This is a genomic window from Pseudomonas sp. B26(2017) (assembly GCF_002113045.1).
GTDB lineage: Bacteria > Pseudomonadota > Gammaproteobacteria > Pseudomonadales > Pseudomonadaceae > Aquipseudomonas.
Genome location: NZ_NEJJ01000013.1, coordinates 1 through 55906 on the forward strand (window position 1 = coordinate 1; position 55906 = coordinate 55906).

55 protein-coding genes (1 of these 55 cut by a window edge) are annotated in these 55906 nt (G+C 60.3%); 31 read left to right on the forward strand and 24 right to left on the reverse strand.

Going from position 1 to position 55906, the window contains the following annotated elements; translation table 11 throughout:
* Window positions 1-184: 184 nt before the first annotated feature.
* Both CAF79_RS19410 and CAF79_RS19415 read right to left on the reverse strand, forming a co-directional pair.
* The gene (locus CAF79_RS19410) at window positions 185-799 is read right to left on the reverse strand and encodes an NAD(P)-dependent oxidoreductase (RefSeq protein WP_085699603.1); all 615 of its coding nucleotides are present in this window, start codon (window positions 797-799) and stop codon (window positions 185-187) included.
* A gap of 46 nt (window positions 800-845) precedes the next feature.
* Entirely contained in the window at window positions 846-1724 is an 879-nt protein-coding gene (locus tag CAF79_RS19415) for an MBL fold metallo-hydrolase (protein WP_085699605.1), read from the reverse strand.
* Window positions 1725-1839: 115 nt separating this feature from the next.
* On the opposite strand from CAF79_RS19415, the gene CAF79_RS19420 reads away from it, so the two are divergent.
* Window positions 1840-2745: a LysR family transcriptional regulator gene (locus CAF79_RS19420; protein WP_218191882.1), complete on the forward strand. Its 906-nt coding sequence runs from the start codon at window positions 1840-1842 to the stop codon at window positions 2743-2745.
* 84 nt (window positions 2746-2829) lie between these two features.
* Window positions 2830-3006, forward strand: coding sequence for a hypothetical protein (locus CAF79_RS29200; RefSeq protein WP_166225760.1), 177 nt, complete (start codon window positions 2830-2832; stop codon window positions 3004-3006).
* A 100-nt stretch (window positions 3007-3106) separates the two neighbouring features.
* Here the strand turns inward: CAF79_RS29200 and CAF79_RS19430 are convergent, their stop codons facing one another.
* Complete coding sequence (locus CAF79_RS19430) at window positions 3107-4003, reverse strand: helix-turn-helix domain-containing protein (protein ID WP_085699611.1); 897 nt, start codon at window positions 4001-4003, stop codon at window positions 3107-3109.
* Between the two features lie 178 nt (window positions 4004-4181).
* Here CAF79_RS19430 and pobA point away from each other — a divergent pair, with 178 nt between their 5' ends.
* Both pobA and CAF79_RS19440 read left to right on the forward strand, forming a co-directional pair.
* Window positions 4182-5375 carry a 4-hydroxybenzoate 3-monooxygenase gene (gene pobA / locus CAF79_RS19435; RefSeq protein ID WP_085699613.1) on the forward strand — a complete coding sequence of 398 codons (1194 nt, stop codon included), beginning with the start codon at window positions 4182-4184 and terminating at the stop codon, window positions 5373-5375.
* A 75-nt stretch (window positions 5376-5450) separates the two neighbouring features.
* Complete coding sequence (locus CAF79_RS19440) at window positions 5451-6968, forward strand: MDR family MFS transporter (RefSeq protein WP_085699615.1); 1518 nt, start codon at window positions 5451-5453, stop codon at window positions 6966-6968.
* 35 nt (window positions 6969-7003) lie between these two features.
* Here the strand turns inward: CAF79_RS19440 and CAF79_RS19445 are convergent, their stop codons facing one another.
* The 4 genes from CAF79_RS19445 to CAF79_RS19460 form a co-directional block, all read right to left on the reverse strand.
* The gene (locus CAF79_RS19445) at window positions 7004-7852 is read right to left on the reverse strand and encodes a cache domain-containing protein (protein ID WP_085699617.1); all 849 of its coding nucleotides are present in this window, start codon (window positions 7850-7852) and stop codon (window positions 7004-7006) included.
* Window positions 7853-7976: 124 nt separating this feature from the next.
* Window positions 7977-8852 (reverse strand): ATPase, encoded by an 876-nt coding sequence (locus CAF79_RS19450; protein WP_085699619.1) that lies wholly within the window; start codon window positions 8850-8852, stop codon window positions 7977-7979.
* A gap of 116 nt (window positions 8853-8968) precedes the next feature.
* The gene (locus CAF79_RS19455; protein ID WP_085699621.1) at window positions 8969-9961 is read right to left on the reverse strand and encodes an NAD(P)-dependent oxidoreductase; all 993 of its coding nucleotides are present in this window, start codon (window positions 9959-9961) and stop codon (window positions 8969-8971) included.
* A gap of 53 nt (window positions 9962-10014) precedes the next feature.
* A complete protein-coding gene (locus tag CAF79_RS19460; RefSeq protein ID WP_085606712.1) occupies window positions 10015-10908 on the reverse strand; it encodes a LysR family transcriptional regulator ArgP in 894 nt (297 codons plus the stop codon).
* Between the two features lie 96 nt (window positions 10909-11004).
* On the opposite strand from CAF79_RS19460, the gene CAF79_RS19465 reads away from it, so the two are divergent.
* The 10 genes from CAF79_RS19465 (at window position 11005) to CAF79_RS19510 (ending at window position 25016) form a co-directional block, all read left to right on the forward strand.
* On the forward strand, window positions 11005-11406 hold the full coding sequence (locus CAF79_RS19465; protein WP_085699623.1) for an ACT domain-containing protein: 402 nt from the start codon (window positions 11005-11007) through the stop codon (window positions 11404-11406).
* Window positions 11407-11411: 5 nt separating this feature from the next.
* A complete protein-coding gene (locus CAF79_RS19470) occupies window positions 11412-12014 on the forward strand; it encodes a LysE/ArgO family amino acid transporter (RefSeq protein ID WP_011335710.1) in 603 nt (200 codons plus the stop codon).
* 176 nt (window positions 12015-12190) lie between these two features.
* Window positions 12191-12787: a superoxide dismutase gene (locus CAF79_RS19475; RefSeq protein WP_003227660.1), complete on the forward strand. Its 597-nt coding sequence runs from the start codon at window positions 12191-12193 to the stop codon at window positions 12785-12787.
* A 353-nt stretch (window positions 12788-13140) separates the two neighbouring features.
* Window positions 13141-15192, forward strand: coding sequence for a bifunctional diguanylate cyclase/phosphodiesterase (locus CAF79_RS19480; protein ID WP_085699625.1), 2052 nt, complete (start codon window positions 13141-13143; stop codon window positions 15190-15192).
* A 197-nt stretch (window positions 15193-15389) separates the two neighbouring features.
* A complete protein-coding gene (locus CAF79_RS19485) occupies window positions 15390-16736 on the forward strand; it encodes an imelysin family protein (RefSeq protein WP_085699627.1) in 1347 nt (448 codons plus the stop codon).
* A gap of 308 nt (window positions 16737-17044) precedes the next feature.
* Window positions 17045-18472 carry a di-heme oxidoredictase family protein gene (locus CAF79_RS19490; protein ID WP_085699629.1) on the forward strand — a complete coding sequence of 476 codons (1428 nt, stop codon included), beginning with the start codon at window positions 17045-17047 and terminating at the stop codon, window positions 18470-18472.
* Between the two features lie 26 nt (window positions 18473-18498).
* The gene (locus tag CAF79_RS19495) at window positions 18499-19563 is read left to right on the forward strand and encodes an imelysin family protein (RefSeq protein ID WP_085699631.1); all 1065 of its coding nucleotides are present in this window, start codon (window positions 18499-18501) and stop codon (window positions 19561-19563) included.
* A gap of 14 nt (window positions 19564-19577) precedes the next feature.
* Window positions 19578-20678: a DUF1513 domain-containing protein gene (locus tag CAF79_RS19500; protein ID WP_085699633.1), complete on the forward strand. Its 1101-nt coding sequence runs from the start codon at window positions 19578-19580 to the stop codon at window positions 20676-20678.
* 146 nt (window positions 20679-20824) lie between these two features.
* Window positions 20825-21973, forward strand: coding sequence for an efflux RND transporter periplasmic adaptor subunit (locus CAF79_RS19505; protein WP_085699635.1), 1149 nt, complete (start codon window positions 20825-20827; stop codon window positions 21971-21973).
* A gap of 13 nt (window positions 21974-21986) precedes the next feature.
* On the forward strand, window positions 21987-25016 hold the full coding sequence (locus CAF79_RS19510) for a multidrug efflux RND transporter permease subunit (protein ID WP_085699637.1): 3030 nt from the start codon (window positions 21987-21989) through the stop codon (window positions 25014-25016).
* A 64-nt stretch (window positions 25017-25080) separates the two neighbouring features.
* On the opposite strand, the gene CAF79_RS19515 is transcribed toward CAF79_RS19510, so the two are convergent.
* The 5 genes from CAF79_RS19515 to colR all read right to left on the reverse strand — a co-directional run bounded on the left by CAF79_RS19515 (window position 25081) and on the right by colR (window position 28808).
* Window positions 25081-25308, reverse strand: a complete 228-nt coding sequence (locus CAF79_RS19515) for a hypothetical protein (RefSeq protein ID WP_011335717.1) — start codon at window positions 25306-25308, stop codon at window positions 25081-25083.
* Window positions 25309-25310: 2 nt separating this feature from the next.
* A complete protein-coding gene (locus tag CAF79_RS19520) occupies window positions 25311-26024 on the reverse strand; it encodes a lipopolysaccharide kinase InaA family protein (RefSeq protein ID WP_085699640.1) in 714 nt (237 codons plus the stop codon).
* A gap of 4 nt (window positions 26025-26028) precedes the next feature.
* Entirely contained in the window at window positions 26029-26697 is a 669-nt protein-coding gene (locus CAF79_RS19525; RefSeq protein ID WP_085699642.1) for a class I SAM-dependent methyltransferase, read from the reverse strand.
* A 163-nt stretch (window positions 26698-26860) separates the two neighbouring features.
* A complete protein-coding gene (locus tag CAF79_RS19530) occupies window positions 26861-28135 on the reverse strand; it encodes a HAMP domain-containing sensor histidine kinase (RefSeq protein WP_085699644.1) in 1275 nt (424 codons plus the stop codon).
* Window positions 28125-28808 (reverse strand): two-component system response regulator ColR, encoded by a 684-nt coding sequence (gene colR / locus CAF79_RS19535; protein ID WP_007953224.1) that lies wholly within the window; start codon window positions 28806-28808, stop codon window positions 28125-28127. The genes CAF79_RS19530 and colR overlap by 11 nt, the downstream gene beginning before the upstream one ends.
* Window positions 28809-29026: 218 nt before the next feature.
* Between colR and CAF79_RS19540 the strand changes: the two genes are divergently transcribed.
* Window positions 29027-29770, forward strand: a complete 744-nt coding sequence (locus tag CAF79_RS19540; protein ID WP_085699646.1) for a phosphatase PAP2 family protein — start codon at window positions 29027-29029, stop codon at window positions 29768-29770.
* A 73-nt stretch (window positions 29771-29843) separates the two neighbouring features.
* On the opposite strand, the gene groL is transcribed toward CAF79_RS19540, so the two are convergent.
* The 4 genes from groL to CAF79_RS19560 all read right to left on the reverse strand — a co-directional run bounded on the left by groL (window position 29844) and on the right by CAF79_RS19560 (window position 33366).
* Window positions 29844-31490, reverse strand: a complete 1647-nt coding sequence (groL, locus tag CAF79_RS19545) for a chaperonin GroEL (protein ID WP_085699648.1) — start codon at window positions 31488-31490, stop codon at window positions 29844-29846.
* Between the two features lie 50 nt (window positions 31491-31540).
* Window positions 31541-31834 carry a co-chaperone GroES gene (locus CAF79_RS19550; protein ID WP_011335724.1) on the reverse strand — a complete coding sequence of 98 codons (294 nt, stop codon included), beginning with the start codon at window positions 31832-31834 and terminating at the stop codon, window positions 31541-31543.
* 258 nt (window positions 31835-32092) lie between these two features.
* Window positions 32093-32569 (reverse strand): FxsA family protein, encoded by a 477-nt coding sequence (locus CAF79_RS19555; protein WP_085699650.1) that lies wholly within the window; start codon window positions 32567-32569, stop codon window positions 32093-32095.
* Between the two features lie 65 nt (window positions 32570-32634).
* Entirely contained in the window at window positions 32635-33366 is a 732-nt protein-coding gene (locus CAF79_RS19560) for a HugZ family protein (protein ID WP_085699652.1), read from the reverse strand.
* 162 nt (window positions 33367-33528) lie between these two features.
* On the opposite strand from CAF79_RS19560, the gene CAF79_RS19565 reads away from it, so the two are divergent.
* Complete coding sequence (locus CAF79_RS19565; protein ID WP_085699654.1) at window positions 33529-34287, forward strand: SDR family oxidoreductase; 759 nt, start codon at window positions 33529-33531, stop codon at window positions 34285-34287.
* Window positions 34288-34416: 129 nt separating this feature from the next.
* Here CAF79_RS19565 and apbC read toward each other — a convergent pair whose 3' ends face one another.
* Window positions 34417-35511: an iron-sulfur cluster carrier protein ApbC gene (apbC, locus tag CAF79_RS19570; RefSeq protein ID WP_085699657.1), complete on the reverse strand. Its 1095-nt coding sequence runs from the start codon at window positions 35509-35511 to the stop codon at window positions 34417-34419.
* Between the two features lie 155 nt (window positions 35512-35666).
* On the opposite strand from apbC, the gene metG reads away from it, so the two are divergent.
* From metG to CAF79_RS19610, 8 genes are all read left to right on the forward strand, one after another.
* Window positions 35667-37718, forward strand: coding sequence for a methionine--tRNA ligase (gene metG / locus CAF79_RS19575; RefSeq protein ID WP_085699659.1), 2052 nt, complete (start codon window positions 35667-35669; stop codon window positions 37716-37718).
* 131 nt (window positions 37719-37849) lie between these two features.
* Window positions 37850-38419, forward strand: a complete 570-nt coding sequence (locus CAF79_RS19580; RefSeq protein ID WP_085699661.1) for an electron transport complex protein RnfA — start codon at window positions 37850-37852, stop codon at window positions 38417-38419.
* A complete protein-coding gene (rsxB, locus tag CAF79_RS19585) occupies window positions 38416-39630 on the forward strand; it encodes an electron transport complex subunit RsxB (RefSeq protein WP_085699663.1) in 1215 nt (404 codons plus the stop codon). The genes CAF79_RS19580 and rsxB overlap by 4 nt, the downstream gene beginning before the upstream one ends.
* Window positions 39617-40600: an RnfABCDGE type electron transport complex subunit D gene (locus CAF79_RS19590; protein ID WP_085699665.1), complete on the forward strand. Its 984-nt coding sequence runs from the start codon at window positions 39617-39619 to the stop codon at window positions 40598-40600. Before rsxB ends, CAF79_RS19590 begins: the two co-directional genes overlap by 14 nt.
* Window positions 40597-41202, forward strand: coding sequence for an RnfABCDGE type electron transport complex subunit G (locus CAF79_RS19595; RefSeq protein WP_085699667.1), 606 nt, complete (start codon window positions 40597-40599; stop codon window positions 41200-41202). The genes CAF79_RS19590 and CAF79_RS19595 overlap by 4 nt, the downstream gene beginning before the upstream one ends.
* Entirely contained in the window at window positions 41199-41780 is a 582-nt protein-coding gene (locus tag CAF79_RS19600) for an Rnf-Nqr domain containing protein (RefSeq protein ID WP_085699670.1), read from the forward strand. Before CAF79_RS19595 ends, CAF79_RS19600 begins: the two co-directional genes overlap by 4 nt.
* On the forward strand, window positions 41777-42415 hold the full coding sequence (nth, locus tag CAF79_RS19605; RefSeq protein ID WP_085699672.1) for an endonuclease III: 639 nt from the start codon (window positions 41777-41779) through the stop codon (window positions 42413-42415). Before CAF79_RS19600 ends, nth begins: the two co-directional genes overlap by 4 nt.
* Window positions 42416-42522: 107 nt before the next feature.
* Window positions 42523-42702 (forward strand): PA3496 family putative envelope integrity protein, encoded by a 180-nt coding sequence (locus CAF79_RS19610; protein WP_007953204.1) that lies wholly within the window; start codon window positions 42523-42525, stop codon window positions 42700-42702.
* Window positions 42703-42789: 87 nt separating this feature from the next.
* Here CAF79_RS19610 and CAF79_RS19615 read toward each other — a convergent pair whose 3' ends face one another.
* Entirely contained in the window at window positions 42790-43416 is a 627-nt protein-coding gene (locus tag CAF79_RS19615; protein WP_007953203.1) for a response regulator transcription factor, read from the reverse strand.
* A 402-nt stretch (window positions 43417-43818) separates the two neighbouring features.
* Here CAF79_RS19615 and CAF79_RS19620 point away from each other — a divergent pair, with 402 nt between their 5' ends.
* The gene (locus CAF79_RS19620) at window positions 43819-44412 is read left to right on the forward strand and encodes a hypothetical protein (RefSeq protein WP_085699674.1); all 594 of its coding nucleotides are present in this window, start codon (window positions 43819-43821) and stop codon (window positions 44410-44412) included.
* Between the two features lie 153 nt (window positions 44413-44565).
* On the opposite strand, the gene CAF79_RS19625 is transcribed toward CAF79_RS19620, so the two are convergent.
* Together CAF79_RS19625 and CAF79_RS19630 are read right to left on the reverse strand one after the other, a co-directional pair.
* On the reverse strand, window positions 44566-45783 hold the full coding sequence (locus tag CAF79_RS19625) for an argininosuccinate synthase (protein WP_007953201.1): 1218 nt from the start codon (window positions 45781-45783) through the stop codon (window positions 44566-44568).
* Window positions 45784-45912: 129 nt separating this feature from the next.
* On the reverse strand, window positions 45913-46821 hold the full coding sequence (locus tag CAF79_RS19630) for an OmpA family protein (RefSeq protein ID WP_085699676.1): 909 nt from the start codon (window positions 46819-46821) through the stop codon (window positions 45913-45915).
* Window positions 46822-46981: 160 nt separating this feature from the next.
* Between CAF79_RS19630 and pyrC the strand changes: the two genes are divergently transcribed.
* Entirely contained in the window at window positions 46982-48028 is a 1047-nt protein-coding gene (pyrC, locus tag CAF79_RS19635) for a dihydroorotase (RefSeq protein WP_085699678.1), read from the forward strand.
* The gene (gene rnt / locus CAF79_RS19640) at window positions 48025-48699 is read left to right on the forward strand and encodes a ribonuclease T (protein WP_007953196.1); all 675 of its coding nucleotides are present in this window, start codon (window positions 48025-48027) and stop codon (window positions 48697-48699) included. The genes pyrC and rnt overlap by 4 nt, the downstream gene beginning before the upstream one ends.
* 74 nt (window positions 48700-48773) lie before the next feature.
* Here the strand turns inward: rnt and CAF79_RS19645 are convergent, their stop codons facing one another.
* The gene (locus CAF79_RS19645) at window positions 48774-49376 is read right to left on the reverse strand and encodes a peroxiredoxin (RefSeq protein ID WP_085580234.1); all 603 of its coding nucleotides are present in this window, start codon (window positions 49374-49376) and stop codon (window positions 48774-48776) included.
* Window positions 49377-49667: 291 nt separating this feature from the next.
* On the opposite strand from CAF79_RS19645, the gene CAF79_RS19650 reads away from it, so the two are divergent.
* Together CAF79_RS19650 and bfr are read left to right on the forward strand one after the other, a co-directional pair.
* Complete coding sequence (locus CAF79_RS19650; protein WP_007953193.1) at window positions 49668-49886, forward strand: bacterioferritin-associated ferredoxin; 219 nt, start codon at window positions 49668-49670, stop codon at window positions 49884-49886.
* Between the two features lie 199 nt (window positions 49887-50085).
* Window positions 50086-50562 (forward strand): bacterioferritin, encoded by a 477-nt coding sequence (gene bfr / locus CAF79_RS19655; RefSeq protein WP_085684506.1) that lies wholly within the window; start codon window positions 50086-50088, stop codon window positions 50560-50562.
* A 106-nt stretch (window positions 50563-50668) separates the two neighbouring features.
* On the opposite strand, the gene grxD is transcribed toward bfr, so the two are convergent.
* From grxD to CAF79_RS19670, 3 genes are all read right to left on the reverse strand, one after another.
* The gene (gene grxD, locus CAF79_RS19660; RefSeq protein ID WP_085699680.1) at window positions 50669-51010 is read right to left on the reverse strand and encodes a Grx4 family monothiol glutaredoxin; all 342 of its coding nucleotides are present in this window, start codon (window positions 51008-51010) and stop codon (window positions 50669-50671) included.
* Between the two features lie 97 nt (window positions 51011-51107).
* Complete coding sequence (locus CAF79_RS19665; RefSeq protein ID WP_085699682.1) at window positions 51108-53213, reverse strand: molybdopterin oxidoreductase family protein; 2106 nt, start codon at window positions 53211-53213, stop codon at window positions 51108-51110.
* Between the two features lie 129 nt (window positions 53214-53342).
* The gene (locus CAF79_RS19670) at window positions 53343-53633 is read right to left on the reverse strand and encodes a hypothetical protein (RefSeq protein ID WP_007953190.1); all 291 of its coding nucleotides are present in this window, start codon (window positions 53631-53633) and stop codon (window positions 53343-53345) included.
* 406 nt (window positions 53634-54039) lie between these two features.
* Between CAF79_RS19670 and argF the strand changes: the two genes are divergently transcribed.
* A complete protein-coding gene (gene argF, locus CAF79_RS19675) occupies window positions 54040-54960 on the forward strand; it encodes an ornithine carbamoyltransferase (protein WP_085699684.1) in 921 nt (306 codons plus the stop codon).
* Window positions 54957-55906, forward strand: partial view of an ABC transporter ATP-binding protein gene (locus CAF79_RS19680; protein WP_085699686.1) — the 5' portion only. Its footprint extends 160 nt past the window's final position; 950 of the gene's 1110 nt are visible here — the first part of the coding sequence; it begins with the start codon at window positions 54957-54959; the stop codon falls past the right edge of the window. Before argF ends, CAF79_RS19680 begins: the two co-directional genes overlap by 4 nt.

Below are 55906 nucleotides of genomic sequence, written 5' to 3' on the forward strand. Positions count from 1 at the left end.
CGAAATCTCCCACGGATCTGTACTGCGCCAACAGTCAGAATCGAGCCTTGTCCCTCCTCCTCCCTTCAAGTACCAGCATACAAGCGAGCTTGCTCGCGAATACGGTGCGTCATTCAACGTTGATGTCGACTGACACGCCCTCTTCGCGAGCAAGCTCGCTCCCACATTGGATCGGTGTCGAGATTCAGTAACCGACCGTAAACCGCTGACGCGAATGCTTCGGCGTTTCCACTTCGTCGAGCAGCGCAATCGCGTAGTCGGCAAAGGTGATCGAGCTCAGGCCTTCAGCACTCACCAGCAAGTCATCCTTGCCGACACGGAACTTGCCGGTGCGCTCGCCTTCGACAAACAGCGCCGACGGCGACAGGAACGTCCAGTCCAGCTCCTGCTCCTGACGCAGCGCATCGAGAAACGCTGCACCGGCGCTGGCCTCGGCCTTGTACTCGGCGGGGAAACCGGCGCTGTCGATCACACGAGTACCGTCCGGCAGCAACAGCGAACCGGCACCGCCGACCACCAGCAGACGTTTCACCCCGGCCTGCTTCACCGGGCCGATCAGCGCACTGGCCGGCACCGTGGCGAAATGTGCGGCGCTGATCACCACATCGTGACCGACGACGGCGTCCTGCAGCGCGGCGGAGTCCAGCACGTCGACATTCTTGCTGACCACACCGGCACGGGCGCCGATTTTCGAGGTATCCCGAGCGATGGCGGTGACGCTGTGGCCGCGACGCAGGGCTTCTTCCAGCAGTTGGCTGCCGGCACGGCCGGTGGCACCAATGATTGCGATCTTGCTCATGACATTCTCCAGTTGGCTTGAGAGTGCTGCGTTTTTCAGAATCGGGTTACCACTTCATTTCGCCCTTGGCGACTTTGGCGCTCAGCTCCAGTGAGCTTTCTTCGCCCAGTTTCGGGTAGCGTTTTTTCATCGCGGCGATCAGTGCGGCAGAGTCCTTGGCCTTGGCAGTTTCTTCGTCGAACGCCTTGATGTAGTCGGCAGTGAATTTCACGGCCGCCAGTGAACGGGCGCTGTCACCCAGGTAGTGACCCGGCACCACGGTTTTCGGTTTCAGGGTTTCGATCGAGTGCAGGGTTTCCAGCCAGTCGGCGTGGGACTGCGCGGTCTGGGTGTCGGCCATCCATATGTGGATGTTCTCGGCGACAACCACACCACCGACCACGGCTTTCAGTGAAGGAATCCACACGAAGCTGCGATCCGGCTGCTTGCCTTCCAGGCCAACCACCTGCAGCTTTTGCCCTTCAAGCATCAGGCTGTCGCCCTTGAGCACGCCCGGCACGATGGTTTTGGCCGGCACGTCGGCGCCCATTTTCGGGCCCCAGAAGGCGAGTTTGCCGTCGACGGTTCGCTTGATGTGATCAACGGTCGGTTGCGAGGCCAAGACCTTTGCCTGCGGGAAGGCTTTGGTCAGGGTGTCGAGACCGAAGTAGTAATCCGGGTCACCGTGGCTGATGTAGATGGTGGTCAATTGCTTGCCGCTGGCGCGGATCTTTTCCACCACTTGCTCGGCCTGGGATTTGCCGAACTGGGCGTCCACCAGAATCGCGTCTTTCTCGCCGCTGACCAGCACCGAAGTCACCGGGAAGATCGCCTTGGTGCCCGGGTTGTAGACGTCGAGGGTCAGGTTCGCGGCCGCTGCGTGGGCAGCAAAACCGAGGGTGGCGGTGGCCAGTAAAACGCGCTTGAGAGTGGTGAAGCCGATCATGAGTTGCTCTGCTGTTCGAATGCCGTGCTTGGCGATGGGGGCAGAGCTTAGTTGCCAGACTCGTTACAAAAAATGCGATGCTTGAACATAGTTTGTTTCTGAAAGCGGGCAAATCATGGATCGTCTCCAAGCAATGCGGGTGTTTGTCACGGTGGTGGATCTGGGCAGCCAGTCGGCGGCGGCCGATCACCTGGACCTGTCGAGGCCGGTGGTGTCGCGGTATCTGGCGGAACTGGAAGACTGGGTCGGCGCGCGCCTGATGCACCGCACCACCCGCAAGTTGAGCCTGACCGCCGCCGGCAACGAAATCCTGCCGCGCTGCCGGCAGATGCTGGAGCTGTCCGGTGACATGCAGGCCGCGGTCAGCGAACCTGCCGATGCGCCACGGGGTTTGTTGCGGATCAGCGTCAGCACCTCGTTCGGCCAGGCGCAGCTGGCCGATGCCATGGCGGCGTTCGTCAAAGCGTATCCGGGGGTGAACATCGATCTGCAGATGCTCGATCGCACGGTAAACCTGGTGGACGAACGCATCGACCTGGCGATTCGCACCAGCAATGACCTCGATCCGAATCTGATCGCCCGGCGCCTGACGGTGTGCCGCTCGGTGGTCTGCGCCGCGCCCGCCTATCTGCAAGAACATCCGCAGCCACAACGCGTAGAAGATCTGAGCCGGCACAACTGCCTGACCCATTCCTATTTCGGCAAGAGCCTGTGGCATTTCGAGGAGGATGGCGAACCGGTTTCGGTACCGGTGCAGGGCAACATCAGCGCCAACGAGGCCAGCACCCTGCTGCGCGCGACCCTGGCCGGCGCCGGGGTGGCGATGCTGCCGACCTATCAGGCCGGGGTGCATGTACACAGCGGCGAACTGGTTCGCCTGCTGCCCCACGCCGAGCCGCGGCAGATGAACATCTATGCCGTGTATGCCTCGCGCAAGCACATGCCGGCGGCGCTGCGTTGCATGCTGGATTTTCTGGTGCAGCGTTTTCCCGAAAACCCGCAATGGGATGAAGGGCTGTAAAGACGTTCGCAGCCGCTGGCAACTCCACGGCGCTGACCTATGCTGAAAGCAGTACCCAAGGGTATTCGTTCAGAGGTCACCGCCATGAACACCAGAACAAGAAGATACTTCGCGATTTTCATCACCTGCGCGGCCACGCTGGCGCTGTACGGCACCGCAGCATGGCGCGTGGAGCAGTTGCGGCAACTGCCCCGTGAATACGCGAGCTGCAACTTCGAGCGCTGCATTCCTCACAACGCCACCCTCAACGCCCTGCGCTGATACTGGACGTCTGTGGGAGTGAGCTTGCTCACGAAGGCGGCGTGTCAGGTGGCAAAACTGCCGGCTGATCCACCCTCTTCGCGAGCAAGCTCGCTCCCACCTATTGACTCTCTTGTTGTTCGGATTTGAGTCGGTCGCGGAACGCCTTTGGCGAGATCCCCACCCGGCGCCGGAACAGGCGCGTGAAGTTGGTCGGATCGGAAAACCCCAACACCTCGGACATCTCGTAAATCGTCATGCTGGTGTACGTCAGCAGACGCTTGGCTTCCAGCAATTGACGCTCGTGCATGATCTGCAACGCCGGCTGCCCCGCCAGTTCGCGGCAGGTGCCGTTGAGGTGCGAGACGGAAATCCCCAGACGATGGGCCAGGTCCTCGACCTTGACGTGCTGTCTGTACGTCTCCTCCACCAATTGAATAAAGCCATTGAGATATTCACGCTGGCGCTGCGGGCGTTGCGTGGCGTTGTGACGGCGGATCGCCTGACGGCTGACCCAGACCATGATCACGCTGACCAGCGAATGCATGAGCATTTCCCGCGCCGGTTGATGGCCGTTGTACTCGGCCTGCAATGCGGCAAACAGACTGTTGAGGTACTCCGCGTCCTTGCCCGCCGGATAGCTTTCGGCCTGGGCCAGGGCCTGCACCGCGCTGCCCAGTTGTGCCTGCAAATGGTTGATCAACGGTGTGGCGAGGGTGACGACAAATCCTTCGACGTCCTCGGAAAAACGAAATCCATGCACCGATAACGGCGGCAGGATCTGGATCGCGGCTTCCTTCAGTTGCGTGCGTTGGCCTTCGATTTCAAGCTCTGCCTGACCTTTGAATACGAAGAGCAACTGGCACAAATCGGCATGACGGTGGGGTTTGATTTCCCATTGGTGTTCGCGGCTGCGTTTGGAAATGGTTTCACAGTGCAGCAAGTCAGGGGTCGGCCAGTCCAGGCTTTCACCGTAGAGCTTGAACACCGGAATCGAAGGCAGGTCAGGCTTGTTCATCACTTCAATCCAGGCCTCGAGGTTTGCGGGCGATAATCGCACCGATTGGCAGAATGTACAGGTATCGGCTCAGTTTTCACCTTCAATTGACAGACCCGCAAGGGAAAAATGCAAGCACTCGAATCCTGAAAATCATTCACCGGCCGTTGTCGCGTGAAGCTTGCGAGTCATAAAAACAATGAAAACGCTGAAAACCCAAGTCGCCATCATCGGCGCCGGTCCGTCCGGATTATTGCTCGGCCAACTGCTGCACAACGCCGGCATCGACACCCTGATTCTGGAGCGTCAGACACCTGACTATGTACTCGGCCGAATCCGCGCCGGTGTGCTTGAACAAGGCATGGTAGAGCTATTGCGCGAGGCTGGCGTGGGTCAGCGGATGGACGCCGAAGGGCTGGTGCATGGCGGGTTCGAACTGGCCCTGGACGGGCGTCGGGTACACATCGATCTGCAGGCGTTGACCGGTGGAAAAACCGTGATGGTCTACGGCCAGACCGAGGTCACCCGTGACCTGATGGCCGCTCGTCGGGAGACCGGCGGACAAACCATCTACGAAGCCAGCCATGTCGTTCCCTGTGACATGAAAAGCGACGAGGCCTACGTCACCTTCGAAAAGGACGGCGAAACCTGGCGCGTCGATTGCGACTACATCGCCGGTTGCGACGGGTTCCACGGTGTGGCCCGGCAGTCGATTCCCGAGGACTGCCTGAAAGTCTTCGAGCGGGTTTATCCGTTCGGCTGGCTGGGCATTCTCGCCGATACGCCACCGATTCACGACGAACTGGTCTACGCCCGCCACGAGCGCGGCTTCGCCCTGTGCAGCATGCGTTCGGCGACCCGCACCCGCTATTACCTGCAAGTGCCGGCCGAGGAAAACGTCGACGACTGGTCGGACCAACGCTTCTGGGATGAACTGCGCAAGCGTCTGCCGGAGGACCTGGCGCAACAACTGGTGACCGGTCCGTCGATTGAGAAAAGCATCGCGCCACTGCGCAGTTTTGTGGTCGAGCCGATGCAATACGGGCGGATGTTTCTGGTAGGGGACGCGGCGCACATCGTTCCGCCGACCGGCGCCAAGGGGCTGAATCTGGCGGCCAGCGATGTCAGCACGCTGTTCAGGATTTTGCTGAAGGTCTATCGCGAAGGTCGCACCGGACTTTTGGAGATGTATTCAGAGATCTGCCTGCGCCGGGTGTGGAAGGCCGAGCGATTTTCCTGGTGGATGACCTCCATGCTGCACCGTTTCGACGAGCACGACGATTTCAGTCAGCGCATCAGCGCGTCTGAACTGGATTACTTTGTCAGCTCGGAAGCGGGGCAAAAAACCATTGCAGAAAATTACGTCGGGCTTCCGTATGAGGCTATCGAATAGCCTGCTATCGACTTACACTGGCGAGCACTGATCCGCTCGCCACGGCGGATATCATCTCTGCCCACAGGTTTGCCCGTGACCACTCTCAACCACCCCGAAACGCCCAAACCGGCCATTCGCAGCGTGCTGGTCGCGCTGATGCTGGCGATCTTTCTCGGCGCGCTGGACCAGACCATCGTCGCCGTTTCCATGCCGGCCATCTCCGCACAGTTCAAGGATGTCAGCCTGCTGGCCTGGGTGATTTCCGGGTACATGGTGGCAATGACCGTAGCGGTGCCGATTTACGGCAAGCTCGGCGATTTGTACGGGCGGCGCAAACTGATGCTGTTCGGCATGGGCCTGTTCACCCTCGCCTCGCTGTTTTGCGGCATGGCCCAGAGCATGGAGCAACTGGTACTGGCGCGGATTTTCCAGGGCATCGGCGCCGGCGGGATGATTTCGGTGAGCCAGGCGATCATCGGCGACATCGTGCCGCCACGGGAGCGCGGCCGTTATCAGGGTTATTTCAGCAGCATGTACGCGGTGGCCAGCGTCGCCGGCCCGGTGCTCGGCGGCTACATGACCGAGTACCTGTCCTGGCGCTGGGTGTTCCTGATCAACCTGCCGCTGGGCCTTGGCGCGTATTGGGTGGCGCGACGCAATCTGATCGGCCTGCCGATTCCGCAGCGCAAGCCCATCATCGATTACCTCGGCACACTGCTGATGATCATCGGCCTGACCGCGCTGTTACTGGCGATCACTGAGGTCGGCCAGGGCCACGCGTGGCGCAGCAGTGAAGTGCTCGGTCTGTTCGCGTGCGCGGTGGCGGTGCTGGCGTTGTTCGTCTGGCATGAGCGGCGCGCCAGGGAGCCGTTGTTGCCGATGCATCTGTTCACCAACCGCAGCGCGCTGCTGTGCTGGTGCACGATTTTCTTTTGCAGCTTCCAGGCGATTTCGCTGATTGTGCTGATGCCGCTGCGCTTCCAGAGCGTGACGGGCGCGGGAGCTGACAGCGCTGCGTTGCACTTGCTGCCGCTGGCGATGGGTTTGCCGATCGGCGCGTATTTCGCCGGCCGTCGTACCTCGATCACCGGGCGCTACAAACCGCAGATTCTCACCGGCGCGCTGCTGATGCCGATCTCGATCCTCGGCATGGCCTTCAGCCCGCCTGATGCGACACTGATCAGCAGCCTGTTCATGCTGCTCAGCGGTATCGCCGGCGGCATGCAGTTCCCGACCTCGCTGGTCGGCACGCAGAACTCGGTCGAGCAAAAGGACATCGGCGTCGCCACCAGCACCACCAACCTGTTCCGCTCCCTGGGCGGCGCGGTGGGTGTGGCGTTGATGTCGGCGCTGTTGCTGGCGTTGTTGCAGGACTCCAGTTTCGCCCATCTGGCCGGCAGTTCGTTGATGAGCGAAGGGCATTCCGGCAACGTGCTGCTCGATGGCCTGAACGCGGCGCCCGGCGATGCGCAGAACGCCTTGCGCGCCGAGCTGCTGGTGACATTCCGGCATCTGCTGATGGTCAGCGCGGCGGTGTCGCTGCTCGGGCTGGCGGCGGCGATCACGATGCCGAACCGGTTGTTGCGCGGGCGTGAACACGGCGTCCGCTGACTAACGAACACCGTCGCTCCCACAGGAATGTGCACTCAAGCGCTGTAATAACCGACCGCCACCAGCATGTTCCCGACCTTCTTCAGGTAGGCATGTTTGTTCTCGACCTTGCCGGTCACCGGGTTTTTCCAGCGGTACTCGTACTCACCCTCATCCTGTTTGCCAATCAGCGCGAGAATCGGTTCGCCCACCGGTTTGCCTTCCGGGTCATCGACCTTGGCGAAATCGGTGTTGATCAGGCGCAGGTTGGTGCCGTGGGCGACGTAGCGGTGGGTGTCGAGATTGACGACGAACACATACAGGTCGTCCTGCAAGTAACCGCCCTTGAGCGAGTTGATCGCGGACAACGTGCCCTTCTCGTCTTTGGTCAGGTCGGTGGCCGCTTTGTCGAGCAACGCTTTCGCCTGTTCAGCCGACGCGCGCGGCAAGTAATAACCCACTGCCAGAATCCGCTGACCGATGCGTTGATAGTAAACGTGCTTGCGCTCGACCTTGCCGTCGGACCAGTTCTGCCAGCGGTACTCGGCCTGCTGGATGCCGTTGCCCTCCGGCACTTTCAGGGCGTCCCTGAAGGACTTTTGCAAGTCCGGCCCGAGGACTTCGCTGACGTCACGGCCGATCAATGCCGACGACGGCCCGCCGCTGGCGAGCATCACGCCCTTGGTGTCGACCACGAACACGTAACGGTCCTTGTCGACGAATTCGCCCTGACGGCTGAACGCCGCGAACGCCTTGTCGCCGTTGTCGTGGTAATAGGCCAGAGCCTTTTCCAGCAGGGCGATGGCGGCCTTGCTGTCATCTTTTTCCGTGGTAGCCGCGTTGGCCTGACCGAAACTCAACAGCAGCACCGCGCCGAGCCAGGCCAGCTTGTGCACAAACCCCATGACGCATCCCTCGTTCTTGTTGGTGTTTCAAGAGCGTAGACGGCCTGAAGGCATGTATGGATATTCAGAAAGCTTCTGAATGTTGCTGCGGCGAGGGCGTTCGCGCCCTCGCCATGCGACAGGCTTACGGACGGGCGTTGATTTGCTGTTGCAGATTCTGGATCTGCGCTTGCAGGGTGTTGATGTTGCGGGTCATCTGCCCACGGAATGCGTCGAACTCGGCGGTGTTGGTGCCGCCCTGCGCAGCGGCCGGACGATTGTCCTGCTCGCTCTTGAGAATGACGATTTCCTGCTCCAGACGCTCGATGGCGGCGTTCGAACCGCCCTGTTTTTTCAGGGCCGTGATGTCGGCACCGAGGCTCTTGAACTGCGCGTCGAAGCTTTTCACCTGTGCATCGAAGCTCTTGAGCTGGGCATCGACCTTGCTGGTGTCGGCCGGCGTGCTTTTCAGCGTCGCCAGCTCGGCGCTCAGGGCTTTGACCTGGGCCTGCAACTGGGTGTTGGCGTTCTGTTGTTCGGTGGTCTGGGCGGTCATCTGCGCCAGGCGCTTGTCCAGATCCGTCGCCTGCCCGGCCACGCCCTGCTGCTGTTTGCTCTGATCCTGAAGCGCACTTTGCAGCTGCTTGATCTGCAGCTTCAGGGCTTCGCTGTCGGTGGTGACGTTGGTCTGGCTGGCTACGACCTTGCCGGAAATGTCCTGCAAGCGCCCCGCCGCTTCCTCACTGATGCGCGCAAAACTTTCCTGGGTCGCCACCAGTTGCTGCTCCATCAGCGAAATCTGCTGGAAGCTCCACCAGGCCAGACCAATGAACGCGAAGAACAATGCGCCGACCAGTGCCCACAACGGCCCGGTGCTGGCAGCCTTGACCTTGACCACCGGCGGCGTGCGCGAATGCACGGAGGTGCGGGCGGTGGCCGGAAAATCGTCGTCATCGAGGGTATCGGCGCGCAGGCTCGGTACATCGTCGAAATCGTCGTGGGCATCGTTACGCATGGACATTGAGGCAACCTTTGTGAAACGCGGTGATGGCAGATTGGGGCGAAGTATAAACCCCGCGGCCGCTGGGGTTGACCCTCAAGCCGTGGCGCGGTTCAGTGCCGGCCGGCAGATTCGTGTCAACGAATGTCCTGGGCCTTCCACCAGCCACAGAACTCATCGAGGGCCGTCCACAGACTGACTTTCGGATCGTAGTCCAGATAATGCCGGGCGCGACTGATGTCGAGGGTGAAATTTTTGTTCATCACCTGCATGCCCAGGCGCGACAGGGTCGGCTCGGGACGCCCCGGCCAAAGCTTGCACACACCTTCGTTGAGCGCCGCCACGCTGTAGGCCAGGCCGTAGGAACGGTATTTGGTGACCTGTGGGACTTCCATCTTGCGCATCACGTAATTGACCACATCCCACAGCGGCACCGGAGCGCCGTTGCTGATGTTGTAGGCCTTGCCCAGCGCTGAGGCGTCGGCCAGCAGGCTGCTGAGCAACGCTTCGTTGAGGTTGTGCACGCTGGTGAAATCGACCTTGTTCAGACCGTTGCCGATGATCGCCAGACGGCCCTTGCGCTGCATGTTCAGCAAGCGCGGGAAGATGCTCATGTCGCCGGCGCCGGTGACGAAACGCGGGCGCAAGGCGAGGGTTTCGAGGCCGAATTCCTGGGCGCCGAAGACCTTTTGCTCGGCCAGGAATTTGGTCGCTGCGTAGTGATGCTTGAAGCGCTTGGGCACTTGCTCTTCGGTCAGGCCGAGATGGTCGCGACCGTCAAAGTAGATTGATGGCGACGACAGATGCACCAGCCGCCGAACCCGTTGTTTCAGGCAGGCCTCGACCACGTTTTCGGTGACCTGCACGTTGCCCTGATGGAAGTCCTGATACCGGCCCCACAAGCCGACCGCGCCGGCGCAATGCACCACGGCTTCGACATCACTGCATAGCGCACGCACCAGATCCGGGTCGCTCAAATCGCCTTGAACGAACTCGGCACCGCGACGCACCAGATGCTCGACACCCTCGGCCCGGCGACCGTTGACCCGCACGTCCAGGCCCTGCTCCAGGGCGAAACGCGCAAAGCGTCCGCCAATGAAGCCGCTTGCGCCGGTGACCAGAATTTTCATGTAAAGCTCCGCTGTCTTTCGTTTGCCTGATTCGTGAGTCTTGACGCTGGCCGTCAGTCCAACGGCACCAGCCATTGCGCCGACGAGCGCACCAATTGCTCGGTCAACAGGCCGAGCAACTGACCGCCATTGCGCCAATGATGCCAGTACAAGGGCACGTCGATCGGTTTATCTGGCAACAGTTCGCGCAGCACGCCGCGCTCCAGTTGTTCGCGCACCTGTAATTCCGGCACCAGTCCCCAGCCGAGTCCGGCTTCGGTCAGGCGAATGAAGCCTTCGGACGACGGACACAGGTGATGTTCGAAACCGCCATCGACGCCGAGGGAAGCCAGATAACGATGCTGCAGAAAATCGTCCGGGCCGAACACCAGCGCCGGGGTGCGCGGCAATTGCTCGGCCCGCACGCCGTCGGGAAAGTGCCGTTCAATGAACGCCGGACTGGCCAGTGCCCGATAACGCATCGCGCCAAGTAACACGCTACGCGCGCCTGCAACCGGCCGCTCGCTGGCGCACAGGCAACCGGCCACTTCACCGGCGCGCATGCGTTTGAGGCCGACAGTCTGGTCTTCGACGATCAGGTCCAGCAATAGATGTTGTTCGGCGCAGAAATCGCCCACCGCCTCGGCCCACCAGGTGGCGAGGCTGTCGGCATTCAGGGCGATGCGCAGGCGCTCCGGCAGGCCTTCTTCGTCCAGCGCCGGCACCAGCGTCTGCAAATCCCGTTCGAGCAGGCGCACCTGCTGCACATGGTTGAGCAGGCGCCGGCCAATTTCGGTCGGCGAAGGCGGCGTGCCGCGCACCAAAACCGGCTGGCCGACCCGCGCCTCCAGCAGTTTGATCCGCTGGGAAATCGCCGATTGCGAAAGGCCCAGCACCTGCGCCGCCCGTTCGAATCCGGCCTGCTCGACCACGGCGGCCAGAGCGGAAAGCAATTTGTAGTCGAACATCAGTTTTCCTAATGAGCGATCAGCACTATTGGTTTTTCTTATACAGCGTCAACCGGGAGAATAGCCAGCAAGCACTCTTTATCAAGGACCACCTCCATGGCTGGCGAAACCTCGTTGACCACCCTGCTGCGCAGCATGAGCCCGCAGCTCAATGCTGGCGAATACGTGTTCTGTACCTTGCGCGACGGGCATTTGCCGAGCGGCCTGGAAATCGTCGGCAGTTTCCGTGAACAGGAAGGCCTGACGGTGATTCTCGAACGCTCCCACGCCGAGCGCGCCGGTTTCAGCTTTGACAATGTCGCGGCGTGGATCACGTTGAACGTGCATTCGGCGCTGGAAGCCGTCGGCCTGACCGCCGCGTTCGCCACCGCACTGGGCAGGGCCGGCATCAGTTGCAACGTGATTGCCGGCTACTACCACGATCATTTGTTCGTCGGTCAGGCCGACGCCGAACGCGCCATGCAAGTGCTGCGCGATCTCGCAGCCAACGCGGAGTAACGATCATGTGGCAAAGCTATACCAACGGTTTGCTGGTGGCGTTCGGGCTGATCATGGCGATCGGCACGCAGAATGCCTTTGTCCTGGCGCAGAGCCTGCGGCGTGAGCATCACCTGCCGGTCGCCGCGCTGTGCGTCGCCTGTGATGCGTTGCTGGTGGCGGCAGGGGTTTTCGGTCTGGCCACCGTGCTGGCGCAGAATCCGACCCTATTGGCGGTCGCCCGCTGGGGCGGCGCGGTGTTTCTGATCTGGTACGGCAGCCAGGCGTTGCGCCGGGCTTGCTCGAAGCAAAGTCTGCAACAGGGAGAAAACCAGACCGTTCGTTCGCTGCGCGCGGTGATGCTCAGCGCACTGGCAGTGACGCTGCTCAACCCGCACGTCTATCTGGACACCGTTCTGCTGATCGGTTCTCTCGGCGCACAACAGTCGGTGCCTGGCGCTTATGTCGTCGGTGCGGCGAGTGCTTCGCTGTTGTGGTTCTTCACCCTGGCGTTCGGCGCGGCATGGCTTGCACCGTGGCTGGCACGGCCGAGTACGTGGCGGATTCTCGATCTGTTGGTCGCGGTAATGATGTTCACGGTGGCAGGGCAATTGATATTGGCTTCATGATTTATTCCAAACAGCTCTGGAACCTCTATCCCACACAGTTGTTGCGTGGTTAAGCCGCACCCCCGGTGCTATGATCCGAACCCTGCGCCGCAAAGAGTAAAAACTCGCCGGTGCATTTCTGGCCGCCCGTGATCGGCCTTGCGCTCACCGCAACAGACCTGATTAGGAGAATCATCATGGCTTTCGAATTGCCGCCGCTGCCTTACGCACACGATGCCCTGCAGCCGCACATTTCCAAGGAAACCCTGGAATTCCACCACGACAAGCACCACAACACCTACGTCGTGAACCTGAACAACCTGGTGCCAGGCACCGAGTTCGAAGGCAAGACCCTGGAAGAAATCGTCAAGACTTCCTCGGGCGGCATCTTCAACAACGCCGCTCAGGTCTGGAACCACACCTTCTACTGGAACTGCCTGGCGCCAAACGCCGGCGGTCAACCAACCGGCGCACTGGCTGAAGCCATCAACGCGGCTTTCGGTTCGTTCGACAAGTTCAAGGAAGAGTTCAGCAAAACCTCGATCGGCACCTTCGGTTCCGGCTGGGGCTGGCTGGTGAAAAAGGCTGACGGTTCCCTGGCCCTGGCCAGCACCATCGGCGCCGGCAACCCGCTGACCAGCGGCGACACCCCGCTGCTGACCTGCGACGTGTGGGAACACGCTTACTACATCGACTACCGTAACCTGCGTCCAAAATACGTCGAGGCGTTCTGGAACCTGGTCAACTGGAAGTTCGTGGCCGAGCAGTTCGAAGGCAAGACCTTCACCGCTTAAGCTGCACGCCAGACAAAAACCCGGCCATTGCCGGGTTTTTTCTGCCCGCAGAAATCCTCGTGGATGCGCCGCATAACAAACAGAGCCTTTTCCCACACGCAAAACAGCCCTTCTCGCCTTGCTCACAAGCCACCGCGAACTAACATCAAAGAGGAAAAATTGTCCGACGCCCCTCAAGTTGGAGGCCAGAACTACCGACACAGTACAAATAGGGCAAATACTCCAGACAGCAGCATTTCGGCCAAGGCCACGGACAAATTTTCCGCGGCTCGATTGTCCCTTTGACTGCCAACACGGGATTGCCAATACTCATGGCAACTTGACGCTACCCGCACGGAACAAGGAATAACCCTTTGAAGCTGGAACTCAAGAACAGCTTGTCGGTGAAGTTGCTCCGGGTCGTGCTCCTGTCGGCATTGATCGTCGGCGTGGTCTTGAGCTGCGCGCAGATCGTTTTCGATGCGTATAAAACACGCCAGGCTGTCGCCAACGATGCCGAACGCATCCTCGACATGTTCCGCGATCCCTCCACCCAGGCGGTCTACAGCCTGGACCGGGAGATGGGCATGCAGGTGATCGAAGGCCTGTTCCAGGACGACGCCGTGCGCCAGGCCTCCATCGGCCATCCCAATGAAGCGATGCTCGCGCAGAAATCCCGCGAACTGCAGCATTCCAACAGCCGCTGGCTGACCGACCTGATCCTTGGTCAGGAACGCACGTTCACCACCCAACTGGTGGGACGCGGCCCCTACAGCGAATATTACGGCGACCTGAGCATCACCCTCGACACGGCCACCTACGGTCAGGGTTTCATCGTCAGCTCGGTGATCATCTTCATTTCCGGCGTGTTGCGCGCTTTGGCCATGGGGCTGGTGCTGTATCTGGTCTATCACTGGCTGCTGACCAAACCGCTGTCGCGGATCATCGAACACCTCACCGAGATCAACCCCGACCGCCCCAGCGAACACAAGATTCCGCAGCTCAAGGGCCACGAAAAAAACGAACTGGGGATCTGGATCAATACCGCCAACCAGTTGCTCGAATCCATCGAACGCAATACCCACCTGCGCCACGAGGCGGAAAACAGCCTGCTGCGCATGGCCCAGTACGACTTTCTCACCGGTCTGCCGAACCGCCAGCAATTGCAGCAGCAACTGGACAAGATTCTGGTGGACGCCGGCAAGCTGCAACGGCGGGTCGCCGTCCTTTGCGTAGGTCTGGACGATTTCAAAAGCATCAACGAACAATTCAGCTATCAGACCGGCGACCAGTTGCTGCTGGCACTCGCCGACCGCCTGCGCGCCCACAGCGGTCGCCTCGGCGCCCTCGCCCGTCTCGGCGGCGATCAGTTCGCTCTGGTGCAGGCCGATATCGAACAGCCTTACGAAGCGGCGGAACTGGCGCAAAGCATTCTTGATGACCTGGAAGCACCGTTCGCCCTCGATCATCAAGAGATTCGCCTGCGCGCGACCATCGGCATCACCCTGTTCCCGGAGGATGGCGACAGCACCGAAAAGCTGTTGCAGAAAGCCGAGCAGACCATGACCCTGGCCAAGACCCGCTCGCGCAACCGCTATCAGTTCTATATCGCCAGCGTCGACAGCGAAATGCGCCGACGTCGCGAGCTGGAAAAAGACCTGCGTGATGCGCTGTTGCGCGACCAGTTCTACCTCGTCTACCAGCCACAGATCAGCTACCGCGATCATCGTGTGGTCGGCGTCGAAGCCCTGATCCGCTGGCAGCATCCGGAACATGGTCTGGTGCCGCCGGACCTGTTCATCCCGCTGGCGGAACAGAACGGCACCATCATCGCCATCGGCGAATGGGTGCTGGATCAGGCCTGCAAGCAACTGCGCGACTGGCACGATCAGGGCTTCGTCGACCTGCGCATGGCGGTCAACCTGTCCACCGTGCAGTTGCACCACGCCGAGCTGCCACGGGTGGTCAACAACCTGTTGCAGATGTACCGCCTGCCACCGCGCAGCCTGGAGCTGGAAGTCACCGAAACCGGCCTGATGGAAGACATCAGTACCGCCGCCCAGCACCTGCTGAGCCTGCGCCGCTCCGGCGCCCTGATTGCCATCGACGACTTCGGCACCGGCTATTCGTCGCTGAGTTATCTCAAGAGTCTGCCGCTGGACAAGATCAAGATCGACAAGAGCTTCGTCCAGGATCTGCTGGATGACGACGATGACGCGACCATCGTTCGCGCCATCATTCAGCTGGGCAAGAGCCTGGGCATGCAGGTAATCGCCGAGGGCGTGGAAACCGCCGAACAGGAAACCTACATCATCTCCGAAGGCTGCCACGAAGGTCAGGGCTACCACTACAGCAAGCCGCTGCCGGCGCGCGAGCTGAGCGTTTATCTCAAGCAGGCCCAGCGCAGCAACGCGGCCATCCTCTGAAATCTTCCTGCAAAGCCCGGCAAAACCCTCGATCCGCCGGGTATCGTCTCCGCTGTTGATCCAGCGCAAGCCTCGCGCAAATAGGAAATATTTCCAGCTACAGCCCTTTACACATAATGCGAAAGATTTGCATTATGTCGCAGCTTTTTGCGCAGCCCCGCGCCTGTCCACTCAATTACCGAAGCAGGATGTTCGCCATGATTCGTATGCCTCTGGCTACCGCCAGTCTGCTGGCCATCGCTATTTCCCTCGCCGGTTGCGGCGAAGGTAAAGACAAAGAAAAGGCCGCCGCTCCTGCGCCGACTCCAGCTGCGAGCACTGCCGCACCGGCTGCGCCTGCTGCTGCCGGCAAAGTCGACGAGGCCGCCGGCAAAGCCGTTGTCTCGCACTATGCCGACATGGTCTTCGCCGTTTACAGCGATGCCGAATCCACCGCGAAAACCCTGCAAACCGCCATCGACGCGTTCCTTGCCAAGCCGAACGCCGACACCCTGAAAGCCGCCAAGGCTGCCTGGGTAGCCGCCCGCGTTCCTTATCTGCAGAGCGAAGTGTTCCGCTTCGGCAATACCATAATCGATGACTGGGAAGGTCAGGTGAATGCCTGGCCGCTGGACGAAGGCCTGATCGACTACGTCGACAAATCCTATGAGCACGCACTGGGCAACCCGGGTGCCACTGCCAACATCATCGCCAACACCGAAGTTCAGGTTGGCGAAGACAAGGTCGACGTCAAGGACATCACCCCGGAAAAACTCGCCAGCCTGAACGAGCTGGGCGGTTCCGAAGCCAACGTCGCCACCGGCTACCACGCCATCGAATTCCTGCTCTGGGGCCAGGACCTGAACGGCACCGGCCCTGGCGCCGGCAACCGTCCTGCGTCGGACTACCTGGAAGGCGCCGGCGCTACCGGCGGCCATAACGACCGTCGTCGTGCCTACCTGAAAGCCGTTACCCAGCTGCTGGTCAGCGACCTGGAAGAAATGGTCGGCAACTGGAAACCGAACGTGGCCGACAACTACCGCGCCACCCTGGAAGCCGAACCGGCTGAAAGCGGCCTGCGCAAAATGCTGTTCGGCATGGGCAGCCTGTCCCTGGGCGAGCTGGCCGGCGAGCGCATGAAGGTGTCCCTGGAAGCGAACTCCCCGGAAGACGAACAGGATTGCTTCAGCGACAACACCCACAACTCGCACTTCTACGATGCCAAGGGCATTCGTAACGTTTACCTGGGCGAGTACACCCGCGTCGACGGCACCAAAATGACCGGCGCCAGCCTGTCGTCGCTGGTGGCCAAGGTTGACCCGGCTGCCGACACCGCCCTGAAAAACGATCTGGCCGCTACCGAAGCCAAGATCCAGGTCATGGTCGATCACGCCAACAAGGGTGAGCACTACGACCAGTTGATCGCTGCCGGCAACACCGCCGGCAACCAGATCGTCCGTGACGCCATCGCCTCGCTGGTCAAGCAGACCGGTTCGATCGAAGCGGCTGCCGGCAAACTGGGCATCAGCGACCTGAACCCGGACAACGCCGATCACGAGTTCTGATTGACACTGTCTGACTGAACAAGGCGACCTTCGCAGATTGTGTGAAAACCTAACAATCTGCGCAGCGTTCAAAAAAAATGCTCCGTATCGAAAGATACGGAGCATTTTTCGTTATGGCCTACATCCAAGGAGAATCCCAAATCAACAGCCGAACGCAGAGCGTCCGTTGAGGCATTCCCACGCAGAGCGTGGGAACGATCAATCCTTCAGAATTGCCACAAATCAAGCAAACGATAATTCCTCTTATTCAAACCCCCTCGCCCTGTTAGACTTTGCGCCTTTATTTTTGCCCGTCCGCAGGAAGTCTGATGCCGTCGTTGCCTCTTCGCTTGTCCGCACTGTGTCTGGCCCTGGGCCTGAGTGCCTGCGATGACGCCCCGCGTTTCACCAAGGCCGAGCCGGGTGAGGCCCGTTCCGGCGGCGCGGCGACCGTGCGCAAGAGCGATCAGAACGCGTTTTCCCTGCCGTCCGCCAACCTGCCGCCCTCGCGCCGGGTGGACTTCAGCGTCGGCAACAGTTTCTTTCGCAGCCCGTGGGTGATCGCGCCGTCGACCACCACGGCCCGCGATGGCCTCGGCCCGCTGTTCAACACCAACGCCTGCCAGAACTGCCACATCAAGGACGGCCGCGGTCATCCGCCGACACCGGATGCAGCCAACGCTGTTTCGATGCTGGTGCGCCTGTCGATTCCAGATGCGCCGGCTTATGCCAAGGTGATCGAACAGGTGGGCGTGGTGCCCGAACCCGTCTACGGCGGTCAGTTTCAGGACATGTCTGTCCCAGGCGTCGCGCCGGAAGGCAAGGTGCGGGTCGATTACACGCCGGTGCCGGTTCGCTTCAAGGACGGCACCGAAGTCGAGCTGCGTAAACCGGTTTTGCAGATTACCCAGCTCGGCTACGGTCCGATGCACCCGGACACGCGTTTCTCCGCCCGCGTTGCACCGCCGATGATCGGCCTCGGTCTGCTCGAAGCGATCCCCGAAGAAGCGATCCTCGCCAACGCCACCGCCCAGGCCAAAGAGAACAACGGCGTCAACGGTCGGCCAAACCGGGTCTGGGACGACGCGCAGCAAAAGACCGTCATGGGTCGATTTGGCTGGAAAGCCGGCCAACCAAACCTCAATCAACAGAATGTTCACGCGTTTTCGGGTGATATGGGCCTCACCACCAGCCTCAGACCGTTTGATGACTGCACCGACGCACAAACCGCCTGCAAACAGGCGCCGAATGGTAACGGCCCGGATGGTGAGCCGGAAGTCAGCGACAACATCCTGCGTCTGGTGCTGTTCTACAGCCGCAACCTCGCCGTTCCCGCCCGTCGAGGGGTCAACGATGCGCAGGTGCTGGCCGGCAAGAATCTGTTTTTCCAGGCTGGCTGCCAGTCCTGTCACACACCGAAGTACACCACTGCCGCGAACGCTGCCGAACCTGAACTGGCCAATCAAGTGATTCGCCCGTACAGCGATCTGCTGCTGCATGACATGGGCGAAGGTCTGGCGGACAACCGCACTGAATTCCAGGCCTCCGGCCGCGACTGGCGCACCCCGCCGCTGTGGGGCATCGGCCTGACGCAGGCGGTCAGCGGCCACACCCAGTTTCTGCATGACGGCCGCGCCCGCAACCTGCTCGAAGCCGTGCTCTGGCATGGCGGCGAAGCCAAGGCGGCGCAGCAACAGGTTTTGTCTTTCAACGCCGAGCAGCGTGCCGCGCTGCTGGCGTTCTTGAACTCACTTTAAACACCTAAAAGAATCGGGAGCCCGACATGTTCCGTCCCAAGCTGTTCTTCACCAGCCTTGCCGCACTGGCCCTCGGCGCGTGCTCGCCGCAGGACCCGCAAGCCGTCACTTCGGCAGCCATCGCCAAATCGGTGATCCTGCCGACCTACACGCGCTGGGTCGAAGCCGACAAGCAACTGGCCATCAGCGCCCTCGCCTACTGCCAGGGCAAAGAGTCCCTGGACACCGCCCGTGCCGACTTCCTGCATGCGCAGAAAGCCTGGGCCGAGCTGCAACCGCTGCTGATCGGCCCGCTGGCCGAGGGCAACCGTTCGTGGCAGGTGCAGTTCTGGCCGGACAAGAAAAACCTGGTCGGCCGTCAGGTCGAGCAACTGGTCACCGCGCAACCGCAGATCGATGCGGCCGCCCTGGCCAAGTCCAGCGTCGTGGTTCAAGGCCTGTCCGCCTACGAGTACATCCTGTTCGACGCCAAGCCGGATGTGGCCAACGATGCGCAGAAAGCCAAATACTGCCCGCTGTTGGTGGCCATCGGCGAGCGTCAGAAACAACTGGCCGAAGAGATCCTCAGCAGTTGGAACAACACCGACGGCATGCTCGCGCAGATGAGCAAATTCCCGAACCAGCGCTACGCAGACTCGCACGAAGCGATCGCCGATCTGCTGCGGGTACAGGTCACTGCCCTCGACACCCTGAAGAAAAAACTCGGCACGCCGATGGGCCGTCAGAGCAAGGGCGTGCCTCAGCCGTTCCAGGCCGATGCATGGCGCAGCCAGTCGTCCATGGAGTCGCTGGAAGCCAGCCTCGCGGCGGCGAAAACCGTCTGGGAAGGCGTCGACAACAAAGGCCTGCGCGGCCTGCTGCCGGCCGAGCAAAAGCCGCTGGCGGACAAGATCGATGCAGCCTACGCGGCGTCGCTCAAACTGTTTGCCAGCACCCAGCGCTCGCTGACCGAAATGCTCAACGACGACGCCGGTCGCCAGCAGCTCAACGACATCTACGACAGCCTCAACGTCGTCCACCGCCTGCACGAAGGCGAGCTGGCCAAGGCGCTGGGCATCCAACTGGGCTTCAACGCCAACGACGGTGACTGATGAGGGCACGTGCCATGCTGCGACGCCAGGCTCTGACTTTAGGTAGTTTGCTGCTGGGAGCAGTGACTCTGGGCGGCTGGACGCTGTTCAAACGCAAGGACCAAAGCCCGCTGCTGCTGTCGGCGCGGGACGACACCGACGGCAAGCATTACGCCGTCGGCTATCGGCTGGACGGCACTCAAGTGTTCGCCACCGCAGTCGGCCAGCGCTGCCACGACATCATCAATCACCCGACGCTGCCGATCGCGCTGTTCGTCGCCCGCCGGCCGGGCACCGAGAGCTATCTGATCGACCTGCGCAACGGTGGATTGCTGCAAACCGTGACCTCGCAGCCGAACCGGCATTTCTACGGCCACGCGGTGATCCACCACAGCGGCGACTACCTGTACGCCACCGAAAACGACACCAGCGATCCGGGCCGTGGACTGCTCGGGGTGTACAAATTCGAAGGCGAACGGCTGGTCCACAGCGGCGAGATTTCCACCCACGGTCTCGGCCCGCATCAGGTGTCGTGGATGCCCGACGGTGAAACCCTGGTGGTGGCCAACGGCGGGATCCGCACCGAGGCCGAAAGCCGGGTCGACATGAACCTCGACGCCATGGAACCGAGCCTGGTGCTGATGCAGCGCGACGGCACTTTGCTGAGCAAGGAAACCCTCGCCCAGCAGATGAACAGCGTGCGCCACCTGGGGATCGCCAGCGACGGCACCATCGTCGCCGGCCAGCAATTCATGGGGCCGTCCCACGAGCGCTCGGAGCTGCTGGCGATCAAACGTCCCGGTCAGCCATTCGTGGCGTTCCCGGTGCCGGAGCATCAGTTGCAGTCGATGGGTCATTACACCGCCAGCGTCGCCGTGCACAGCGACCTGCGTCTGGTGGCACTGACCGCACCGCGCGGCAACCGCTTCTTCATCTGGGATCTGGACAGCGGCGAAGTGCGCCTCGACGCACCGCTGCCTGACTGCGCCGGCGTCGGTGCAGTGAAGGACGGTTTTGTCGTGACCTCCGGTCAGGGACGCTGCCGCTACTATGATTGCCGTCAGGACGATCTGCTGGCCAAACCGCTGGATTTGCCCGCAGGGCTCTGGGACAACCATCTTCATCTGATGGCCTGAAATTCGCCGCCGACCGCTCGGTCGGCGGCCCCGCTGTACTCCACCTTCCTCCCTGATACCCGATAAAAACTGGCAGTTGGAATCCCTGCCGGACTCAGGGTAATGTGCCCGCCTGTCTCACCTGATTTTCTCCAAGGAACTGGAATATGCTGCGTCGCCGCATGCTGATCATGTTGGGTGTTGTACTGCTGATCATTCTGCTACTCGCCGGTTACAAGGCCTTCTCGATCTACACGATGATCCAGGGCTTTGCCAAACCGAAACCGCCGATCAGCGTCGCCGTGGCCACGGCCGTCGAGCGCCCGTGGCAAATGCGCTTGCCCACCGTCGGCACGCTGAAGGCGCTGCAAGGCGTCGACCTGAGTCTGGAGAACGCCGGCACCGTCACCGAGCTGAAATTCGAATCGGGGCAGAAGGTCAAGGCCGGCCAACCATTACTGCAACTGGACAGCGCCGTCGAAGCCGCCTTCCTCGAAACCGCCAAGGCCGATCTCGGTCTCGCGCAGCTGGATTACGGTCGCGGCAGCCAGCTCGTCGGCAGCAGCGCCATCTCCAAAGGCGAATTCGACCGGCTCTCGGCGCAGTTGCAAAAGAACAAGGCCACGGTCAATCAACTCAATGCGGCGCTGGCCAAAAAACGCATCGTCGCGCCCTTCAGCGGCACCATCGGCATCCGCCTCGTCGATATCGGCGACTACCTCGCCAGCGGCACCAAGATCGCCACCCTGCAGGATCTGAGCAGCCTCTACGCCGACTTCTATGTACCCGAACAGTCGGTACCGAAACTGGCCATCGGTCAGCCGGTGCAGATCACGGTCGCGGCCTATCCCGGCCAGAACTTCACCGGCGCCATCAGCGCCATCAACCCGATCGTCGAAAGCACCACCCGCAATATCCTGGTGCGCGCCACCCTGGCCAACCCCGACGGCAAGTTGCTGCCGGGCATGTTCACCAGCGTCGAGGTCCTGCTGCCGGATCCGCAGAAACACATCGTGGTCCCGGAAAGCGCGATCACCTACACCCTCTACGGCAATTCGACGTACGTGGTCACCCAGAAGAAAGCCGAAGACGGCACCGTCGAAAAGGACGACAAGGGCCAACCGGTACTGATCGCCGAGCGTCGGTTCGTCGAGACCGGCGAACGCCGCAATGGCCAGGTAGTGATCAACAAGGGCGTGCAGAGCGGCGAACAGGTGGTGACGGCCGGCCAGATCAAACTGGACAACGGCGCCCACATTGCCATCAGCGACGACAAGACCCTCGGCGAGCAGAACAGTCCGCCCCGCGCCGACTGATCAAGGAAACCCAATGGCTTTTACCGATCCGTTCATCCGCCGCCCGGTGCTCGCCACCGTGGTCAGCCTGCTGATTGTGCTGCTGGGCTTCCAGGCCTGGAGCAAACTGCCGCTGCGTCAGTACCCGCAAATGGAAAACGCCCTGATCACGGTGACCACCGCGTACCCCGGGGCCAACGCCGAAACCATCCAGGGCTACATCACCCAGCCGATGCAACAGAGTCTGGCCAGCGCCGAGGGCATCGACTACATGACCTCGGTCAGTCGCCAGAACTTCTCGGTGATTTCGATCTACGCGCGCATCGGCTCCAACAGCGACCGCTTGTTCACCGAACTGCTGGCCAAGGCCAACGAGGTGAAGAACAAACTGCCTCAGGACGCCGAAGACCCGGTACTGAGCAAGGAAGCCGCCGACGCCTCGGCGCTGATGTACATCAGCTTCTTCAGCAAGGAACTGAACAACCCGCAGATCACCGACTATCTGTCGCGGGTGATCCAGCCGAAGCTGGCGACCTTGCCGGGCATGGCCGAGGCGGAGATTCTCGGCAACCAGGTGTTCGCCATGCGCCTGTGGATCGATCCGGTGAAACTCGCCGGTTTCGGCCTCAGCGCCAGCGACGTGACCAACGCGGTGCGCCAGTACAACTTCCTCTCCGCCGCCGGCGAAGTGAAAGGCGAGTACGTGGTCACCAGCATCAATGCCAACACTGAACTGAAGTCCGCCGAAGCCTTCGGCAAGATCCCGCTCAAGGTCAGTGGCGACAGTCGGGTGTTGCTCAGCGATGTGGCACGGGTCGAGATGGGCGCGGAAAACTACAACTCGATCAGTTCGTTCGGCGGAACACCTTCGGTGTATATCGGGATCAAGGCCACGCCCGGGGCCAACCCGCTGGATGTGATCAAGGAAGTGCGCAAGATCATGCCGGAGCTGGAGGCCCAGTTGCCGCCCAACCTCAAGAGCGAGATCGCCTACGATGCCACGCTGTTCATCCAGGCCTCCATCGACGAAGTGGTGAAAACCCTGTTCGAGGCGGTGCTGATCGTGATCGTGGTGGTATTCCTGTTCCTCGGCGCCCTGCGCTCGGTGGTCATTCCGGTAGTGACCATTCCGCTGTCGATGATCGGCGTGATGTTCTTCATGCAGATGATGGGCTATTCGATGAACCTGCTGACCCTGCTGGCAATGGTGCTGGCCATCGGGCTGGTGGTGGACGACGCGATTGTGGTGGTGGAAAACATTCACCGGCATATCGAGGAAGGCAAGACACCGCTGGACGCCGCGCTCCAGGGCGCTCGGGAAATCGCCATGCCGGTGGTGTCGATGACCATCACCCTGGCGGCGGTGTACGCACCGATCGGTTTCCTGACCGGGCTGACCGGAGCGCTGTTCAAGGAGTTTGCGCTGACACTGGCCGGGGCAGTGGTGATTTCCGGGATCGTCGCCCTGACTCTGTCACCGATGATGTGCGCCGTGCTGTTGCGCCACGATGAAAACCCCACGGGTCTGGCCCATCGACTGGACCGGATTTTCGACAGCCTCAAGCGCCGCTATCAAAGCATGCTGCACGGCACACTCAACACCCGGCCGGTGGTGCTGGTGTTCGCGGTGATCGTGCTGTGCCTGATTCCGGTGCTGCTCAAGTTCACCAAGTCGGAACTGGCACCGGACGAAGACCAGGGCATCATTTTCATGATGGCCAACGCCCCGCAGCCGACCAACCTCGATTACCTGAACACCTACACCGACGAGTTCATCAAGATCTTCAAGGAGTTTCCGGAGTACTACTCATCGTTCCAGATCAACGGCTATAACGGCGTGCAGACCGGCATCGGCGGTTTCCTGCTCAAACCGTGGAACGAGCGCAGTCGCACACAAATGGAAATCCTCCCGGAAGTACAGGGCAAACTCGAGGGCATTCCCGGCCTGCAGATCTTTGGTTTCAACCTGCCATCCCTGCCCGGCACCGGCGAAGGCCTGCCGTTCGAGTTCGTGATCAACACCGCCAACGACTACGAGCTGTTGCTGCAAGTGGCTGACCGGATCAAGAAACGCGTCATGGCGTCGGGCAAGTTCGCCTTCGTTGACCTCGATCTGGCTTTCGACAAACCCGAAGTGGTGGTCGACATCGACCGCGCCAAGGCGGCGCAGATGGGCGTGTCGATGCAGGATCTGGGCGGCACCCTCGCCACTTTGCTGGGCGAAGCCGAGATCAACCGGTTCACCATCGAAGGCCGCAGCTACAAGGTCATCGCCCAGGTCGAGCGGGCCTACCGCGACAACCCGGACTGGCTGAACAATTACTACGTGAAAAATACCCAGGGCGAGTTGCTTCCGCTGTCGACCCTGATCACCGTGACCGACCGCGCACGACCGCGACAGCTCAATCAGTTCCAGCAACTCAACGCGGCGAAACTGTCCGGTTTCCCGCTGGTGAGCATGGGCGAAGCCATCGACAGCGTGTTGCAGATCGCCCGGGAAGAAGCCCCGGCCGGTTTTGCTTTCGATTACGGCGGCGCCTCCCGGCAGTTCGTCCAGGAAGGCAGTGCGCTGTGGGTAACTTTTGCCCTGGCCCTGGCGATCATTTTCCTGGTGCTGGCGGCGCAGTTCGAAAGCTTCCGCGACCCGCTGGTGATTCTGGTGACCGTGCCGTTGTCGATCTGCGGGGCACTGATTCCGTTGTTCCTCGGCTGGTCGAGCATGAACATCTACACCCAGGTCGGGCTGGTGACGCTGATCGGGCTGATCAGCAAGCACGGGATCCTGATCGTCGAGTTCGCCAACCAGTTGCGCAAGGAGAAGGGCCTGACACCCCGCGAGGCGGTGGAGGAAGCGGCGGCGATTCGTCTGCGCCCGGTGTTGATGACGACCGCGGCGATGGTGTTCGGCATGGTGCCGCTGATCCTGGCCACCGGCGCCGGTGCGGTCAGCCGTTTCGACATCGGTACCGTGATCGCGACCGGGATGTCGATCGGGACGCTGTTCACGCTGTTTGTTCTACCGTGCGTTTACACCGTGCTGGCGAAACCCGATCCCAAGGCGTGACGCAATAAAAAAGGCCTCGCATCAGCGAGGCCTTTGGCTCTTGTAGAAAGAGATTTCAATCGATTCAACTCTGCGGCCTCATCCCTTGAGAAAGTCCGAACATGAACAGCAACAGATCATGATCCGGCTGAGTGGCCACGGCGGCTTTCGCCACCCGTGGCATCGGGCAATGGGGATCGCTCGCCGAGGCGCCGATCACCTGCATGCGTGGCTGTTCCCAGGCCGCCACCGCCAATGACGCAACTGCCAAGGCTCCTACCAGAAACAAACCTCGTGCAATTTCTAGTTTCATCGCTATAAACCTTTGATAGCGCTGCCAAACGCCGTCTCATAAAAGTAGACGAGTTTTTTCCAGTCCGTTGCGCTGAACGACGAGTGGCGGCGCAATTGCTTCATGTCATGGGCAGCCGCGCGGTAAGCGGTCAAACGCTGACGGCATTTTTCCAGATCGATCAGGGCGACTTCGACCTTGGCTGAATCACCTTCGCCGGTCACCCGCACAAATACGTGCTTGATGTAGATGCAGCTGTGCTGCCAACGGCCCTTGTGCATGCGCGCCAGGTTTTCGGCGAGGTCCTTGAGCACGCGCTCATAGACGGCTTCGCCATATTGCTCGCGACCGCCGCCGGCCTCCCATTGCTCAAGCTCCTGAAAGCCGTCGAGGGATTTGGTTACCAACAGCGCACGCCATTTGAATTTGGGGTCTGGCTGGGCACCGCAAAACACGATTTCGGGTACCCGGACGCCGAGACGGGAGACCCCGGTCAGCGCATCGAGCTCGCGCAATACGGTCGGGCGTCCGAACGGGTGCAGCCAACTGCGATAGATATGGCCTGTCTGACGCTTGGCATACAGCAGTTGACCATCGCGTCCCACCACACGCTGCACACCACTTTCGCCCCCACGGCGCACATTGGGTTCCTCGACCCATTCGCCACGCTGGTTCCAGTAGTAGTCGAAGCGATCCTCGGGAGCGACTTCCGTTTCTGCTGCAAATTGCACTGCCATCCTCTTACCTCTTGCGTAATACGTAGACTCGCCACATGGCATAGAGCGGAATAAAGTCCAGTTGTTCCTGGATCCGGAATCCTGCTTCCTCGAATTCCTTTTCAACTGTTGCGGCCGGTAACACAAACCGGTTCTGGTAACCCTTTTGCCCACGCTTGCGCTCGGCGCGCTTGCGTTTCCAGGCCTTGAAATTGCCGTCCACCCACAGCGAAATGATCACGCTGTCCCGGGTGACACGCTCGAACTCGCGCAGAATCGTCCGGCGGTGCTCGGCTTCGCCAATGTGATGCAACAGTCGCATGCAGAAAATGCTGTCGACGGCGTTATCAGGCAAGGCAATGTCGAACGCAGATGTGTGCAAGGGTTGTACCCGTTTCACCACATCCGCCGGCTGGGCCTGCATGGCGGTCTTGATCATCGACTCGGAGTTGTCCGCCCCGATGATCACCCGGTTGGGTTTTTCCGCCAACAATGGCCAGAAACGTCCTGCACCGCAGGGCAAGTCCAGCACCAGTCCCGGCTCACCCACGAGGGTCAACGCCTTGCGGGCCAACTGCTGATCCCGCCAATTGGACAAACGACGCCCCAGACCTTCCTGGTGTTTGCGCAGATATCTCTGCGCATGGTTGTCGTCGTACTTTTCGGAAAAATCGAGTTTGATCGGGCCGGCCATCACCAGGACTCCTGAATTACTGATGACGCCACCTTAAGCAGCGGCGTGTCAGCGTCAGGTCATCCCTTTGTGAAAAAAACGTCATGTAAATCGGCAAACTATTTCAAGGTTATACAGGAATCAGACAGGTTGGCGGGAGTCCCCCCCATCAATTGATTGATCCTCACTGCTTGCCCAGAACGACCTCGAACCGGCAGCCATTGGGCTCCATCGTGCTTAACGTGACACTCCAGCCCTGGTTCTCGCAGATGCGTTGAACCAGTGACAGACCCAACCCCAATCCTTCGCCGCGTTTTTCGTTGCCGCGTACAAAGGGCTGGAACATCGCCTCGCGTTTTTCCTCGGGAATGCCTACGCCCGAATCCTCGACCACGAAACCGTTTTCGTTGAGCGTCAGGCGAATGAAACCCTGCTCGGTGTAGTGCAAGGCGTTGCGCAGCAGGTTGCCCATCACGGCATTGAGTAGCGTCGCGTTGTAGCAGGTGTCGGGCGGATTGCCCGGCTCGAAAATCAGCTGCAAGCCCTTGGATTCGATGGGCTCGCGCCACAGACAAAGCAAGCTGTCGGCCACTTGCGCGAGGGTGTGCCGGGGGGCGGCACCCGCGTCTTCGCGCTGGGCACGGGCGAGCATCAGGAAGGTCTGCACCAGCTCACGCATTTCCTCACTGGCACGCGCAATGCGCTGGACCTGAGCCTTGCCGCGCTGATCGATACCCGGGTTTTCCAGCAGCAGTTCACAGGAACTGGCCAATACCATCAGCGGTGTGCGCAACTCGTGGCTGACGTCGCTGGTAAACAAGCGCTCCCGCGTCAGGGCCTGACGCAGGCGCCCGAGGGTAGCGTCGAATGCCACCGCCAGTTCGCCCACCTCGTCTGCCGCGTAATCCGGCGCCAGCGGAGGGGCCAGCCCGAGCAACTGGTCGCGATGGCGCACCTGGCGCGCCAGCCGTACCACCGGCGCCATCACCTTGCGCGCCAGCACCCAGCCGAGGAACACCGCCAGCGCCAGACTGAGTACGAAGCCCACCAGCACCACGGCGAACAGCACGCGCTCGCGCTCTTCGAAATCGCTTTGATCCTGCAGCAGCACATAGCGGCGACCATCGACCACCTCGACCATCGCGTGATACGACAGCTGCTCGCGAAAGACTTCATGGAAACCCGAATCCAGGTGCCGCAGGTCCTTGGGCAGCTCGAAGTCGCCCGGCCCGCCGCTGAAGTAGAACAGTTGATCCGGCTCCGGCCGGTGGCTCCAGTCCGAGACGTTGTCCATCAGCAGCAGGCGTTGCAGGTCCCCGCCCAGCCCGGCGGATATCAGTTTTTCCTCGACCAGGTGTACGGTCGCGACGATGCCCATCGCAAACGCCCCGGCCACCAGCGCGCTCATCAGTGCAAAGGCGATGATGATCCGCTGGGCAAGGCTTTGCTTAAACTCCATCGCGGCCCTCGGCCAGGCGGTAACCCACGCCGTGCACGGTGTGCAGCAATGGTTTGGCGAATGGTTTGTCGATGACCTGACGCAATTGGTGAACATGGCTGCGCAGGCTGTCGCTGTCCGGGCAGTCATCGCCCCACAGCGCTTCCTCGAGAATTTCCCGGCGCAGGACATGCGGGCTCTTCTGCATCAGCACCGCCAACAGCTTGAGACCAACCGGATTGAGCTTGAGCAATTTGCCTTCACGGGTCACTTCAAGGGTATCGAGGTCGTAACTCAGATCACCGACCTGCAGGGCACGCCGGCCGCCGCCCTGGGTGCGGCGCATCACGGCTTCGACCCGGGCTGCCAGTTCCGACAGCGCGAACGGCTTGACCAGATAATCGTCGGCCCCGGACTTGAAGCCCTGCAAGCGATCATCGAGCTGATCGCGAGCGGTGAGCATGATCACCGGCGTATCGCGACGGGCGTCCTCGCGCAGGCGCTTGCACAGGGTGTAGCCGTCGATGCCCGGCAGCATGATGTCGAGCACGATCAGATCGTAATGCTCGGTGGCCGCCAGATGCAGGCCCGACAGACCGTCCTGGGCGCAATCGACGGTATAGCCTTTGAGCCCCAGGTAATCGGCCAGATTGGCCAGGATATCGCGGTTGTCTTCGACCAATAGAATTCGCATGGGCACCTCCTCCGTACACGGTAGCGGCCGTCTTGGCCCGCGCAGCTTACGGCCAAGTGTGGCTCACGGCTAGGCGCCGGGTAGATTGATTTGAGTTAATTGCATGCATGGCCGGACTTTACGAGTTTTTCACGAGCGGCCGACAAATCGCCGACAGAACCGGGCGCAGACTCACACGGTTGTGCTTCTCTGAAGAACTTACCGATGAAGGAATTGCCATGGTTTCGATCTCTGCCCGCCCTGCTTCAAGGCCTTTGAATTTAGGGCTTTGCCTGGGCATTCCCGCCGTCGCGGCGGTCATTCTGGTGTTGCTGGAACTGACCGACCTAGACATGGATCTGGCCCGACTGTTTTACGACCCGGTCGCGGGCGACTTCATCGGCCGCCACAGTTTTTTTCTCGAAGACATCCTTCATGACCGCGCCAAACAAGTGGTGATCGCCTTTTCGGTGTTTGCCATCCTCGGGTTCATCGGTGCGTTTTTCATCGAGCGGCTCAAACCGTTCAAGCGTGAGCTGGGCTGTCTGGTGTTGTCGCTGGGTCTGGCCACCTCGTTTGTCACGCCAGTGAAGGCGGTGACAGCGGTGCAATGCCCATGGAGCCTCGAACAGTTCGGCGGCCACGAAACCTACAGCAAGTTGCTGGATCATCGCCCGCCTACCGACAAGCCTGGTCGTTGCTGGCCGGGTGGTCATGCGGCCACGGGCTTCACCCTGTTTGCGTTGTTCTTCGTGCTGCGCGACCGTCGCCCGCGACTGGCCCGTCAGGCATTCATCTTCGCCTTTGCGCTGGGTTCGGTGTTTTCGATCAGCCGGATGATGCAGGGCGCGCACTTCTTTTCTCATAACGTGTGGACGGCGATCTTCTGCTGGCTGATCTGTCTGGGCTCGTATTACTGGGTTCTGTATCGCCCGGCAGCCAAGGCTGAAACCAACACGCGGGCCCGTCCAGTTAACGCCTGAACCCTGAAACGCGGGCAAAAAAAACCCCGTCTGCTCTCGCAGACGGGGTTTTTCGTTACTGGGTAAGGCTGGCTTACATCATGCCGCCCATGCCACCCATGCCGCCCATGTCCGGCATACCGCCGCCTACCGCACCTTCTTTCTTCGGTGCGTCAGCAACAGCAGCTTCGGTGGTCAGGATCAGACCGCCAATCGACGATGCAGCTTGCAGTGCCGAACGGGTGACCTTGGTTGGGTCCAGGATGCCCATTTCGATCATGTCGCCGTATTCGCCACTCGCAGCGTTGTAACCGAAGTTACCTTTGCCGTTCTTGACTTCGTTGACCACAACGCTTGGCTCGTCGCCGCTGTTGGCAGCGATCTGACGCAGCGGTGCTTCAACAGCGCGACGCAGAACAGCGATACCTACGTCCTGGTCAGCGTTGTCGCCTTTCAGGTTGATGATCGCGTTCAGAGCGCGGATCAGCGCAACGCCACCGCCAGGCACCACGCCTTCTTCAACGGCTGCACGGGTAGCGTGCAGGGCGTCTTCAACGCGGGCTTTCTTCTCTTTCATTTCAACTTCGGAACCGGCGCCAACCTTGATCACTGCAACGCCGCCGGACAGCTTGGCCAGACGCTCTTGCAGTTTTTCACGGTCGTAGTCCGAGGAAGTCTCGGCCACTTGAGCACGGATCTGGGCGATACGGGCTTCGATGTCGCCCTGGTTGCCAGCGCCATCGACAACTGTGGTGTTTTCCTTGGACAGGGTCACGCGCTTGGCGCTACCCAGATGTTCCAGAGTGGTGCTTTCCAGGCTCAGGCCGATCTCTTCGGAGATAACGGTACCGCCGGTCAGAACGGCGATGTCCTGCAGCATGGCCTTGCGACGGTCGCCGAAGCCCGGAGCCTTGACGGCTGCGACTTTAACGATGCCACGCATGTTGTTCACGACCAGAGTCGCCAGGGCTTCGCCTTCAACGTCTTCGGCAACGATCAGCAGTGGACGGCCGGCTTTGGCAACGGCTTCCAGTACTGGCAGCATTTCGCGGATGTTCGAGATCTTTTTGTCGACCAGCAGGATCAGCGGGCCGTCGAGCTCGGCGACCATGGTGTCCGGCTTGTTGACGAAGTACGGGGACAGGTAGCCACGGTCGAACTGCATGCCTTCTACAACCGACAGTTCGTTTTCCAGGCCCGAGCCTTCTTCAACGGTGATCACGCCTTCTTTACCGACTTTTTCCATGGCTTCGGCAATGATGTCGCCGATGGAGTTGTCGGAGTTGGCGGAGATGGTGCCAACCTGAGCGATCGCTTTGGTGTCGGTGCATGGCGCGGACAGCTTCTTCAGCTCGGCAACGACAGCGATGGTCGCTTTGTCGATACCGCGCTTCAGGTCCATCGGGTTCATGCCGGCAGCAACGGCTTTCAGGCCTTCGTTGACGATCGACTGAGCCAGAACGGTAGCGGTGGTAGTACCGTCACCAGCGTCATCGTTGGCACGGGAGGCAACGTCTTTGACCAGCTGCGCGCCCATGTTTTCGAAACGGTCTTCGAGTTCGATTTCCTTGGCGACGGAAACGCCGTCCTTGGTGATGGTCGGAGCGCCGAAGCTCTTCTCAAGGATTACGTTACGGCCTTTCGGGCCCAGGGTCGCTTTTACCGCGTCAGCCAGTACGTTTACGCCAACCAGCATTTTCTTGCGGGCGGAATCGCCGAATTTAACTTCTTTAGCAGCCATGATCGATATTCCTTAAATACTTTGTAGTAGCGGGAAAATGAACGGGGTTATCAGCCTTCGATAACGGCGAGGATTTCGTTCTCGCTCATTACCAGCAGGTCTTCGCCGTCGACTTTCACAGTGTTGCTGCCGGAGTACGGACCGAACACAACCTTGTCGCCCACTTTCACGGACAGTGCACGCACTTCACCGCTTTCCAGTGCTTTACCCGGGCCTACAGCCAGAATCTCACCGTGGTTGGCTTTTTCAGCAGCCGAACCTGGCAGGACGATACCGCCAGCGGTTTTCTTTTCTTCTTCGCTGCGACGGATAACGACGCGGTCATGCAGAGGACGAAGCTTCATTGTCGATCTCTCCTAATTGTGGTTTTCATCGGCCGGTGTAGTCCCGGCGGGTTTAACGAATCCGGCCTGCGCCGGTTGCGGCTCGTCGAGCGAACCGCGGAAGTCTGTCCGACTCAAAATGTCGGAACCTTTCGGTGACCGATACATAAGGGCGCAGAAGCTTATTACAAGGGCGGGGGTCAAAAAATTTTCACGCGGCTGCATGAACTCGCCCCGCAAACGAACACGGCACCCGAAGGTGCCGTGTCGATACAGAAGTTACTTGGTGTCGCGGTGTTCGAATTCGCCTTCGATCACATCGCCTTCGCGGCCGAGAGGCTGGCGCGGTGCCGGACCGCCGCGAGGTTGCAGGTCATCGGCGAACGCTCGCTGGCGCATGGCCTGCTCTTCGGCGCGCTGGCGCATTTTGTTGGCGACCAGTCGACGACTGAACGGCAACAGCAGCACCAGACCGAACACGTCGCTGATGAAGCCCGGCAGGATCAGCAGACCACCGGCCAGGGCCAGCATCAGGCCTTCGAGCATGGTTTGCGCAGGCAGTTCGCCGCGGTTCAGGCTTTCACGGGCACGCAGTGCGGTAGCCAGCCCGGCGATGCGCAGCACGAACACGCCGAACATCGAGCCGAGAATAATCAGCAGCAGGGCCGGGAAAAATCCGATCGATCCTGCCACTTTGACGAATACGAACAGCTCCAACACCGGGAACAGCAGAAAGAGCAACAAAAAAGGGCGCATCAAAGTTTCCTCAACGCAAGAAATGCCTTGCAGTAAGCCTTAGATGACGTCGCCCTTTCGTGAATTCAAGCGTCGGCCACGGCATTTTTTGGCCAGACCTCGGCGTGAGCCAGAGAAACCAAGGCCTCGCGCACTTGTATCGGCGTATGACAAGGCGCTTGAAACGGCAGCCAGTACAGCGCCTGACCAATGCGCAGGTGCATGCCTTCGGTGTCGATACCAGCCATTTGCGCCGGTTCCGTTTTCGGCAGCCCTGCCAAGTCGACGTAATGAGCGATGGCCTTGGCGTGGTCGCTGTTCATATGCTCGACCATGCTGATTTCGGCCTTGCCGGCGAAGGGGTTGGCCAGGGTCAGGTGATCGACCCAGTGGATCGCGCCGAAACCACCGATGTAGCGATGGCGCACGGGTTTGAGCACCCAGAAATCGAAATCGTGAGCCTTGTGGTAATTCCGCGAATCGGGGAAATAACGGTAGTAGCGCTCGGCGGCAGCCTCGATGGCGGCCGCGTCTTCGAGTTTTTCTGCTTCGGCCAGATAGGTCAGGCGACCAACGGCCTGCACATCGTCAGCCTCGCGCTCCCCCACCAGCAGCGAACATTTCGGGTCTTTCTGCAGGTTGTGGGTGTGCTGGGCGATGCGGCTGATCAGGATCAGCGGCCGGCCCTGCTCGTCCAGGCAGTAAGGAACCACCGAGCCAAACGGAAAACCGGGCATTGATTTGGAGTGGGTCGACAGCACGCCACGGTATTCCTTGAGAAGCAATTCTCGGGCATTCTTAGCCGCTTCAACGCTCAATTTATGACTCCTTAAATAGAATCCGTCGAAAAAACGGACAGGCGACACGGATAAGTATCAGTCGCCTCAGGGGCAGTTCTCATGTGCAGCCGGGCCATGTCAGGCGCAGATCGAGAGGCTCTTTAAAGGACACCACTCTGACCTGCTCTCGGGGGCATGCGAATGCAACTCAACGACAAAGTAATCATTATCACTGGCGGTTGCCAAGGCTTGGGCCGCTCGATGGCCGAGTATTTAGCGGGCAAGGGCGCGAAGCTGGCGCTGGTTGACCTGAACCAGGAAAAACTCGATGACGCGGTCGCAGCCTGCAAGGCCAAGGGTGTCGAGGCGCGCGGCTATCTGTGCAACGTCGCCAACGAAGAGCAGGTGACGCACATGGTCGCCCGGGTCGCCGAAGACTTCGGCGCGATCCACGGCCTGATCAACAACGCCGGGATCCTGCGCGACGGCCTGTTGCTCAAGGTCAAGGATGGCGAAATGACCAAGATGAGCCTAGCCCAGTGGCAGGCGGTGATCGACGTCAACCTGACCGGCGTGTTCCTCTGCACCCGTGAAGTGGCGGCGAAAATGGTCGAGCTGAAAAACAGCGGCGCGATCATCAACATCTCGTCGATCTCCCGCGCGGGCAACGTCGGCCAGACCAACTACTCCGCCGCCAAGGCCGGTGTCGCTGCGGCAACCGTGACCTGGGCCAAGGAACTGGCGCGCTACGGCATTCGCGTGGCCGGCATTGCACCGGGCTTCATCGAAACCGAGATGACCCTGGGCATGAAGCCTGAAGCGCTGGAGAAAATGACCTCGGGCATTCCGCTCAAGCGCATGGGCAAGCCGGAAGAGATCGCCCACTCGGCGGCGTACATCTTCGAGAACGACTACTACACCGGCCGGATTCTGGAGATGGATGGCGGGTTGCGCATTTAAGCCCTGCCACAAACTCTGTGGGAGCGAGCTTGCTCGCGATAGCGGTACAACAGTCACCATCATTAGTGAATGTCATGGCCTTATCGCGAGCAAGCTCGCTCCCACAGTTTTTTTAGCGCCGCGGCAAAATCAATCGTCGCTGATGGTGATGTTCGGCATCGCCGGCGAAGCAGCTTCCTGCAACACGATCCGCGCGCCGACATGGCGGGCCAGCTCCTGATAGACCATGGCGATCTGGCTGTCCGGCTCGGAAATCACCGTCGGTTTGCCGCCGTCGGCCTGTTCGCGGATCAGCATCGACAGCGGCAACGAGGCCAGCAGCTCGACGCCGAACTGGGTCGCCAGCTTCTCGCCACCGCCCTCACCGAACAGATGCTCGGCATGACCGCAGTTCGAGCAGATGTGCACGGCCATGTTTTCCACCACACCCAACACCGGAATGTTGACCTTGCGGAACATCTCCACGCCTTTGCGCGCATCGAGCAACGCCAGATCCTGCGGGGTGGTGACGATCACGGCGCCGGCCACCGGGACTTTCTGCGCCAGGGTCAGCTGGATGTCGCCCGTGCCTGGCGGCATGTCGATCACCAGATAATCCAGGTCGCCCCACGCCGTTTGCGTGACCAGTTGCAGCAGCGCGCCGGAGACCATCGGCCCGCGCCAGACCATTGGCGTGTTGTCGTCGGTCAGGAACGCCATCGACATCACTTCCACACCATGGGCCTGAAGCGGCACGAACCACTTCTGATCCTTGACCTGCGGGCGGGTGCCCTCGGCAATGCCGAACATGATGCCCTGGCTCGGGCCATAGATATCGGCGTCGAGAATCCCGACCTTCGCGCCTTCGCGGGCCAGTGCCAGCGCCAGGTTGGCGGCGGTGGTGGACTTGCCCACGCCGCCCTTGCCCGACGCCACGGCGACCACGTTCTTGACGTTGGCCAGCCCCGGAATCTGCGCCTGGGCCTTGTGCGCGGCGATCACGCTGTTGACCTCGACCTTCGCCGTCACCACGCCGTCGAGGTTTTCGATGGCCAGTTGCAGCAATTGCGCCCAGCCGCTCTTGAACAGACCGGCGGCATAACCGATTTCCAGCTGCACGCTGACGCGATCGCCGGTGATTTCGATGTTGCGCACGCAACCGGCGCTGACCGGATCCTGGTTCAGATAAGGGTCGGTGTATTGGCTGAGGACGGCTTCCACCGCTGCGCGAGTGACGGCGCTCATGGGCAACTCCGATAACAAGACTGGGAAAAGATGGCGGGTATCCTACCCCTTCTGTCCTCCGGACGGCATGTCCGGCAACGATTTGCAGAGGTGAAATATCTTTCCCGGCGCTTTATAGTGGCCGACCTCCGTTTCATCAAGTAGCGAAGCCCCACATGTCCGAACCACGCAAGATTCTCGTCACCAGCGCCCTGCCCTACGCCAACGGTTCGATCCACCTTGGCCATATGCTGGAATACATCCAGACCGATATGTGGGTGCGCTTCCAGAAGCATCGCGGCAATCAGTGCATTTATGTCTGCGCCGACGACGCCCACGGTTCGGCGATCATGCTGCGCGCGGAAAAGGAAGGCATCACCCCGGAACAACTGATCGCCAACGTCCAGGCTGAACACAGCGCCGACTTTGCCGACTTCCTGGTGGACTTCGACAACTTCCACTCCACTCACGCCGAAGAAAACCGTGAGCTGTCGAGCCAGATCTACCTGAAGCTGCGTGACGCTGGGCACATCGCCCAACGTTCGATCACCCAGTATTTCGACCCGGAAAAGAAAATGTTCCTGGCCGACCGCTTCATCAAGGGCACCTGCCCGAAATGCGGCACCGAAGACCAGTACGGCGACAACTGCGAAAAATGCGGTGCGACCTACGCGCCGACCGACCTGAAGGATCCGAAGTCGGCAATCTCCGGCGCCACCCCGGTGCTCAAGGATTCCCAGCACTTCTTCTTCAAGCTGCCGGACTTCCAGGAAATGCTGCAGGCCTGGACCCGCAGCGGCACCCTGCAGGACGCCGTGGCCAACAAGATCGCCGAATGGCTGGACGCCGGCCTGCAACAGTGGGACATCTCCCGCGATGCGCCGTACTTCGGCTTCGAGATCCCCGGCGAGCCGGGCAAGTATTTCTACGTGTGGCTGGACGCGCCGATCGGCTACATGGCCAGCTTCAAGAACCTCTGCAACCGTACGCCGGAGCTGGACTTCGACGCGTTCTGGGGCAAGGACTCCACCGCCGAGCTGTACCACTTCATCGGCAAGGATATCGTCAACTTCCACGCCCTGTTCTGGCCGGCGATGCTCGAAGGCGCGGGTTTCCGCAAGCCGACCGGCATCAACGTTCACGGCTACCTGACCGTCAACGGTCAGAAGATGTCCAAGTCCCGCGGCACCTTCATCAAGGCCCGTACCTACCTGGACCATCTGTCGCCGGAGTATCTGCGCTACTACTACGCGGCCAAACTGGGCCGTGGCGTGGACGACCTCGACCTGAACCTCGAAGACTTCGTGCAGAAGGTCAATTCCGACCTGGTCGGCAAAGTCGTCAACATCGCCAGCCGTTGCGCCGGTTTCATCCAGAAGGGCAACGCCGGCCTGCTGGTGGACAACAACGCCGCACCGGAACTGACTGAAGCGTTCCTGGCCGCCGCGCCGAGCATCGCCGATGCCTATGAAGCCCGCGACTTCGCCCGTGCCATGCGCGAAACCATGGCTTTGGCCGACCGCGCCAACGCCTGGATCGCCGACAAGGCACCATGGTCGCTGAACAAGCAGGAAGGCAAGCAGGATGAAGTCCAGGCGGTCTGCGCCACCGCGATCAACCTGTTCCGCCAACTGGTGATCTTCCTCAAGCCGGTGCTCCCGTTGCTGGCCGCCGATGCCGAGGCGTTCCTCAACGTCGCCCCGCTGACCTGGAACGACCACACCACCCTGCTGGCCAACCACCAGTTGAACGAATTCAAGCCGTTGATGACCCGCATCGACCCGGTAAAAGTGCAAGCCATGACCGACGCCTCGAAAGAAGACCTGACCGCCAGCCAGACCGACACCGGCGCCGCCGCGCCTGCCGGCAACGGCGAACTGGCCAAGGATCCGCTGGCGCCGGAAATCGACTTCGACACCTTCGCCGCCGTCGACCTGCGCGTGGCGCTGATCGTCAAGGCCGAACACGTTGAAGGCGCCGACAAGCTGCTGCGTCTGACCCTGGATATCGGTGACGAGCAACGCAACGTGTTCTCCGGGATCAAGAGCGCTTACCCGGATCCGTCGAAACTCGACGGTCGCCTGACCATGATGATCGCCAACCTCAAGCCACGGAAAATGAAGTTCGGCATTTCCGAAGGCATGGTGATGGCGGCCGGCCCTGGCGGTGAAGAAATCTACCTGCTGAGCCCGGACAGCGGCGCCAAGCCGGGTCAGCGCATCAAGTAAGGCTCTGCCCTGACTGATCCCACAGGCGTGCTCCGTGCGCCTGTGGGATTTTTCATATCCGGCCCGCCCTCCACGGCTGCCGGATAATGCCTAACCTTAAGTGACACACGCCCGTTGCCACCGGCAGAACCATGACCGAACTCGTGCTTACGCTCTTCAGTGCTGCGCTGATCAACAACTTCGTGTTGCACTGGCCGCTGGGCGTCGATCCGCTGCTGGCGGGTGAACGCCGTCAAGTGCATGCGCTGGGGCTGGCAACGTTGTGTCTGATGTTGATTGTCGGCGTGGCGGGTTACGCAATCGGGCATTGGCTGCTGGTGCCGTTGCAACTGGAGTTCCTGCGGCTGTTTGTGTTCCTGCCGTTGAGCACCCTGCTGATCGCGCCGTTGTTGAAACTGCTGGCGCATTGGCGACCCACGCTGCCATTCGATGGCTTGTGGCCGCTGCTGCTGGGCAATGCCGGTGTACTGGGGCTGACGCTGATCAACGCGCAAACGGATAAAGGCCTGTTTCATGCGATTGCGCTGAGCCTTGGCGCCGGTCTGGGTTTCTGGCTCGTGTTGAGCCTGTTCAGCGATTTGCGTGAACGCACGGCCGACAACGATATTCCCCTGCCCTTTCGTGGTTTGCCGGTCCTGTTGATCGGCGCCGGACTGATGGCCGTGGCTTTTCTCGGATTCAGTGGACTGATCAAAACATGAGTCTGATTCAACGCATCGATGCCCTGCTGCCGCAGACCCAATGCGGCAAGTGCGGCCATCCCGGGTGCAAACCCTACGCTGAAGGCATCGCCAACGGCGAGCCGATCAACAAGTGCCCACCAGGTGGCGACGAAACCATCGCGGCGCTGGCCGAACTGTTGAAAATCCCGGTACTCGAGCTGGACATCAGCCGTGGTTCGGCGCCGCCGCAGGTGGCTTTCATCCGTGAAGCCGAATGCATCGGCTGCACCAAGTGCATCCAGGCCTGCCCGATCGACGCCATCGTCGGCGCGGCAAAACTGATGCACACCGTCATCATCGACGAATGCACCGGTTGCGATCTGTGCGTGGCGCCCTGCCCGGTCGATTGCATCGAGATGCGCCCGCTGCCGCCGGGCACGCTGCCGGTGGTCGGCGGCCTGGCTGCCAGCCTTGAAGAACAGCAGGCCCGCGCGGCCAAACGCGATCACGCACGGCAACGTTTCGAACGGCGCAATGCTCGCCTGCAACGCGAAGAACAGCAGAAGCAGGCCGAACGCGAAGCCCGGGCGCAGCGTGCGGCACAGGTCGAAGTCGCCGCCAACACGCTCGATCCGGTGCAGGCGGCACTTGAACGGGTGCGCGCGCAAAAAGCCGCAACCGCCGATGCCGCGCTGAAAAAAGCCAAGATCGACGTGGCCATGAGCCGGGCGCAATTGAACAAGTCGCTCAAGGCGTTCGGTCATCCGCCGACCTTCGATCAGCAGTCGCAACTGATCGTCCTGCAGCAGCAGTTCGAAGCCGCCGAACAGGCACTGGCGAAGCTGGAAAGCAGCGCGGCACCTGCGCCTGTCTCAGCCGCCCCGGCCAAGGACGCCGATCTGAAACGGGCGAAGATCCAGTTGGCGATGCGCCGCGCCGAGCTGAAAAAAGCGCAAACCGCAGAGGCTCCCGCAGTTGAAATCGCCTCACTGGAGCAAGCGCTGCGTGACGCCGAACAGGCGCTGCACAACGCCGAAGCCGCCAGCGATCAACCGGCGCCGGAGCTTGTGCGCGTCGAGAAACGCCCGATCGACGACCGGCTTCGCCAACTGAAAACCGAACTGGCCTACGCTCGCGCCGACCTGAACAAGCTGCAACGGCGCGACGGCACGCCCGCCGACATCCTCGAAAAAGCCCGCGCCCGCCTGCAGGAAGCAGAGCGGCAGGTACAAGCCCATGTCATCCATTGAAACCAGAGACGAGCGCCTGCAACAGGCAATGAAGCTGGTTTTGCTGGCGACATTGCCAGGATGGCTGGCGTTGTTCTGGTTTTACGGTTGGGGCGTGTTGATCAACCTGGTCTTGTCGGTCGTCACGGCTTTGAGCGTTGAAGCCGTTGTGACACACCTGCGTCGACAACCGATGCAGGCCACCTTGACCGACGGCAGCGCAGTGGTCAGCGCCACGCTGCTGGCGATTGCCCTGCCGCCTTATTGCCCGTGGTGGCTGACGGTCACGGCAATCGCCTCGGGCCTGTTGCTGGGCAAACATCTGTACGGTGGCGTGGGCCGCAACCCGTTCAATCCGGCCATGCTCGGCTTCGCACTGGCCATGGTGATGTTCCCTCAGCCAATGACACACTGGCCGGCTCATGGCATGGATCTCACGGCAGCTTTTGGCCAGGTGTTCAACCTTGGCGCGCAGCCCGACGCCTGGGTTCAGGCCACCGCGCTGGACAGTCTGCGCATCAATAAAAGCCTGACCATGGACGAACTGTTTGTCGGCAATCCGGCATTCGGTCGCTTTGGCGGACACGGCGTGGAATGGGTGAACCTGGCGTTCCTCGCCGGTGGATTGTTCCTGTTGCAACGTCGGGTGTTTGGCTGGCACGCGCCGGTCGGCATGCTCGCCAGCCTGTTGGTGATCAGCCTGCTGTGCTGGAACGGTTCGGGATCCGACTCCCACGGCTCGCCGCTGTTTCACCTGCTGAGTGGCGCGACCATGCTGGGTGCGTTCTTCATCGTCACCGAACCGGTGTCGGGGGCTAAAAGCCCACTCGCCCGTTTGCTGTTCGGCGTCGGCGTGGGGTTGCTGACTTACGTGATTCGCACTTGGGGCGGTTACCCCGACGGGGTGGCGTTTGCGGTGCTGTTGATGAACCTGTGCGTGCCGGCGCTGGAGCGCTTCGCGGTGGCTCGTCAGGCGCAGGTGACACCATGAACCGGACGAGCAGTCTCATCACACTGGGGTTGATTACCGCGCTGGGCATCGGCGTGACATGGCTGGTGCAACGTAGCAATGCGCCGCAGATCGCCGCCGAACAGCGGCTTCTTGAAAATCGTAAATGGCTGGACGTACTGCCGATCGACGCTTACGACAATCTGCCGCTTGAACAACCTCTGACGCTGACCGACGTCAACCTGAGCCATAGCCAGCTACTGGGCGGTTATCGGGCGACCAAAGGCAGCCAGCCCGTGGCGATCCTGCTGCGCAGCCAGACCCAGGGTTATGCCGGCCAGATCGAGTTGTTGATTGCCATCGATGCCAATGGCCGATTGCTCGGTGTGAAAACCCTCGAGCAAAACGAAACGCCGTCGCTGGGTGGGCACCTCGGCGATTGGCCAAATAGCTGGCTTCAGAACTTCACCGGAAAATCGAGCAACCAACCGACCGACGCCGGATGGGCGCTGAAAAAGGATCAGGGGCAGTTCGACCAGATCGCGGGGGCGACCATCACCTCCCGCGCGGCCATCAACGCCATCCACGATGCCCTGCGTTACTTCGATGAACACCGAACGACCCTGCTCGGGAGCACGCCATGAACACGACAGCAACTCTGTCGAACTCAATGATGCTGGTGCTGTTGATCGGCACCACCGACTCCATGGCAGGTGCGCTGGCGACGCTGGTGATGTTTACGGTTGTCGTGGGCATTTACGGCTTGTGCATGGCACCGTTGCGCTCGCGCCTGAGCAGCGAAAGCCTGCTACCGGTCAGTGTGATGCTGGCAGCGACCCTGGCGGGCTGCGCCGATATTTTTCTGCAACGCGGCGCGATGCAGTGGCATCACCTGCTCAGTCTTTATGCAGGGCTGCTCGGCTTGCAGTGCGTCGTGCTGGAGCACAGTGGTTTTTTTTGCCAGCCGGTCCGCAGCCGTCTGAAACTGGGTGGCCTGTTTGCCGCGCTGATGATTGTGCTCGCGGTGTTGCGTGAGCTGATCGGTCAAGGCAGCATCGGCCATCACCTGTCGGAACACTGGCAAGGTTTGATTCTGTTCAGTGATGGCCTGCATTTCGCGACGCTGGCTCCCGGCGCCTTCATACTGCTTGGACTGTTACTGGCCGCCCGTCAGGCCTGGACTCGCCCTGCCGCCCTACCCGAGGAAACGCATCACCCATGAATGCCGCAAAACGTCTGGAGATCTTCCGCCGGTTTCACGAGGACAACCCCGAGCCCAAGACCGAACTGGCCTATTCCTCGCCTTTCGAACTGTTGATCGCGGTGATTCTGTCCGCGCAATCCACAGACGTCGGGGTCAACAAGGCGACGGCGAAGCTGTTCCCGGTGGCAAACACGCCGGCGGCCATTCACGCCTTGGGCGTCGATGGGTTGTCCGAGTACATCAAGACGATCGGCCTCTATAACAGCAAGGCCAAAAACGTGATCGAGACCTGTCGCATGCTGGTCGAGCTGCACAATGGCGAAGTCCCGCAGACGCGCGAAGCGCTGGAGGCCTTGCCCGGCGTTGGCCGCAAGACCGCCAACGTCGTGCTCAATACCGCATTCCGCCAACTGACCATGGCCGTGGACACTCATATTTTCCGGGTCAGTAACCGCACCGGCATTGCACCAGGGAAAAACGTGGTTGAAGTCGAAAAGAAGCTGATGAAGTTTGTGCCAAAAGAATACCTTCTCGACTCGCACCACTGGCTGATTCTTCACGGACGCTACGTGTGTCTGGCGCGCAAACCCCGCTGTGGCAGCTGTCGGATCGAAGATCTGTGTGAATACAAGCACAAAACTTCTGACGATTGAGCGGGTATTGGTTTTATTGATTTATCGATTGAAAAAATCTTTTTTACCATCTGCTGGAATATCGATATAAGGAGCGCCAAAGGCAGTCTTAGCCTGGAGTTGACCTTATGAGCACCAGCAAAGAGCAATTGGAAGCGGACGACGACTTTATCGCCACGGAGGCCGACGATGCCGAACCTGTGGTTGAAGTCGCCAAGACCAACTTGAGCAAACGCCGAACCATCGACAACCTGCTTGAGGAGCGCCGACTGCAAAAGCAATTGGCCGATTACGATTTTGATCTCTGACATTTGAAAGCCTCCCGAAACGGAGGCTTTTCTCTTTCTGTCGCACGCTGATTTCGATCCGCCCATGATCCGTCAGCCACTCAAACCTCAGACCAGGCCGTTTCGCTGGGCCAGCTCGATCAAATCGACCAGCGAACGCGCGTTGAGCTTCAAAAGCAATCGGGTCTTGTAGGTACTCACGGTCTTGTTGCTGAGAAACATCCCGTCGGCAATTTCCTTGTTGGTCTTTCCGCGCGCCAGTTGCTGCAACACCATCATTTCGCGCCCGGACAGGCGGTCTACCATATCGGCCTCGCTGGCATTACCCAGGCTTGTCCGCACGGTATGCAACGCCTGATTCGGAAAGTAGCTGTACCCGGACAGTACCGCCTTGATTGCACTCAGCAACTCCGTCAGATCCTGTTGCTTGCAAACATAACCCGCTGCCCCCGATTGCATGCAGCGCATGGAAAAGTGTCCCGGTGACTGGGACGTCAGCACCAGCACCTTCAATGGCATCGCACTTGTCGTAAGACGCGCAATGACTTCCAGGCCATCAAGTTTCGGAATACCGATATCCAGAATGACGATATCCGGCATCTGGTCACGAGCAAGTTGTAACGCATCCACGCCATTATCGGTTTCTGCAATGACTTCGTAGCCATGACGTTCCATCAGCATACGTACCGCAAGACGAATGACGGGGTGATCATCCACGATCAGCACTTTATTCATGGGCAAGTCCAGTTTCGCTGTTCGAATTTTTAGAACCGGCACAATAACGTAGTCATTTCACCCATGGCATGGATAAGTTCCTCTACACCAGCACCGAGAGACGCCTCCTACAGGCAATAAAGATTATTCCTACAGAAAAGACTCACTTATAGAAAATCATGAGTCTGCATCAGGAACTCCACACCTCTCCACGTCCTTCGCGGCGGCGCTCGTAACAGACTGAAAAACCAAAACCCGGTTCAATGAACAGATACTAAAAACAACTGAAACAACTTACACATATCGCAACTCTGGAATTTAATATAAACACCAGATACCGAAATCCTTATCCGCCCGCCAACTTAAAACTCGACCACCCAACCACATCAAAACGACGAGAAAGACCATTCATGAGTAAAGACCATGCTAAAGATCAACAAAAAAATTCCCAACCCCATCACCGTCATTGCCATCTTCGCCTTTATATCGGAGACCTCCGCCGCCGTATCCCTGCCTTTTCTTAATAACAATGAGCGGGAGATCTATGTCTGGTTCCTGATCAGCTTTCCGTTCTACTTGCTATTCCTGTTTTTCATCACACTCAACTTTAACTACCGTTCTCTCTATGCTCCATCAGACTTCGACAACGACAAGAACTTTCTTAAAGCTTTCGAAGAGGAGGATAATTTACCGACCGAGGCTGTACACACTCCACCCAATATTGAGTCGCACGCCATTAAACTTCCAAAACCGCTGACCAAGGTGTACATCATCGACATTCGAAAGTTACACACTGATTCGGAGATTGAACTGCTATTTGAAAAAATCCCACACTCAAACAAGCATTCGCCGAGATTATTACTGTTTTTAACCGAAGCGGGGGCGGATGCTTTACTTAAAGACAATATCGAAATCCTGGCCAAACACGCCAAGAGAAGCCAGGGAACAACGTTCTGCATTGTTTATGACACGCACGCGCTGACCACATCCGTATTGGGAAAATTCGAAAGGGGATAAAGCGCGCAGCAGGACAATCATGCAATGCAGCGATGTACAGCCGATGAGGACAGTAATGTTGACCGGTATCGATCAATTCAAAGGAGAGCATCCCAAAAAAAACGGCCTTGTCGCTACGACAAGGCCGTTTATTTCACATCAGCCCCGAAGGACTCAGAACAGCTTGCGGCCCTTGTTGGCGGCAATGCGCATGCGCAGCGCGTTGAGCTTGATGAAGCCCGCCGCGTCGGCCTGGTTGTAGGCGCCGCCGTCTTCTTCGAAAGTCGCGATGTTGGCGTCGAACAGCGAATCGTCGGACTTGCGGCCGGTCACGATTACGTTGCCCTTGTACAGCTTCAGGCGCACAACGCCGTTCACGTTGACCTGCGAGGCGTCGATCATCTGTTGCAGCATCAGACGCTCAGGGCTCCACCAGTAGCCGGTGTAGATCAGGCTGGCGTACTTCGGCATCAGCTCGTCTTTCAAGTGAGCGACTTCGCGGTCCAGGGTGATCGATTCGATGGCGCGGTGAGCGCGCAGCATGATGGTGCCGCCCGGGGTTTCGTAGCAGCCACGGGACTTCATGCCGACATAACGGTTCTCGACGATGTCCAGACGGCCGATGCCATGTTCGCCACCGATTTTGTTCAGTGTCGCCAGCACGGTGGCCGGGGTCATTTCAACGCCGTCCAGCGCGACGATGTCGCCGTTACGGTAGGTCAGTTCCAGATACTGAGGGGTGTCGGGAGCCTTCTCCGGGGAGACGGTCCAGCGCCACATGTCTTCTTCGTGCTCGGTCCAGGTGTCTTCCAGCACGCCGCCTTCATAGGAGATGTGCAACAGGTTGGCATCCATCGAGTACGGGGACTTCTTCTTGCCGTGACGCTCGATCGGGATCGCGTGCTTCTCGGCATAGTCCATCAGCTTCTCGCGGGACAGCAGGTCCCACTCGCGCCATGGAGCGATCACTTTCACGCCTGGCTTGAGCGCGTAGGCACCCAGTTCGAAACGTACCTGGTCGTTGCCCTTGCCGGTGGCGCCGTGGGAAATGGCGTCAGCGCCGGTTTCGTTGGCGATTTCGATCAGACGCTTGGCGATCAGCGGACGCGCGATGGAAGTACCCAGCAGGTACTCGCCTTCGTAAACAGTGTTGGCGCGGAACATCGGGAACACGAAGTCACGCACGAATTCTTCGCGCAGGTCGTCGATGTAGATTTCTTTGACGCCCATGGCCTGCGCCTTGGCGCGGGCCGGCTCGACTTCTTCGCCCTGACCCAGATCAGCGGTGAAGGTCACGACTTCACAGTTATAAGTATCCTGCAGCCACTTGAGGATCACCGAAGTGTCCAGGCCGCCGGAATACGCCAGAACGACCTTGTTTACGTCCGCCATGCCATCACTCCACGGGGTTCTACGGAAAGCCGAGGAGTCTACCGCTCAAACGCGATAATTTACAGAGGCGCGACAGCTTAAGACGACAAAGCGACAGAATCTGTCGAGAGGGCGACGATGACCGACAGGTCAGGAAGTCGCCGCTGCATTGGCAGGCGTGCTGGCTTGAGGTGCAGGGGCGGTAACCGGTGCCACCCGGGCCAACTTCACGCTGACCCGGCGATTTTTCGCCCGGTTGGCGGCGTTGGTGTTCGGGACCAGCGGGTATTGTTCGCCGTGGAAACGCACGGTGATCTGCGATTCGGCGATGCCGTTGGCCTTGAAGAAATCAACCACCGCCAGCGCACGACGGCGCGACAACTCACGATTGGTCAGGCGATTGCCACTGTTGTCGGAATAGCCATCGAGCTCAATGTGATTGACCGTCGGATCGGCCTTCATGAATTCGAGCATCACTTGCAGTTTGGCTTTCGCGGCGGCGTCCAGATCGGTGCCTTCGCCCGGAAAACCGACCTGCGAGTTTTTGACCTGATCGAAATTCTGCGGGAGCAATTTCGCCACGCAGGTCTGGTAGTCGTTGAACGCCTTGCTGAACTTGACCGGCAGCAGCCGCACTTCGGAGACCCGTCCATCACCGGAGGCACGTCGCACCACCGGGCTACGACCTTCCAGCAAACCGCTGATCAGCCCGCCGGCCTGCGATTGCGAACTGTTGAACAGCACGTTGCCAGTGCCGATCCTGACACTGCCCAGGTTGATGTCATTGCGTCCCGGCTGCCAGGGCGCGGCCGCCGCCAGCAAGGTTGCCGAACCACCGCCCAGCATCGCGTTGTAGGCATTCAGACGGAAGATCGCCTGCTCGCCGGCCTTGCGCACGAACTGCCCCGAGCCGAAGTCGGTGATCGGCTGCGTCAGGCGGCACTCGAACTTGTCGCCTTCGACCGTCCACTCAATGTTCTCCAGACGTGTCTGGTAGGTCAGTGCCATCGCGGGAAGGCTGGCAAACACACTGAGCAAGGCTAAATATCGCTGGCGCACGGGAGGCTCCATTGGCTTCTACAACAAAAAAGACCGAGACATACATCTTTACGGCATACCTTTGGGATATCGGACGCTCGTCGCAAAACTTGATAGCGAGTGCCTGCAAGAGTCTTTTCCGGTAGCATTCGCCTCAGTTTGACCCGCCTGGAATTCCCTCATGTCCGACCGCCTGACCCTGCTGCGTCCCGACGACTGGCACATTCATCTTCGCGATGGTGCCGTGTTGACCAATACCGTTGCGGATGTCGCGCGCACCTTTGGTCGCGCAATCATCATGCCCAACCTGGTACCTCCGGTGCGCAACGCCGCTGAAGCCGACGGCTATCGCCGGCGGATTCTCGCTGCCCGCCCGGCCGGCAGTCGTTTCGAGCCGCTGATGGTGCTGTACCTCACCGACCGCACCCAGCCCGAAGAAATCCGTGAGGCCAAGGCCGGCGGTTTCGTGCATGCCGCCAAGCTGTACCCGGCCGGCGCCACCACCAACTCCGATTCCGGGGTCACCAGCATCGACAAGATTTTCCCGGCGCTGGAAGCCATGGCCGAAGTCGGCATGCCGCTGTTGATCCACGGTGAAGTCACCCGTGGCGACGTCGACGTGTTCGACCGCGAAAAAATCTTCATCGATGAGCACATGCGCCGCGTGGTCGAGCGTTTCCCGACACTGAAAGTGGTGTTCGAACACATCACTACCGGCGATGCCGTGCAGTTCGTCAACGAGGCCTCGGCCAACGTCGGCGCGACCATCACCGCGCATCACCTGCTCTACAACCGCAACCACATGCTGGTAGGCGGGATCCGGCCGCACTTCTATTGCCTGCCGATCCTCAAGCGCAACACGCACCAGGAAGCCCTGCTCGACGCCGCCACCAGCGGCAGCGCGAAATTCTTCCTGGGTACCGACTCGGCACCGCACGCCCAGCACGCCAAGGAAGCCGCCTGCGGCTGCGCCGGCTGCTACACCGCGTACGCCGCCATCGAGCTGTACGCCGAAGCCTTTGAACAGCGCAACGCGCTGGACAAGCTCGAAGCGTTCGCCAGCCTCAACGGCCCGCGCTTCTATGGCCTGCCGGCAAACACCGATCGCATCACCCTGGTTCGTGACGAATGGACCGCACCGACCAGCCTGCCTTTCGGCGAGCTGACCGTTATCCCGCTGCGCGCCGGTGAAAAACTGCGCTGGCGCCTGCTGGAGGAACACGCGTGAGTGAAGACCATTTCGACGACGAACTGGACGGTCAAGGTGGCGGCGGTTCGCGCCATCCAATGGCAGCACGCTTTCGCGGCTACCTGCCGGTTGTCGTCGACGTAGAAACCGGTGGCTTCAACTCGGCCACCGACGCTCTGCTGGAGATTGCCGCGACCACCATCGCCATGGATGAAAAGGGTTTTGTGTACCCGGATCACACCTACTTCTTCCGCGTCGAGCCGTTCGAAGGCGCCAACGTTGAAGCGGCGGCACTGGAGTTCACCGGGATCAAGCTCGATCATCCGTTGCGCATGGCCGTCAGCGAAGAAACAGCGCTGACCGACATCTTCCGTGGCGTGCGCAAGGCCTTGAAAGCCAACGGCTGCAAACGGGCAATTCTGGTCGGCCACAACAGCAGCTTCGACCTGGGCTTCCTCAACGCCGCCGTCGCGCGGCTGGACATGAAGCGCAACCCGTTCCACCCGTTCTCCAGCTTCGACACCGCGACCCTCGCCGGTCTGGCATACGGCCAAACCGTACTGGCGAAAGCCTGTCAGGCAGCCGACATCGACTTCGACGGCCGTGAAGCGCACTCCGCGCGTTACGACACCGAGAAGACGGCCGAGCTGTTCTGCGGCATCGTCAACCGCTGGAAACAGATGGGCGGCTGGGAAGACTTCGACGACTGATCCTCGTCGGGTTTCTTCCGAGCATGAAAAAACCGGCCACGTGGGCCGGTTTTTTTGTACCTCGACGTTGCGCCTTACAGGGCAGCAGCGTTCTCGGTCAGGTAAGCCGCAACGCCTTCTGGCGAAGCGTTCATGCCTTTGTCGCCTTTTTTCCAGTTGGCAGGGCAGACTTCGCCGTGCTCTTCGTGGAATTGCAGCGCGTCGACCAGACGGATCAGCTCTTCCATGTTACGGCCCAGCGGCAGGTCGTTGACGATCTGCGAGCGGACAACGCCCTTGTCGTCGATCAGGAACGCGCCACGGAAAGCCACGCCGCCTTCGGATTCAACGTCGTAGGCCTTGGCGATTTCGTGCTTCATGTCGGCAGCCATGGTGTATTTCACCTGACCGATGCCGCCATTGTTGACCGGGGTGTTGCGCCAGGCGTTGTGGGTGAAGTGCGAGTCGATCGACACAGCGACCACTTCTACGTTGCGAGCCTTGAAGTCAGCCATGCGGTTGTCCAGAGCGATCAGCTCGGACGGGCAGACGAAGGTGAAGTCCAGCGGGTAGAAGAACACCAGGCCGTATTTGCCTTTGATGGCCGAGGACAGGGTGAAGCTGTCAACGATCTCGCCATTGCCGAGTACGGCCGGGACGGTGAAGTCAGGGGCTTGTTTGCCTACGAGTACGCTCATTGATATCTCCTGGTGTAGAAACTTGAAGTTCAGGGTCCGCGCCAGCCTGCCACCCTCAGGCGACAGCCCTGTGACACGAACCCTCTTCGCAAGGGCCGACCATCATACACTGCGTTTTTCGACTGTCCTTAAAGGTTTTTCGCGAAATCCGGGCAGGCACTCAGCCATGCACCACCGTTCGTCAGTCACAGGCATTGGCGATCAAAACCACCGGGAAAGCACTTTGACAATCATTCTCGTTAACATTAAGATCCATCGCAATTGAGTCACAACCAGCGACGGTTCTCACTTATGTATGTTTGCCTCTGCACTGGCGTCACCGACGGACAGATCCGCGAAGCGATCTATGAAGGTTGCTGCAGCTACAAAGAAGTTCGTCAGGCCACCGGCGTAGCCAGCCAATGCGGCAAATGTGCGTGCCTGGCGAAGGAAGTGGTTCGCGAAACCCTGACCAAGCTGCAAACCGCCCAGGCCGCGATCCCCTACCCGGCAGAATTTACCGCCGCGTAATTATCCCGAATTCGAAAAACCGGACTTAGGTCCGGTTTTTTTATGCCTGAAAATCAATTGCTTAGCGCGTAGACGCGGAACACAAACATTCTTATTCAGATTAATTTTCATTTATTATTCAATAACTTAGGTTTGACACTTATAAATACCAAGCTCAAACTCCGCCTTATATACCGCTACTTAGGGCAGGACTCCCATCATGAAAGGCGACGTAACAGTCATCCAGCATCTCAACAAGATCCTTGCCAATGAGCTGGTCGCGATCAATCAGTACTTCCTGCATGCGCGCATGTATGAAGATTGGGGCCTGAACAAGCTCGGCAAACACGAGTACCACGAATCCATCGACGAGATGAAGCACGCGGACAAGCTGATCAAGCGCATCCTGTTCCTCGAAGGCCTGCCGAACGTGCAGGATCTGGGCAAGTTGCACATCGGCGAGCACACCAAGGAAATGCTGGAGTGCGACCTGCGCATCGAGAAGACTGGCCATGCCGACCTGAAGGTCGCCATCGCCCACTGCGAATCCGTCGGTGACTTCGGCAGCCGTGAACTGCTCGAGGACATCCTGGAATCCGAAGAAGAACATATCGACTGGCTGGAAACCCAACTGGGCCTGATCGACAAGGTCGGTCTTGAGAACTATCTGCAATCGCAGATGGGTGAAGACGAGTAATCAGTCAGCGCTAAACTCGAGACACTAAAAAGCCCCGCTCTCTTTCCAGAGGCGGGGCTTTTTATCGCCCGGATTTCAGACTCGCTGAAATCCGGGCAGAAACCAATCAGGCTTCGGACTTGGCCGCAGCAGCCTTGGCGGATGCTTCCTTGATCAGGGTCTGCAGCTCACCGTTGGCGAACATTTCAGCCATGATGTCGCTGCCGCCGACCAGTTCACCGGCTACCCACAACTGCGGGAAAGTCGGCCAGTTGGCGTACTTCGGCAGGTTGGCACGGATTTCCGGGTTCTGCAGGATGTCGACGTAGGCGAACTTCTCGCCACAGCCCATCACAGCCTGCGCAGCTTTCGCGGAGAAGCCACACTGCGGGGCATTCGGCGAGCCTTTCATGTAAAGCAGAATGGTGTTGTTGGCAATCTGCTCTTTAATCGTTTCGATGATATCCATGGAGCACCTCGGCTGAACTTTCCGACTCATGGGTCGGCACGGTGGCGCATTGTAACGGAATCCCGAGCGCCCTGCTCGGTCTCCCCGACAGACATGCTCAAGCCGCTGCCACCGTCACCGGCACGCCATTGAGCGCTGCGTTGCCCGACAGCTCGTCGAGCTGACACTCATCGGTCAGGTCATTGGCGCTGGAGCCCGGCTGACCGCTGGCAATCGCCATCTGTACACCCGGCCGGGCATGGCCCCATCCATGCGGCAGGCTGACCACGCCCTTCATCATGTCGGCACTGCCCAGCACTTCGACTTCGATCTGGCCGACCCGTGAACTCACGCGCACGAGCTGACCGTCACTGAGCCCGCGACTGGCGAGATCGTCCGGGTTCATCAGCAGCTGATGACGCGGCTTGCCCTTCACCAGTCGATGATAATTGTGCATCCACGAATTGTTGCTGCGCACATGACGGCGGCCGATCATCAACAGCTCATCGGCGGCGGGTGCCTGCAACGCGGCGAAGCGCGCCAAGTCGGCGAGGATTTCCGGCGGTGCCGCCTGAATCCGTTGATTGGCAGTCTTCAACCGCGCAGTCAGGTTGGGTTTGAGCGCTCCCAGGTCGACACCGTGCGGATGATCGAACAGCGTCGCAAGCGACAATTTTTGCTCGGATGCATCGCCATACAAGCCCATGCGTAACCCCATGTCGATCATCTTCGCCGGCGGCATCGTCGGTTTCAGCTCCTTGCCGGTCTTCGCGGCAAAGGCCTTGGCCAGGCCGACGAAGATCTCCCAGTCGTGCAGCGCACCTTCGGGTTTGGCGAGGATCGCCCGGTTGAACCGGGTAACGTTGCGCACCGCGAACAGGTTGAAAGTGGTGTCGTAGTGATCGTTCTCCAGCGCCGAGGTGGACGGCAGGATCAGGTCGGCATAGCGCGTGGTTTCGTTGATGTACAGATCGACGCTGACCATGAACTCCAGCCCGTCCAGCGCCTGCTCCAGTTGCCGGCCATTGGGCGTGGACAACACTGGATTGCCGGCCACGGTGATCAGCGCGCGAATCTGCCCTTCACCCTCTGTGAGCATTTCTTCAGCCAGCGCCGAGACCGGCAACTCCCCACCGTATTCAGGGCGCCCGGACACGCGGCTCTGCCATTTATTGAAGTGCCCGCCCGAGGTCGAGGCCACCAGATCCACCGCCGGCTCCGTGCACAGTGCACCGCCAACGCGGTCGAGATTGCCGGTGACCAGATTGATCAACTGCACGACCCAATGGCACAGCGTGCCGAAGGCCTGAGTGGAAACACCCATCCGGCCGTAGCAAACGGCGCTTGGCGCAGCGGCGAAGTCCCGGGCCAATTGGCGGATCTGTTCGGCGGGCACCGCGCACAACGGGCTCATGGCTTCGGCGGTGAAACCCGCCACCGCCGCGCGAAGCTCATCCAGACCGTCCACCGGCAAATGACTTTCAGACGTCAGGCCTTCACTGAACAGCGTATTGAGCACACCAAACAACAACGCCGCATCGCCCCCCGGACGCACGAACAAATGCTGATCGGCCATCGCCGCCGTCTCGCTGCGTCGTGGATCGACCACTACAACTTTGCCGCCCCGGGCCTGAATCGCCTTCAGACGTTTCTCGACATCCGGCACGGTCATGATGCTGCCGTTGGACGCCAACGGGTTGCCGCCCAGGATCAGCATGAAGTCCGTGTGATCGATATCCGGGATCGGCAACAGCAAGCCATGGCCATACATCAGGTAGCTGGTCAGGTGATGGGGCAGTTGATCGACCGACGTCGCCGAATAGCGGTTGCGGGTTTTCAACAGGCCGAGGAAGTAATTGCTGTGGGTCATCAACCCATAGTTGTGGACGCTGGGGTTGCCCTGATACACGGCGACTGCGTTCTGCCCATGACGCTCCTGAATCGCCGAGAGTTTTTCGGCGACCAGCTCGAATGCTTCGTCCCACGCGATGGGCAGCCATTCGCTGCCGACCCGGCGCATGGGCTGACGCAGGCGATCCGGATCATTCTGGATATCTTGCAGCGCGACGGCCTTGGGGCAGATGTGCCCGCGACTGAACGTGTCCTGAGCATCGCCCTTGATCGAGGTGATCTGCACCTGGCCGTCGGTTTCGGTGGTTTCAATGGTCAGGCCGCAGATGGCTTCGCACAGGTGGCAGGCACGGTGATGGAGAGTCTTGGTCATGGCCAGTCTCTGTCTTGTTCTGGGCAGGCAATCACGCCCGCGGGAACAAAACTATGGCCCGCGACCCGGTGCAGCGCCAGCGACGTTTGTCTTGTGAATCGGCGGCCATCAGGGCCGCCGATGGACACGTCAGTTCGCCGGAAGCTGAGGCGGCGCGGCCAGCTGGATTTCCTGGATGGTCTCGATCTGCTCGTGGGCGACGTGGACGCCGGTGAGCTCGCCGATCAGTCGCCAATGCTCGTCGAGCCCGGCGCTGATGGTCGCCATGCGGTCGATCATCTGTCGGCTGGCGGCCTTGACCACGTCGTCATCGCTGCGCAGCAGTTCGAAGGACATCGAGGTCATCGACGCGGTGAGGTGGGTCAATGAGCGTGCCGTGTGGCCCAGCAGTTCCATTAACAGTTTTTCTTTCGATTCCATGCGGAGGCTTCCTGCGTCGCTCGTGATTTATTTATAACCCAGCACTTTGCTTTAGCAAATGTTTCAACCTGCGCATCCGACCAAGCGAACCGCTGGCTCGCCGGTCGCAAACCGACCAGAGCTGTGCCATCCCCGCCGCGCCTGATTGCCAAGCCCGGTGGGGCCAGTGTACAAATGCCTCGTTGCCCTCTCGAAAACTGACCGGAAATCACAGTGTTTGCACTGTTTGCACCCCGGCGCATTTCTGCAAAAACCGTAGCCTATTGGAAAAACGCGACATTTAGTGTCAATATCGCGCCTTCCCCTATTTCGTCGCCCCCGTGCGGCTTACGCCGCAGGTCTCGCCCGTTGTTCCGATAAACAAGGCTTTGAGCATCTGCGGTTTGTAGCAAAAAGGTAGTCAATGATGAGCGCAAGGCACTTTCTCTCCCTGATGGATTGCACGCCCGAAGAGCTGGTCAGCGTGATCCGTCGAGGCGTTGAGCTCAAGGACCTGCGTAACCGCGGCGTACTGTTCGAGCCTCTGAAAAACCGCGTCCTGGGGATGATCTTCGAGAAATCCTCGACCCGCACCCGGATCTCTTTCGAGGCCGGCATGATCCAGCTCGGCGGCCAGGCGATCTTTCTGTCGCCGCGCGACACCCAGCTGGGCCGTGGCGAGCCGATTGGCGATTGCGCCATCGTCATGTCGAGCATGCTCGACGCGGTGATGATCCGGACCTTTGCCCACAGCACCCTGACCGAATTCGCTGCCAACTCCCGCGTGCCGGTGATCAACGGCCTGTCCGATGACCTGCACCCGTGCCAGTTGCTGGCCGACATGCAAACCTTTCTCGAGCACCGCGGCTCGATCCAGGGCAAGACCGTGGCCTGGATCGGCGACGGCAACAACATGTGCAACAGCTATATAGAAGCGGCCATCCAGTTCGACTTCCAGCTGCGCGTGGCCTGCCCGGAAGGCTACGAGCCGAATCCTGAATTCGTGGCCAAGGCCGGTGACCGCGTGACCATCGTCCGCGACCCGCAAGAGGCCGTGCGCGGCGCGCATCTGGTGAGTACCGACGTCTGGACCTCCATGGGTCAGGAAGAGGAAACCGCCCAGCGCCTCAAACTGTTCGCGCCATACCAGGTCACCCGTGCCCTGCTCGACCTGGCGGCCGAGGACGTGTTATTCCTGCACTGCCTTCCCGCTCACCGCGGTGAAGAAATCAGTCTCGACCTGCTTGATGACCCGCGCTCCGTCGCCTGGGATCAGGCAGAAAACCGTCTCCACGCACAGAAGGCCCTGCTCGAGTTCCTCGTCGAACCGGCATATCACCACGCATGAGTCATGAATTACTGCTGAACCTGCGCAACCTCGCTTGCGGCTATCAAGATCAACGTGTGGTGCAGAACCTCAATCTGCACCTCAACGCCGGCGACATCGGCTGCCTGCTCGGCTCGTCCGGTTGCGGCAAGACCACCACCCTGCGCGCGATTGCCGGTTTCGAACCGGTGCACGAAGGGGAAATCTCTCTCGGCGGTGAAGTGATCTCCAGCGCCGGTTTCACCCTCGCCCCGGAAAAACGCCGGATCGGCATGGTGTTCCAGGACTACGCGCTGTTCCCGCACCTGAGTGTCGCGGACAACATCGCCTTCGGCATCCGCAAGCACCCGAACAAGGAGCGTGTCACCGAAGAGCTGCTGGAACTGGTCAATCTGAAGAACCTCGGCAAACGCTTCCCTCACGAGTTGTCCGGCGGCCAGCAACAACGTGTCGCCCTCGCCCGCGCTTTGGCGCCGGAGCCACAACTGCTGTTGCTCGACGAGCCATTCTCCAACCTCGATGGCGAGTTGCGTCGCAAGCTGAGCCATGAAGTGCGCGACATCCTCAAGGCCCGCGGCACCAGCGCGATTCTGGTGACGCACGACCAGGAAGAAGCCTTCGCCGTCAGCGATCACGTCGGCGTGTTCAAGGAAGGCCGGCTGGAGCAGTGGGACACGCCCTACAACCTCTATCACGAACCGGCGACGCCGTTTGTGGCCAGCTTCATCGGTCAGGGCTACTTCATTCGCGGCCAGCTCGGCAGCCCGGAATCGGTGCAGACCGAACTCGGCGAACTGCGCGGCAATCGCGCCTACACCTGGCCGGTCGGTGGGGCGGTGGATGTGCTGCTGCGTCCGGATGACATCGTTTACGCGCCGGACAGTGGCTTGAAAGCGCGGATCGTCGGCAAGACGTTCCTCGGCGCTTCGACCCTGTATCGCCTGCAACTGCCGACCGGCGCACAGCT

What these genes read in the sequence shown, in the direction of transcription:
- CAF79_RS19505 (WP_085699635.1), top strand. Translation starts at nt 20,825, where the DNA reads ATGCTGCGTCGCCGCATGCTGATCATGTTGGGTGTTGTACTGCTGATC.
- colR (WP_007953224.1), bottom strand. Translation starts at nt 28,808, where the DNA reads ATGCGAATTCTATTGGTCGAAGACAACCGCGATATCCTGGCCAATCTG.
- CAF79_RS19410 (WP_085699603.1), bottom strand. Translation starts at nt 799, where the DNA reads ATGAGCAAGATCGCAATCATTGGTGCCACCGGCCGTGCCGGCAGCCAA.
- pobA (WP_085699613.1), top strand. Translation starts at nt 4,182, where the DNA reads ATGAAAACGCTGAAAACCCAAGTCGCCATCATCGGCGCCGGTCCGTCC.
- CAF79_RS19650 (WP_007953193.1), top strand. Translation starts at nt 49,668, where the DNA reads ATGTATGTTTGCCTCTGCACTGGCGTCACCGACGGACAGATCCGCGAA.
- CAF79_RS19485 (WP_085699627.1), top strand. Translation starts at nt 15,390, where the DNA reads ATGATTCGTATGCCTCTGGCTACCGCCAGTCTGCTGGCCATCGCTATT.
- CAF79_RS19530 (WP_085699644.1), bottom strand. Translation starts at nt 28,135, where the DNA reads ATGGAGTTTAAGCAAAGCCTTGCCCAGCGGATCATCATCGCCTTTGCA.
- CAF79_RS19445 (WP_085699617.1), bottom strand. Translation starts at nt 7,852, where the DNA reads ATGGGGTTTGTGCACAAGCTGGCCTGGCTCGGCGCGGTGCTGCTGTTG.
- apbC (WP_085699657.1), bottom strand. Translation starts at nt 35,511, where the DNA reads ATGAGCGCCGTCACTCGCGCAGCGGTGGAAGCCGTCCTCAGCCAATAC.
- rsxB (WP_085699663.1), top strand. Translation starts at nt 38,416, where the DNA reads ATGAGTCTGATTCAACGCATCGATGCCCTGCTGCCGCAGACCCAATGC.
- CAF79_RS29200 (WP_166225760.1), top strand. Translation starts at nt 2,830, where the DNA reads ATGAACACCAGAACAAGAAGATACTTCGCGATTTTCATCACCTGCGCG.
- CAF79_RS19670 (WP_007953190.1), bottom strand. Translation starts at nt 53,633, where the DNA reads ATGGAATCGAAAGAAAAACTGTTAATGGAACTGCTGGGCCACACGGCA.
- CAF79_RS19455 (WP_085699621.1), bottom strand. Translation starts at nt 9,961, where the DNA reads ATGAAAATTCTGGTCACCGGCGCAAGCGGCTTCATTGGCGGACGCTTT.
- CAF79_RS19610 (WP_007953204.1), top strand. Translation starts at nt 42,523, where the DNA reads ATGAGCACCAGCAAAGAGCAATTGGAAGCGGACGACGACTTTATCGCC.
- CAF79_RS19460 (WP_085606712.1), bottom strand. Translation starts at nt 10,908, where the DNA reads ATGTTCGACTACAAATTGCTTTCCGCTCTGGCCGCCGTGGTCGAGCAG.
- CAF79_RS19515 (WP_011335717.1), bottom strand. Translation starts at nt 25,308, where the DNA reads ATGAAACTAGAAATTGCACGAGGTTTGTTTCTGGTAGGAGCCTTGGCA.
- CAF79_RS19500 (WP_085699633.1), top strand. Translation starts at nt 19,578, where the DNA reads ATGCTGCGACGCCAGGCTCTGACTTTAGGTAGTTTGCTGCTGGGAGCA.
- pyrC (WP_085699678.1), top strand. Translation starts at nt 46,982, where the DNA reads ATGTCCGACCGCCTGACCCTGCTGCGTCCCGACGACTGGCACATTCAT.
- groL (WP_085699648.1), bottom strand. Translation starts at nt 31,490, where the DNA reads ATGGCTGCTAAAGAAGTTAAATTCGGCGATTCCGCCCGCAAGAAAATG.
- CAF79_RS19465 (WP_085699623.1), top strand. Translation starts at nt 11,005, where the DNA reads ATGGCTGGCGAAACCTCGTTGACCACCCTGCTGCGCAGCATGAGCCCG.
- CAF79_RS19520 (WP_085699640.1), bottom strand. Translation starts at nt 26,024, where the DNA reads ATGGCAGTGCAATTTGCAGCAGAAACGGAAGTCGCTCCCGAGGATCGC.
- CAF79_RS19490 (WP_085699629.1), top strand. Translation starts at nt 17,045, where the DNA reads ATGCCGTCGTTGCCTCTTCGCTTGTCCGCACTGTGTCTGGCCCTGGGC.
- CAF79_RS19525 (WP_085699642.1), bottom strand. Translation starts at nt 26,697, where the DNA reads ATGGCCGGCCCGATCAAACTCGATTTTTCCGAAAAGTACGACGACAAC.
- CAF79_RS19645 (WP_085580234.1), bottom strand. Translation starts at nt 49,376, where the DNA reads ATGAGCGTACTCGTAGGCAAACAAGCCCCTGACTTCACCGTCCCGGCC.
- CAF79_RS19600 (WP_085699670.1), top strand. Translation starts at nt 41,199, where the DNA reads ATGAACACGACAGCAACTCTGTCGAACTCAATGATGCTGGTGCTGTTG.
- CAF79_RS19420 (WP_218191882.1), top strand. Translation starts at nt 1,840, where the DNA reads ATGGATCGTCTCCAAGCAATGCGGGTGTTTGTCACGGTGGTGGATCTG.
- CAF79_RS19595 (WP_085699667.1), top strand. Translation starts at nt 40,597, where the DNA reads ATGAACCGGACGAGCAGTCTCATCACACTGGGGTTGATTACCGCGCTG.
- CAF79_RS19450 (WP_085699619.1), bottom strand. Translation starts at nt 8,852, where the DNA reads ATGTCCATGCGTAACGATGCCCACGACGATTTCGACGATGTACCGAGC.
- CAF79_RS19590 (WP_085699665.1), top strand. Translation starts at nt 39,617, where the DNA reads ATGTCATCCATTGAAACCAGAGACGAGCGCCTGCAACAGGCAATGAAG.
- CAF79_RS19550 (WP_011335724.1), bottom strand. Translation starts at nt 31,834, where the DNA reads ATGAAGCTTCGTCCTCTGCATGACCGCGTCGTTATCCGTCGCAGCGAA.
- CAF79_RS19510 (WP_085699637.1), top strand. Translation starts at nt 21,987, where the DNA reads ATGGCTTTTACCGATCCGTTCATCCGCCGCCCGGTGCTCGCCACCGTG.
- bfr (WP_085684506.1), top strand. Translation starts at nt 50,086, where the DNA reads ATGAAAGGCGACGTAACAGTCATCCAGCATCTCAACAAGATCCTTGCC.
- CAF79_RS19625 (WP_007953201.1), bottom strand. Translation starts at nt 45,783, where the DNA reads ATGGCGGACGTAAACAAGGTCGTTCTGGCGTATTCCGGCGGCCTGGAC.
- CAF79_RS19555 (WP_085699650.1), bottom strand. Translation starts at nt 32,569, where the DNA reads ATGCGCCCTTTTTTGTTGCTCTTTCTGCTGTTCCCGGTGTTGGAGCTG.
- CAF79_RS19615 (WP_007953203.1), bottom strand. Translation starts at nt 43,416, where the DNA reads ATGAATAAAGTGCTGATCGTGGATGATCACCCCGTCATTCGTCTTGCG.
- CAF79_RS19620 (WP_085699674.1), top strand. Translation starts at nt 43,819, where the DNA reads ATGCTAAAGATCAACAAAAAAATTCCCAACCCCATCACCGTCATTGCC.
- CAF79_RS19430 (WP_085699611.1), bottom strand. Translation starts at nt 4,003, where the DNA reads ATGAACAAGCCTGACCTGCCTTCGATTCCGGTGTTCAAGCTCTACGGT.
- CAF79_RS19580 (WP_085699661.1), top strand. Translation starts at nt 37,850, where the DNA reads ATGACCGAACTCGTGCTTACGCTCTTCAGTGCTGCGCTGATCAACAAC.
- CAF79_RS19470 (WP_011335710.1), top strand. Translation starts at nt 11,412, where the DNA reads ATGTGGCAAAGCTATACCAACGGTTTGCTGGTGGCGTTCGGGCTGATC.
- CAF79_RS19665 (WP_085699682.1), bottom strand. Translation starts at nt 53,213, where the DNA reads ATGACCAAGACTCTCCATCACCGTGCCTGCCACCTGTGCGAAGCCATC.
- argF (WP_085699684.1), top strand. Translation starts at nt 54,040, where the DNA reads ATGAGCGCAAGGCACTTTCTCTCCCTGATGGATTGCACGCCCGAAGAG.
- grxD (WP_085699680.1), bottom strand. Translation starts at nt 51,010, where the DNA reads ATGGATATCATCGAAACGATTAAAGAGCAGATTGCCAACAACACCATT.
- CAF79_RS19565 (WP_085699654.1), top strand. Translation starts at nt 33,529, where the DNA reads ATGCAACTCAACGACAAAGTAATCATTATCACTGGCGGTTGCCAAGGC.
- CAF79_RS19415 (WP_085699605.1), bottom strand. Translation starts at nt 1,724, where the DNA reads ATGATCGGCTTCACCACTCTCAAGCGCGTTTTACTGGCCACCGCCACC.
- CAF79_RS19540 (WP_085699646.1), top strand. Translation starts at nt 29,027, where the DNA reads ATGGTTTCGATCTCTGCCCGCCCTGCTTCAAGGCCTTTGAATTTAGGG.
- CAF79_RS19475 (WP_003227660.1), top strand. Translation starts at nt 12,191, where the DNA reads ATGGCTTTCGAATTGCCGCCGCTGCCTTACGCACACGATGCCCTGCAG.
- CAF79_RS19495 (WP_085699631.1), top strand. Translation starts at nt 18,499, where the DNA reads ATGTTCCGTCCCAAGCTGTTCTTCACCAGCCTTGCCGCACTGGCCCTC.
- metG (WP_085699659.1), top strand. Translation starts at nt 35,667, where the DNA reads ATGTCCGAACCACGCAAGATTCTCGTCACCAGCGCCCTGCCCTACGCC.
- nth (WP_085699672.1), top strand. Translation starts at nt 41,777, where the DNA reads ATGAATGCCGCAAAACGTCTGGAGATCTTCCGCCGGTTTCACGAGGAC.